This window comes from Gluconobacter potus (assembly GCF_015244705.1).
Lineage (GTDB): Bacteria > Pseudomonadota > Alphaproteobacteria > Acetobacterales > Acetobacteraceae > Gluconobacter > Gluconobacter potus.
The window spans coordinates 229,046-286,556 of record NZ_JABCQF010000002.1 but is presented as its reverse complement, the minus strand read 5'-3'; the positions used below and the strand labels follow the sequence as shown (position 1 = coordinate 286,556).

Genomic DNA, 57,511 nt, shown 5'->3' with positions numbered 1-57,511 from the left:
ACGGGCACGGCGCTCGTGCATTCCGCCATCGTCGTGGAAAAGCGCGAAGGCCTGAAGATCTGGACGGTCCTGCTGGCCATCGCGACCTTCTCGTTCTCGCTGTCGGGTACGTTCCTCGTGCGCTCGGGTATCCTGAACTCGGTCCACGCCTTTGCCAATGATCCCGCCCGTGGCGTGTTCATCCTGGCCCTGCTCGCCATCGTCATCGGCGGCTCGCTCGCCCTGTTCGCGTGGCGCGCGCCGTCCCTCACCTCGACCGGCCTGTTCTCGCCGATCTCGCGTGAAGGGTCGCTGGTCCTGAACAACATCCTGCTCTGCTCGATCTGCGCTGTCGTCGTGACAGGCACGATGTACCCGCCCTTCATGCAGCTTCTGGCCGGACGCACCATTTCCGTCGGCAAGCCGTTCTTTGACGCCGCCACGATCCCGCTGACCCTGCCGCTCCTGCTGGCCATGGGTGTCGGTACGGCCCTGCCGTGGAAACGCGCCCAGCTCGCCCGGACCTTCTCGCATCTCTATGCCGCCGCCGGCATCGCCGCGATCGGACTGGTTCTGTGCTTCTGGAAGCTCTCCGGTGTCCTGCCCATCGCCTGCGGTGCGCTGGCCATCTGGGTCATCGCAGCCTCCGCGTCTGACGTCCTGCGCCGGATCGGCATTGGCCACACCTCCGCACAGGGCGTGTGGGAACGCATGAAACACTTGCCGCGCTCAAGCTGGGGCGCGGCTCTTGCCCATATCGGCGCAGGCATCACCGTGCTCGGCCTGTGCGGCATGTCGCAGGCGCAGCACGCCATTGTCGAAGTCCATATCGGCGAGACCCGTTCGCTGGCTGGCGACGACTGGACCCTGCTGGACGTACACGACTATATCGGCCCGAACTACAAGGCCATGCAGGCTGACATCGCCATCCGCCACAACGGCAAGCTTGTGACGATCCTGCACCCCGAAAAGCGCGACTTCACGACGCAGAGCCAGACCACGACCGAAGTCGCCATCCACACCAATTTCATCACCGATCTGTACGGCGTGGTCGGTGACCGGCACGGCACGGGCAAGGACACGACCTATGTCCTGCGCCTGCACCGCAATCCGCTCGCACCCTGGATGTGGCTGGGCGGACTGGTCATGGCCATCGGCGGCGCGTTCTCGCTGTCTGACCGCCGGATGCGGATCGGCGCCCCCAAGCGCGCCGCCGCCCGCAACATGGCCCGTGCCTGAGGAGAGAGGGACATGAACGCAACACGACGAGGCATCCTCACGGCCGTCCCCATCATCGGCGCAGGCGTCCTCGGCGTCGGCTTCTGGCGGATGCTGAGCGACATGCGCAGCGGCGCCTTCGACCCGCGCGCCATCAAGAACCCCAATGTCGGCAAGCCCATCCCAAGCTTCGCCATGCCCGGCCTCCCGGGTCTTGGCGACGGCTTCACGGATGCGGAACTCAAAGCCCAGCACCGCCCGGTTCTGGTCAATTTCTTTGCCTCATGGTGCATCCCCTGCGTGGCGGAAATGCCCGGCCTGCGCGCCATTTCGCGCAATATGCCGATCTGGGGCATCGCCTATGAAGACAAGCCCGAGAACGCGGCCGGCTTCGTCCAGCGTGACGGCTCCCCCTATGCCCGCGTTGCATCGGACCGTCATGGTCGCGTCGCGATCGACTGGGGCGTGACCGGCGTGCCCGAGAGCTTTCTGGTCGCACCGGGCGGCCGGATCATCTGGCACGGCAGCGCCGCCCTCGATCCCCAGATCTACGAGGCGGAAATCCGCCCGAGGCTGGCCGGACTATGAAGGCCTCCAGACGCTTCCCGGCCCTGCTGCTCGCGGCTGGCCTGATCGGCGGTGGCGTGGCCCTCGCCGTGGATGACCCTGCCGAGATGCTGCCGAACCCGGCCCAGGAAAAGCGGGCCGAAGCCATTGGCGCGCATCTGCGCTGCCTCGTCTGTCAGAACGAGAGCATCGAGGACAGCAGCGCCCCCCTCGCCCGCGATCTGCGCAAGGTCGTGCGCGAGCAGGTCTCGGCCGGCAAGTCCGATCAGCAGATCATGGACTGGATGACCGAACGCTACGGCGAGTTCATCCGTCTGGCCCCACAGTTTTCATGGTCCACTGCCCTGCTCTGGCTGATGCCGGCGCTCGCGCTGGTGGCTGGACTTGTCATTGCATGGCGTGCGACCAAACGCCGCACCGTCGTCACGCCTGCGCCGCTCACGGATGACGAGCGCGCGCGTCTGGATGCCCTTTCGGGCCGGGAGTAGACTTTTTGTTCTGGTTGGGAATCCTGATAATCGCGGCGGTGGCCCTGTGTCCCGCATTTCTGGGGCTGCGCACCCTGCGCCGGCGCGTGAACGCCCGTGACTCCGCTCTCGCCCTCTATCGCGGACAACTCGGCGATCTGGAGCGCGACCACGCCCTCGCCCTGATCAATGACGAGGAATATCAGGCCGCCCGTCTGGAAGTTCAGCGCCGCCTGCTGGCCACGGATGGCGAAGCCGCCGTCGAGGACCTGAACGCCGAGCCCGCAAAACGCAGCCGCGCCCTGCCGGTCGCAGCCGTCGGGATCGGCATTCCCGTGCTGGCCTTCGCGCTCTATATCGTCAACGGTCACCCCTCCCTGCCGCCCCAGCCCCTGAGCGGACGGCAGACGGGCCCGGACGCGAAGGGCCTGCAGATGATCCACAAGCTCCAGACCCAGGTCTCCACCATTCCCCCCGGTTCACCGACCTATGCGACCGGACATTTCCTTCTGGGGCAGATCGAAGCAAGATCCGGCATGACGGATGAGGCGATCCGGGACTGGAAAGCCGCGCTCGACGCGCATTTCGAGCCCGAACTCGCCATCCGCCTCGCCGAACTTGAAAGTCGCAATGGCAGCCATATCTCTGGTGAGAGCCTTGACCTCTATCGCCGCGCCCTGGCAGCGGCACCGGCCGATGCGCCCTGGCGTATGGCCGTGGAAGCGCGTATCGCGGTCGGCGAACATCAGGAGAATAACGGTCAGTGAGAAAACCCGAAGCCAACGCCATCGCGCTGTGCCCCGTCTGCCGCCAGCCCATGCGCCCGACCTCGGAAAAATGCCCCAGTTGCGGGGCTGAACGCCATTACGGTCCGCGCGTCCTGGAATCCGCCGTCTGCGCCTTCGCCGGAATGGTCCTGCTCGCGGCGCTCTCGACCCTGCTGCTGCCGATCTCGCTATGGACGATCATGTTCGCCGCCATCGGGCTGGTGGCTGGTTTTCTCTTCTCCCACAACCGTTTCAGCGGCGACCGCTGGCTGAAATAACGGCACAGGATGCACGGCGGGATCCGATCCCGCCTGCCAGAATCCGGCACTCTTCCCGCCTGCGGAACATTCCTGCTAATGGGCATGAATGACACATCCTCCCGGGCGTTTTCTGCCATTCTTCGTCGCCGTGGCCATCCTGTCCTGGGCGAGCGCCTATCCCGTCGTCCGGATTGCCTTGCATGACCTTGCCCCCGTGCCCTTGGCCGCATTGCGCTATGCCGTCGCGGCCGTCATGGCGGCGCTGTGGCTGCTGTGGAAGCGTCCCCGCCGCCCGGAACTGACGGATATTCCGCAGATCCTGGCCTGCGGGATCATCGGGATCACGGTCTACAACATCCTGTTCAACTGCGGCGAAATGACCGTCTCATCCGGTGCGGCCAGCCTTCTCATCAGCGCAGCCCCCCTCATGGCGGGCCTTCTGGCCATGGTATTCCTCGGCGAACGCATGTCCCGCTGGGGCTGGGCCGGATCGATCCTGAGTTTCAGCGGCGTCGCCCTCATCGCAAAGGGACAGAGCGGTGGCCTTTCCTTCGGCTCAGGCGCGACACTGGTCTTCGGCGCGGCCGTCTGCGCAGCGTTCTACACGATCCTTCAGAAAGGCCTGATCCGCCGCTACGGAGCGCTCCCGACAATCGCCTATGTCCTGATTTCAGGCGCGATTTTCCTGACCCCATGGCTGCCACAGGGCCTCACGAGCTTCTCCCGCGCCTCATGGCAGGGTCAGGCCGCAGTGCTTGAACTCGGCATTTTCCCGGCGGCTTTCGGCTATGCCGCCTGGGGCTTCGTCATCGGGCATCTCGGCGCCTCGCGCGGTGCAGCCCTGCTTTACCTGCTGCCGCCCGTCACGATGGTTCTGGCCTATCTCCTCACCAATGAGGTTCCGTCCCTGCGCACCCTGATCGGCGGCGCGGTCGTGATGGCCGGGGTGATCCTGACCAACACCTATGGCCGCCATCCGGTCGCCCAGACCGTGGAGTCCTGAACCCCACGCGGCCTGTGGCGATATCCGGATTTTCTATGGCTGTCTTCCTTTGTCCTGCGGCAATTGTGCGATAATTTCCCCCGTGGAATGAGCCGGATCACCCGCAGGAAAGCCGAAAACAGACAATGAGCCGTACCGAAACCGATGGCATGGGCCCGATCGAAGTTGCTGACGATGTGCTGTGGGGCGCGCAGACCCAGCGCTCCCTGAAATATTTCAGCATCGGCCGCGAACTGATGCCGCGTGAGATGATCGAAGCCTATGCGATCATGAAGCGCGCCTGTGCCACGGCCAATGCCGCGAGCGGTCGCCTGTCGCAGGAGCGCGCGGATCTGATCCATACCGTCTGTGACGAGATCACGAAGGGCGAGCATGACCGGATGTTCCCGCTTCATGTCTGGATGACGGGCTCGGGCACGCAGTTCAACATGAACGTCAACGAGGTCATCGCAAACCGCGGCTGCCAGATCACCGGCAATCCGCTCGGCAGCAAGACACCGCTGCACCCGAACGATCACGTCAACATGTCGCAGTCCACCAACTGCAACTTCCCGACCGCCATGCACATCGCGGCCGTTCTCGGCACGCATCGCCGCCTCATCCCCGCCCTGATGCGCCTGCGCGACGCGATGGCCACCAAGGCTGAAGAATGGCGCGATCTGGTCAAGGTCGGCCGCACCCATCTTCAGGACGCCGTTCCCATCACGCTGGGTCAGGAATGGCACGGCTATGCCGGGATGCTGACGGACAATATCGCCCGTCTGGAACAGGCCCGTGATGGTCTGTTTCCCCTCGCTCTGGGTGGCACGGCACTCGGTACCGGCGTCAGCACGGACGAAGGCTTCGACCGTCGCGCCTGTGCGGAAATCGCCCGCCTGACCGGCCTCGGCTTCACGGCTGGCGAAAACAAGTTCGCGCTTCAGGGCGCGCATGACGCGCTGGTGCATCTGTCCGGTGCCCTGCGGACGACAGCGGGCAGCCTGTTCAAGATCGCCAACGACATCCGCCTGCTCGCCTGCGGCCCACGCGCCGGTCTGGGCGAGTTGCACCTGCCGGAGAACGAGCCCGGCTCCTCCATCATGCCGGGCAAGATCAATCCGACGCAGGCGGAAGCGCTGGCCATGCTGGCCCTTCAGGTCATGAGCAATGACGTTGCCGTTGGCCTCGGTGGTGCGGCAGGCATGCTGGACATGAATGTCTACAAGCCGCTCATGATCCACAACATCATGCAGGGCATCACCCTTCTGCATGACGGATCGGAAAACTTCCGCCGCTTCCTCGTCGAAGGCACGAAAGCCAATACCGACAAGCTCAAGCAGGATCTGGAACGCTCGCTCGTCCTCGTCACGGCCCTGTCTCCAGCCATCGGCTATGACCGCGCCTCACAGGTCGCGCATCACGCCATGGAAAAGGGTCTGAGTCCGCGTGAAGCCGCGCTGGAACTCGGGTTCATGACATCCGAAGAGTATGACCGTTTCGCCGATCCGCGCCTGATGCTCCGCCCCAACATCACGCCGCCGAAAGCCTGACATCCACCGCTGCCGCATGACGAAAACTTCATGCGGCAGCGGTAGCCGTTCCGCCTCAGGACTGATACGGCGGAATATTCCTGTTTCTTTTATCGGAGATGCCCGTCAGATGATGACCCGCCGCGCAGCCCTGCTGGCTTTAACGCTCCTGTCCCCCGTCTGTACGGCCGCGGCGGCCGAGGCTCCCAAAACCGACGCCACCAAGGCCACCGACGCCTTCACCGGCGAGGCCGCCCTGCTCCCGGCGGATTCCGTCACCCAGCATCATCTGAACGGCATCGCCTATACCGCCCATGCCGGCACGCTCATCCTGCGCGACCATGACGGCAAACCGACCGCCCGCATGTTCTACGTGTCCTACACCAAGGACGGCGTCCCGGCCGGCACACGCCCGGTCTCGTATTTCTTCAATGGCGGCCCGGGGGCGGCCACGGCCTATCTGAACCTCGGCGCCGCAGGCCCCAAGGCCCTGACCATGCCCGCCAAGGACCCGACGGACGGCACCCACGCCCAGCTCGGTGACAACCCCGACAGCTGGCTCCCCGTTACCGACATGGTCTTCATCGACGCCGTGGGCACGGGCTATTCCCGCCCCACCGACACGACAAAGGCCGGGGACCAGTTCTACGGCGTCAAGCAGGACGCCAGCACTTTCGCCAAGGCCATCGGCCTGTGGACGGCGGCGAATGGTCGTGAAGCTTCGCCCCATTATCTCGTGGGCGAGAGCTATGGCGGCATCCGCTCCATCCAGGTCGCAAATGCGCTGCAGATGGAACAGGGCATCCTGCTCAACGGCATCGTCATGATCTCCCCGGCCATCGAGATGCCCCTGCTCGACACGGACGAGAACCCGCTCTCCGCCGCCCTCATGATGCCGAGCCTGATTGCAGCGCATCAGAGCCCGAACGTGACGGAAAAAACGGCCGAAGATGCCTATCAGTGGTCCCTGAATACCTATCTGCCGAAAATCGCCGGCAAGCTCCCCTCGGGAAGCGAAGGTCAGGCGCTTTACGCCGAGATCGCCCAGCGGACCGGCCTGCCGCAGGACGTGATCGCACGCCAGCACGGTATCCCCGCCATCGGCTCGCATGACATCATGTCCCGCGACGGCCGCCTGTACGGGCTTTACGACTTCACCCAGTCCATCGCCGATCCTTCGGCCGACGGTCTGGACGAAAGCCCCGATCCGACCCTCTTCGGCTTCGGCCGCGCCTATGGCAATGCCTTCTCGGGGTACGCAGCCAACGACCTCGGCTTCAAAACGCCCCTGACATACGACCTGCTGTCCTTCAAGGTCAACGGAAGCTGGAAATGGAGTGAAGGTGGCCCGTCGCCCGTCCATCAGATCCCGGTCCTGAACCGGCTGCTGGCGCTCGATCCGGGCCTGCGCGTTTTCGTGGCCAATGGTTACTATGACGTGGCCTGCCCGTTCGGCACCGCGCGCTGGATGAAGGATCATCTGACCGTGGGTGCGGATCGCGTGTCGCTGCACCTCTATCAGGGTGGCCACATGCTCTATACGCGTCCGGCCAGCCGTCATGCCCTCTCGGCAGACGTCGCCTCCTGGATTCAGGCCGACGGTCGCCAGCCCTGAAACAGTCCAATTGAAACACAATGTCATAAATTGACAGGCCTGATGGAGGAACAGATAATGGACGAAATGATTTCTGGACCTTCCCTGTCCGCTGTCTCTCAGGGGCTTCGGGCGGTCTCTTCCTCTTTCAGGTGGATCTCCATTTGACAGTCCAGCGCTCCCTCGCCCCCGAACCGGGCTGTTCGCTGGAACATGCCGTCATGACCTCGTGCGATCGCGAGCCGATCCATCGACCAGATGCCATCCAGCCCTATGGTCTCCTGCTGATCGCTGACAGCACAAGTCTGGCGGTCATCGGTGGCGCTGGCGATATCGAAGGGCGTCTCGCTCCCGACTGGCTCGGACGCCCCCTGGCGGATGTCCTGAAAATCCCGGAAAGCCGCCTTCACGATGAAAAACGGCCTTCCCTGTCCGATCTGCGCGTTGCGGGGCTGAAAGACGAAACCTTCAGCATCCTGCGCCATGCCCAGGACACGCATCTCCTCATCGAACTTGAACCGGTCGAAGCGCACAACCTGCTGACCTGGGACATTTTCGGCGAGATCGACAGCACGGCGGACCGCTTCGAGCGCTGCCCGGATACGGCGTCCGTCTGCCGTCATGGCGCTGCAATCTTCCGTCGCCTCACGGGATTCGACCGCGTCCTGGTCTATCGCTTCATGGAAGACGGAACCGGCCGCGTCGTCGGCGAAAGCCGCAACGACGCCTTCCCGTCCCTGATGAACCACCATTTCCCGGCCAGCGACATCCCCGCGCAGGCCCGGGCCCTCTATCTGCGCAACCGTATCCGCGTCATCCCCGACATCACCTACGAGGCCGCCCCCATCCGCCCCCCGGAAGCCGGGCTTGCAGGGCTTGATCTCAGCGATGTCCAGCTCCGCAGCGTCTCGCCGATCCATCTCCAGTACATGGCCAATATGGGCGCGCGAGCCTCGGCCTCCGTCTCTCTGGTCGTGGATGGCGTGCTGTGGGGGCTGATCGCCTGCCACAATGCCACACCGCGCTGCCTGTCCGAAGACATCCGCGCCGCGTGCCGGACGCTGGCGGGTGTCATGTCACGGCAGTTGCGGAACAAGGAGGAGCTGGTCACCTATCAGGAGCGTCTGCGCCTGCGCAATGCGATGGAATTCGTCACGTCCCATTTCGACGTGCGACATCCCATCGAAAGCAACCTGCGCAGCTTCATGGGCGAACTACAGGCGCTGTTCCCGTGCAACGGCTTTGCCGTCATCAGTGACGAGACCATCACCGGCACCGGCGTGCTGCCCGATGCGGACAACCTGCACCGGCTGCATGACTGGCTGAGACTGGGCACGAATGGTGGTATTTTCGTCAGCACCATGCTGGGCAAGGATTATCCGCCCGCAGCCGAGTGGCCCGAACGCTCGGCCGGTCTCCTGGCCATCACGCTCCCGTTCCGGACACCGACCTGCCTGATCTGGAGCCGTGTTGAGATCATTCAGACCATCGAATGGGCCGGAAACCCGCACAAGGATACGGCTGAGGGCAGCGACGTCCTGCGTCCCCGTGCGTCCTTCAGGACCTGGGAACAGACGATCCGCGGTCACAGCACGCGCTGGACGAGCGAACAGAAACAGGCTGCCCGCCGCCTGCGCCGCGTCCTGATCGCGGACTACCAGACCCAGCAGCTCCGCGAACTGAACGCGACCCTCGCCGCCACGCTGGAAGAGCGCGAAAACCTGCTGCGGCAGAAGGATTTCCTGATCCGGGAAGTCAATCACCGCGTGCAGAACTCCCTTCAGATGGTCGCCTCCTTCCTCAAGCTCCAGGCCCGCAGCGCCTCGAACGAGGAAACCACGACCGCCCTGACCGAAGCCCAGCACCGCATCGCCGCCATCGGCCTCGTGCATCGCCGCCTGTACCGGGACGAGCATTTCGGCATCGTGGATCTCGGCCGTTATCTTGAAGAACTGATGGAAGAGCTGTGCTCGTCACTGGGCGCGGACTGGCACGAGCAGCTCCACCTTTCCCTCTTCCCGATCATGATTTCCGCCGACCGTGCCATCAATATCGGTCTGGTCCTGACTGAACTGGTCATCAACGCCAGCAAATACGCCTATGACGGCAAGGCCGGTCCGCTGCATGTCGGTCTGACCCAGACCAGCGACCGTCTGGTGCTCACGGTCTCGGACCAGGGCGAATGCACGCCCCAGCTCAAGGGAACGGGCTTCGGCACGCGCATGATGAATGCCGTCGTCAGCAGTCTCTCTGGCACGCTGACCTACACCACGCTCAGCCCGGGCCTGGAAGCCGTCATGACTTTGCCACTGGACTCCATCCTGCCTTCAGAAGCGGATGCCAGCACTGAAGCAGCCCTGTCCCAGACCCCCTATCCGTATCCCTGAGCTTTCCCCGCATTCAGGCATAAAAAAAAGCGCCAGACCTGCGGTCCGGCGCCTTTTTTGTGTTCTCCGGGGAAAATCCGGCCTTACGCGACCAGCTTGCCTTCCTTGTCCACCAGTTCGATCGGGTAATCCCCGGTGAAGCATGCATCGCAGTAACGGCGCGCGCCCTCGGCCCGGTTGGCATGACCCAGCGCCCGGTAAAGCCCGTCGAAGCTGACGAAGGCCAGACTGTCCGCACCGATCGCCTGCGCCATTTCCTCAAGCGTATGCGTCGCCGCCATCAGCTTGCTCTCTTCGGGCGTATCAATCCCGTAGAAACACGCATGCTTCGTCGGCGGAGACGTAATGCGCATGTGCACTTCCGTCGCTCCGGCCGCACGCACCATGTCCACGATCTTGCGTGACGTCGTGCCCCGGACGATCGAATCATCCACCAGAATGACGCGCTTGCCCGCCAGGACCGGCCGGTTGGCGGAGTGCTTCATTTTCACACCAAGATTACGGATCTGGTCCGTCGGCTCGATAAAGGTCCGGCCCACATAATGGTTACGGATAATGCCAAGCTCGAACGGAATACCGCTCTCCGCCGCATAGCCGATCGCGGACGGCACACCGGAATCCGGCACCGGCACCACGACATCGGCCTCGACCGCGCTCTCCCGCGCGAGTTCGCAGCCAATCTGCCGCCGCGCCTCATAGACCGGCTGTCCTTCAAGAACAGAATCAGGCCGCGCGAAGTAAATGTATTCAAAGACGCAGAACCGGCCGCCCTGATCCCCGAAAGGCCGCAGAGAGCGCAGTCCGTCATTATTGATGACGACGATCTCGCCGGGTTCGATGTCCCGGACATAGTCCGCACCAATGATATCCAGAGCACAGGTCTCGCTCGCCAGTACCCAGCCGCCATTGCCCTGCTCATAGCCCGGCATCCGGCCGAGAACGAGCGGACGCACACCGAGCGGATCGCGCATGCCGATCAGGCCGTCATCCGGCGTCAGCGTGATGAGCGAGTACGCACCCTTCACCTGCTTGACGGCATCGATGAAGCGATCGAGCACGGTCGTATAGAGCGATATGGCGATCAGGTGGATGAAGACTTCCGTATCCGTCGAGGAATGGAAGATACATCCACGCTTGACCAGCGCCTGCTTGAGGGTCGCGGAATTGGTCAGGTTGCCGTTATGCGCCACGGCCAGACCGCCGAACTCATAATCGGCATAAAGCGGCTGCACATTGCGGACGTGCGTCCCGCCGGTCGTGGCATAGCGGTTGTGACCGATGGCCACCGTGCCGGGCAGCGTCGCCATGACGCGGCTGTCACCGAACACATCGCCGACCAGTCCCAGACCCTTGTGCTGGTGGAACCGTTCGCCATCGAAACTGACGATACCGGCGGCTTCCTGGCCGCGATGCTGCAGGGCGTGCAAGCCCAGCGCCGTCAGGGCGGACGCATCAGGCACACCCCAGACGCCAAAAACCCCGCATTCTTCGTAGGGGCGGTTGAGACTGTCGGACTGGGTCATGCGGCGCGGCCTTTCCAGACGGGTTTCACAAGGACGCCTCATGGCCGCTTGTGACGGGAGACGCAAGATGCGGTTGCAGGAAATGAGGCAGATAACCTGTCAGATGGGTTGCCCCGACGGCAATGTAAGGGCCGATGAGGCTTCCCTGCATCACATAGGTCATCCACGAGCCGAAAAAAGAGCCCGCCAGCAGATAAAGCACGATCAGGGCCACATAACCCCGCACCACACCGAATACGGCCCCCAGAATACGATCCACGCCGCCCGACAGGACGCCCCGCGCCGCCGAACCGATCCGCGCGCCCACCATGGTGAAGACCAGCAGCACAACAACAAAAAGAATCGCCGTACTTGCACTCCCTGCCAGGGCCGCCTGATGCAGATAGGGCTCCAGATAAGGCTCGAGCATCCCATGAAACCGGTAGGTCAGGACAATCGCACCCACCCAGGCCAGAATCCCGGCCAGTTCAGTCGCAAAACCCCGGGTCAGTCCCCACAGCGCCGAGAGCCCCATGATGATCAGGGCTGCGATGTCGAGACGGGTCAGATCGTCAGGGTTGATGTGGGACAGGTCTGGCAGGGGCGGCATGTCACGGCAGCTTCGTCGAGCGGAAACGGCCCCCCTTGTAGGGACGGATCCCACTCGCACGCAACTCGTCCGCCAGACGGATCCGCTCGTCGATCTCCGACCAGACCAGACCCGCATCGACATCGCGCGCCTTCCAGATTCTTTCCAGAAGCACAATGAAAGCCGCGCTGTCCCGCACCAGGGCAGACCGGTCATTGATCATGACATCCAGAACACAGGAGGCTCCCGCAATTCCCATTCTTTGAGAAAGCTTCGTTACTTTCCGATTCTTACGGAAGGGAACCGATTTTTCCTGTGATATCATCACGACATGATGGTCGGAAGCCTGCTGACAGGCAACCCGTTCCGCCGTTTTTTCCTGACCCGATCATGCTCTGTTTCCTTCGAAAAACAGAAATCCCAGTCCTGCATCACATCCTGTGATGCAGCGGATGCACTGCACGCAAGCAACTGAAAAATAACACTTTAACGATTTGTCACCGACGTTTTCATTTTTAAAACCCGAATGATCTTGCACTTGAATTATCTAATAATTAACTCTTCGCGCAAGACAACGCGTCACAAGCCAGGCCCTGGAACCCACTCCCTCTTCTGCAAAGCGGCTCCCGGACCTCTCAGGACTCTAAAAAATGACAAACTACTGGACCGGTGGCGCAACCGGAAACTGGTTCGCTGCGACAAACTGGAGCGACGGCAACGTTCCACAGGACAAGGCCTGGGTTGATGTCCTGGCAGGCACACCCGATGGCAGCGCCGTCACCATCAGTTTTGCGACGGCCAGCGCGACACAGCTTAACACGCTGACGGTTGCCGCCAACGCGACGCTCAATGTCACGGCGACTTCTTCGGATGCCGGAGCCACCGTCTTCAACGCCAACAGCATAACGATTGCCCAGGGTGGAACCCTGGACATCGATACGTCCAACCCAGTGTATCTGAGCAGCAGCCCCACCGTGAACGGGACCCTGCAGATCAGCGGCAATCCGACCGTCACGATCAACAGCAACAATGTCAGCGGCACGGGGACCCTGATCCTCGACGGAACGACACTCGGCAGCACGAATGCCCAGTTCATAATGGGCTCGTCCCTGACAACGGTCCTGCAAAACGGTGCGACGCTCTATGTCAACAATGCAAGCGCCGGCGGCAACATCGTCTTTGGTCGTGACGCGGTGGATGGCACGTCCAGCCAGCTCGTCTTTCCCGATTACGACCAGACGGTGAACACGCCGATTACGGGTTACGACGCGGCTTCCGTCATCACCATTGGAAGCGGCAACACGGCTCCGATAAGCGCCACGTTCACGGACAATGGCAACGGAACCTACACGCTGAAGATTGCCCTTGATCAGTATGGCAACGGCATCACGCTGACAGATGTGTCCTTCGGTCCGAATTCCGGCCCGGGCACGCCGACGATCGTGCACAATGCCGATGGAACCTGGAGCGTCGTTGGCGGCGCAACCGGCTATAACGGGCAGATCTGCTACCTGGCCGGAACCATGATCCTGACGCCGAAAGGCGAACGCGCCATCGAGACCCTCGAAGCTGGTGATCAGGTCATGGTCTATGCCGATGGCACGACCAGCACGCAGACGATCCTGCGCGTTGGGCACGCCCATGCGACGACCGGAACGACGGGACATGCGGATGTGGACGCCGTTCCCGTGCGCGTACGCGCCGGAGCACTGGCCGACGGTATCCCCAGCCGCGATCTGCTGGTCACGCCCGAGCATTGCATGATGCTCGAAGGCAGATTCGTTCCGGTCCGGATGCTGGTCAACGGCATGAGCATTGCTTATGACCACTCCATCACGGACTACGACTACTACCATATCGAAACCGAACAGCATTCTGTTCTGGTGGCGAATGGTGCGCTGTCGGAAAGCTTCCTGGATGCAGGCCATCGTCCGGACACTCTCATGCAGGGCAGCCAGGTGACCCGTCTGCGCCCCCTGAACTGGGAAAAGGACGCCGCCCTGCCGCTGGTCACGGATCGTGAGCATGTCGAGCCCCTGTTCGCAGCGATTGCGCTGCGCGCCGAGGCGCTGGGTTACACCGCTCCGCAGGTAGCCCCGTCGGCAGATGTCACGAGCGAGACCCATCTCGTCCTTGCAGACGGCACAGCCCTGTACCCGATCCGCGCCAACGGTGAGCAGTTTGTCTTCATGCTTCCCGAAGGCTGCAAAAGCGTCCGCATCATCAGTCAGGCCGCCCGCCCGGCTGACCGGATCGGGCCCTTCGTTGACGATCGTCGCACGCTCGGCGTTCTCGTGGGCGACGTCACGATCTGGAGCGGCGAGCACACCCACCGTATCTTCACCCATCTTTCGGACCCCTATGCCGATGGATGGTGGGGCATCGAAACCAGCCATGCGCGCTGGACCGGTGGCAATGCCCGTCTGGACCTTGGCCAGACGCTGAAGATGTCCGGTGGCATCCTCAGCCTGCAGATCCTCTCCCATGGCGCGCAGGCCGGGGCAAAAGCCGCAGCCTGATCCGCGTCTTCGGACGACCTGAAACAAAAAAGGCAGGCCCTGAAAAGGGTCTGCCTTTTTTCATGGCACTTCCGGAAATAAACGGAGAGACGTTCGCGTGCGGACGCCCCCGTTCCGTTTCAGGCTGCGGCGGACTTGGAAGTCCTGAGTTGACGCTCCTGCCACAACGTTGCCAAAGCCTCGACCAGTTCGTCGATCATCTCGTTCGTATGCAGCGGCGTCGGCGTGATGCGCAGACGTTCCGTGCCACGCGGGACGGTCGGGAAGTTGATCGGCTGGATGTAGTTGCCAAAACGGTTCAGCAGCTCGTCCGACAGGCTGCGGCACAGTTCGGCCTCGCCCACCATGACGGGAACGATATGGCTCGGGTTCATGACATGCGGGATGCCGGCCTTGTCCAGAGCCTGACGCAGATAGGCGACCGCACGCTGCTGACCTTCACGCTCCGCACTGCTGCTGCGCAGGTAACGCACACTGGCCAGAGCGCCAGCCGCAATCATCGGCGGAAGAGCCGTGGAGAAAATGAACCCGGACCCGAAGGAACGGACGAAGTCGCACAGCGCGGCGGATGCAGCGATATAGCCGCCCACAACGCCATAGCCCTTGCCAAGCGTGCCCTCGATAACCGTCAGGCGATGGGACAGACCCAGCTTTTCAGCCACGCCGGCACCATGATCGCCATACATGCCGACGGCATGGACCTCGTCGAGATAGGTCATGGCGCCGTATTTGTCGGCCAGATCACAGAAGGCTTCGATCGGGGCGATATCGCCATCCATCGAATAGACCGACTCGAAAGCGATGATCTTCGGAACATCCGCCGGGAGTTCCTTCAGACGACGTTCCAGATCCTCAATGTCATTATGACGGAAGATCTGCTTTTCGGCGCGGGAATGACGGATGCCCTCGATCATGGACGCATGATTGAGCTCATCGGACAGAACCACGCAGTTGCGCAGACGTCCCGCGATGGTCCCGAGCGTCACCCAGTTCGACAGGTAACCGGAGTTGAAAAGCAGCGCGCTTTCCTTGCCGTGCAGGGAGGCGAGCTCTTTTTCCAGCTCCACATGATAGTGGTTGGTGCCGGAAATATTGCGGGTTCCGCCTGCTCCGGCGCCTGTTTCGTCCAGCGCTGTGTGCATGGCCGTCAGGACTTCAGGGTGCTGTCCCATGCCGAGATAGTCGTTGGAGCACCAGACCGTGACATCACGGCCCAGGCCATGATGGAAAGCCTTGGGGAAGTTACCAGCCCGGCGTTCCAGATCCGCAAAGTAACGGTAGCTGCCATCCGCATGCAGACCGTCAAGGGCGGACTGAAACATCGCATCATAGTTCATCGCGTTTTCTCCTGCCCGGCACTGTAATCCTGTGACACGATCTCGCCAAGCACTCTCTCCAGATAAGCCAGCAGAACCCGTAGCCTTGCCGACATCTGCGTCCGCGTGGCCCCGCAGCCCGTGACGATGAACCAGACGGACAGTTCGGCTCCTGTCCAGCCGGGCAGCACTTCCACAATCCGGCCGCTTTCCAGATCCGGCCTCAGCATGAAATCGGGCAGAAGCGCGATCCCCAGTCCGGCCCGAATGGCCGGCAGGAGCATGTCTCCGCTATTGGCACTCACCCGCCCCTTCAGCCGGACAGACGCCTGGCGGCCCTCAACGTGCCTGAGGCGCAGAAAATCCGGAACGGCCGCATTGGTGTAAAGAAGCCCGGGCTGCCCCGCCAGATCCTCGGGATTTCCCACCTCCCCCAATCGCGCACGAAACTGCTCCGAACACACAAGCCGCGTCACGGACCGGCACAGCAGGAACGCCTGTCCCGACACAGCCGGGCGCAGCAGGCCGGACGTGATCCGAACTGCCGCTTCAAACCTGCCGCCGAGCAGATCCACGACCCCGTCATCCAGATCCATCTCCAGCGTGATGTCCGGATACTGTTCCAGAAATCCGGGTAATGCCGGGCCGAGCACCTCGCGGCCGAAAGTCATCGGTGCCGCCAGCCGGATCATGCCGCGTGGCGTCGCCGTTCCTTCACGCAACTCGGTTTCCAGCCCCTCGCCTTCCGACAGGATGCGGCGCGCCCGATCCAGACACTCCGCACCCTCGGCCGTCAGGGAAAGATGGCGCGCACTGCGCTGGAACAAAGTTGCTCCAAGCCGATGCTCCAGCCGCCCCATGATCTTGGATACCGTGGGAGCCGACAGCCCCAGGGAGCGCGCGGCAGCAGCAAAGGACCCGCTTTCCGCAACCCGCGCGAAAACAGCCCAGCCTTCCAGGTCGGGCAGACCAGTCATGCCATTTTCGGAAATTTCACATTTCCATCCTTTCCATTTTCTTCATCCTGTCCATACCCCATTATCTACGACAGAACATCAATTCAGGAGCATGATCCCATGCTGGACATCAGACCTTTCAAAACCCTCGGTCACGCCAACCATGGCTGGCTCGACGCCCATTATCATTTTTCCTTCTCGGACTATCACGACCGCAACCGCATGCACTGGGGACGCCTGCGCGTGTGGAACGACGACCGCATCGCACCCCATAACGGCTTTGGCGCGCATCCCCATCGCGACATGGAAATCATCACCTATGTCCGCACCGGCGCCATCACGCATGAGGACAGTCTTGGCAATCGCGGCCGCACCGAAGCAGGCGATGTACAGGTCATGTCGGCGGGAAGCGGCATCATCCATTCCGAATTCAACCGGGATGACGAAGCCACGACGCTGTTCCAGATCTGGCTGATCCCGGATGAAACAGGCGGTACGCCGTCCTGGGGCACACGTCCTTTTCCCCGGCATGAGCGCAACGGGCGCTTCGTTCCCCTCGCATCCGGCTTTCCGGAAGACAAGGCATTGCCGATCCGCACCCGCGGCCGGGTTCTCGGAGCGACGCTGAAAGCTGGAGAGACGCTGACTTACGAGACGGATCGCAGCATGTTTTCCTATTTCGTCCCCGCCACCGGCAGCGTGGAAATCGATGGCCGGACCGTCGGATACCGGGATGGCGCAGCAATTCATGACGTGGAGCGCTTCACGATCACTGCGCTGGAAGACGCGGAAATTGTTCTCGTGGAAAGCGCCGCGCTCCGCTGAAACGGCCAGGCGGCGGATTGTGACAACACCTGGATATTCTGTGACAGATCACACAGAAAGGTGTTGTCCCGGTCGCGCAGCCTTCAGTCCTGAAGGGCGTTGTGATCGCAGGGCCACCAGCCCGGCAAAGGCCCGTTTTCTCCTGAGATGAAGGAGCCTGACAATGACCGTTCAGAATACATTCACAACCAAGTCTCCGGTATTCGGCAAAGGCCAGACCGATGCCCAGGCCGCAACATCCGTGTTCACCCGTTTCGGTGACTGGCTGAGCGGCGCAAGCACGGATCGTTCCGGCCTGACGGAAGTCACCATCAAGATGATGAAGGAGGACTGCCAGTTCGCCACCACCATCAGCGAAATCCGGCTTCCTCCCTCAACGCCTCTCTCTCCCGAACAGGTCGAGGACCTCATGGGGGAAAAGCGGCTGAACTCTATCTGTGACCAGACCGGCCAGTCGCCTGAAGCCGTTGAGACGGCACTGACCGAAGTGCTGCCGATGCTGGCCACCATGCTTCGGGAAAATCCGGAACGCCTCTTCAGTTACCAGTGCAGGATCAACTGAACGATCCTCTCCCGTTCTGACAGGCGGTCCTGTTCCTTTCCGGCCAATACGGCGGAAGGTCTCTTCAGAGACCTTCCGCCGTTCTTGCCATGCGACGACGGCGCGGACGCCCCGCCGTTTCCTCGAACCGCTCGCTGATCTGTGCCGTCGTTTCCGGTGCAGCCAGCACCGTTCCGGATGCTTCGACACATCCGACTTTCTGTACGAAAGCCAGAAGATCCGGAAGATCCACGCCGATACTACGGACCTTCAGACCCAGTGCCTTCACGGTCTCCAGAGCCGCGCGGTAAAAGACCGTGGCGGATTCATCCAGCAGCGGAGCATCGCCGGACTGACGCCAGGTCATGCCGGAAGGTGCGAGCATGGAGGCGTCGAACTGGACCCCGTCCAGCAATCCTCCCATCGCACGTTCCCGCAGAAGACTCAGACTGGAAGGCGCACTGCCAAACCCGCCCAGAAAAATCTGGCATCCCTGATCGCGCAGCGCTGACAGTGTGTAACAGGTTTCCTTGTCGTCCTGCGCCAGACCACTTTCCTGAAACACGAGATCAAGTCGGCTGACCGGAAAACCGCTGTCCTGAAGAACGGTATTCAGGCGGTTGTTGAAATCTCCATCCGGTGCCTGATCGTCTTCCAGCGAAACCATCAGCCGCATGCCCTCCGGCCATGTCGCAGCCTGTGCACAGGCATTCCCCAGCAGATCAGAATCAAATTCCCGCTGCTGCTGGCCCAGGCTCTTGCGTCGGCTCTTGCGCAGGGTCCGGCGCGGAACCGAGAGCCAGAGCTGGCTCATGTCCACCTGCGCCCCGATCACCTTGTCTGCTCCACTGCGTCCCACCACAAAGCGCGGCAGCCATCGCAGAGGGGGCAGCGCACTTTTCTGGCGTGCTCTCCGGCTCCTTAACGTCGTTGCGAACATCCCTGCGCTGGACGCAGTCATGGGTAAGGCGTGGCCGGTCTTGCCTTTCGGCAGTTCGGACAGTCCTTCTGTCATGACTGTCCGGCCGGCATGCAGGTCCTGAGGGGCGGCCGGCACCGAAGTCGCTCCCTGTCCTAGATCATCCAATGCGGACACCTCCGTTCTTCATGTCGGGGACAATGCGGCTCAACAGCCTAATTTTTCCTTAATGGGATGGGTTTTTATGGCGCGATCCGGACACACGTCGCGCTCTCATACCCGCCCGGCCTATCCATTTTCTGGCGGCCCGAACTCTTCGTTCGATCAATCCGGACAAAGCTGTTACGGTTTCCCGCCCGGATGTTCTTCCGGGCCTGTGACACCCCTTCGGCACGGCTTCTCTCCGATGCCGGAACAGGACCCATTCTGCATGACGGATGCCACCACCCGCTCCGCCGTAACATCTTCTTCCCAAGGCTCCCTGAGGGCCCTCCTGCCCTACTGGCAGGTCACTTTTGCGTCTTTTCTGGGCTGGTTCCTGGACGCTTTCGACCAGACGACGCTCATGTTCACGCTGCCGGACATCGCCCATGATTTCGGATGCACGATCGCCGATCTGGGGGCCGTTCTGATGGGGCAGTCCATCGGACGTGCTGTCGGGAATACCGGCTGGGGCTGGCTGGCCGACCGCTACGGTCGCAAGCCGGCCTTCATGCTCGGCGTGATCTGGTTTGCGGTCTTTTCCGCACTGACTGGCCTCTCCCATCACTTTTATGTGCTTATGGCTGTGCAGTTCATGTTCGGAATCGGCTTTGGCGGCGAATGGACCGCCTCGGCCGCGCTTCTGATGGAAAGCGTTCCCGCCTGGACCCGCCCCATGGCCTCCGCCCTCATGATGTCCGGATATGAAGTCGGCTATTTCGTCGCGGCCGGCGTGCAGGCTCTGATCCTGCCGCATTACGGCTGGCGCGTTCTGTTCTTCATCGGTCTGGCCCCCGCCGCGCTGGCGCTGTTCATCCGGATCGGCGTACCCGAAAGCCCCGTCTGGCTCCGCAACCGCGAAGCACGACTGGCACGGGGGCGAAAGGAACATGCGCCACCGCAACTGCGTCCGAAATTCCGCCTGACGGGCGCGGCTTTTCAGGCCATCGCTTTCATGAGCTTTCTGGAATTCCAGAAAGCCGCGATCTACACCTATTACCCGACGATTCTGCGTGGCAGTCATCACCTGACGCAGCAGGCGGTCTTCTGGCCGGTCACGCTCTACTGCATCGGATCGTTCGGCGGAAAGGTTTTCTGCGGCTGGCTGGCTGAGCGGTTCGGGGAAGTCCGCGTCATGCTCAGTGCGCTGGTTGTCGTAATGCTGACGATCTGGCCGTTCCTGAGTGCCCCAACCTGGAACATGCTGCTGATTGCCGCCTTCGTCATGGGTGGGGCCGCTTCGGGTATCTTCGCCCTTGTTCCGCATTATCTGGCGCAGCGCTTTCCATCCGACACCCGCAGCTTCGGCATGGGGCTGGGCTATGCGCTCGGCTCCATCGGACAGGGCATGGCACAAAAATTCGTGCCCATGTTCGGCCCGACGGCCCTGACCCTGCCACTGTCAGCGGAAATCTTCGTACTAGGCACCAGCCTCGTGACCGGCGCCATCGCCCTCATCCGCCCGAAAGAACTTCCGGGCGAACACATGGAAGGCGACGAGACGGCCTCTTAAAGAGAGGCCGCCAGCCATTCCGCCGCGCGGATGCCATCAATCCCGGCGGACAGGATCCCACCCGCATATCCTGCGCCCTCGCCAGCCGGAAACAGACCCCGCAATGTCGGGCTCTGCCCCTCACGGTCACGACGCAGGCGGATCGGAGAGGACGTCCGCGTTTCCACGCCGGTCATGACCGCATCTTCCATCGAAAATCCGCGCAGCTTGCGCTCGAACTGCGGCAGGGCCTCGCGGATGGCATCCGTCACGAAAGCCGGCAGACACTGCGTCAGATCCGTCGGCGTCACACCCGGCTGGTATGACGGCACAACAGCCCCAAGTGATGTGGACGGACGGCCTGCCAGAAAATCTCCGACCCTCTGGGCCGGCGCGTTGTAGTTGCTGCCACCCGCGACGAACGCCGCTTTTTCCCATTTCCGCTGAAACGCTACGCCGCCCAGAACATCGTCCGGAAAATCCACCTCCGGCTTCACTTCAACGACAATGCCGCTATTGGCATTACGCTCGGCCCGCGAATACTGGCTCATGCCGTTGGTGACGACCTGCCCTTCTTCGGACGTCGCCGCCACGACCTGTCCGCCGGGGCACATGCAGAACGAATAGACCGCACGGCCATTCGACGCATGATGGACGAGTTTGTAATCCGCCGCCCCCAGCATTTCATGCCCGGCGCTCGCCCCGAACCGGGCCACGTCGATCACCGACTGCGGATGCTCGATCCGCACACCGATGGAGAACGGCTTGGCATCCATTTCCACCTGAGCGTCACGCAGCATCTCGAACGTATCGCGCGCCGAATGTCCGACAGCCAGAATGACCCGTTCCGCCTGCAGCGTTTCGCCATTAGACAGACGCAGGCCACGCAGACGACGCTCTGTGCCCTCGCCGTCCATTTCGAACCCTTCGACGCGGGTCTCGAAACGGTACTCGCCGCCCAGCCGCTCGATCTCGGCACGGATGAACATGACCATCGTGACCAGACGGAACGTGCCGATATGCGGTTTGGAAATGGTCAGGATTTCTTCCGGAGCCCCCGCCCGCACGAATTCTTCCAGAACATGCCGTCCCAGATGCCGCGGGTCCGAAACGCCGGAATAGAGCTTGCCGTCCGAGAACGTCCCTGCACCGCCTTCGCCGAACTGCACGTTGCTTTCAGGCGTCAGGACGGATTTGCGCCACAGGGCGAATGTATCGACCGTCCGCGCCTTCACATCCTTGCCGCGCTCGATGATGATGGGCTTCAGACCGGCCTGCGCCAGTGTGAGGGCCGCCATGATCCCGCACGGTCCCGCGCCGATCACGACGGGACGCGGCATACCTTCAGGCAGCGTCGCTTCCGGCAGATGATAGGTCGTATCCGGCGTCGGCCGCACATGCTGGTCGCTCTCATGCGCAGCCAGCACGGCAGCTTCGTCGGCCACATCGCAGTCCACATTATAGACCAGCACGATATGACCACGCTTGCGGGCATCATATCCACGACGCGCGACATGCAGGGACTTCAGGTCTGCCGGCGCAATGTTCAGACGCGCGAGCACGGCCTCACGCAGCGCCTCCTCCGGATGATCCAGTGGCAGGCGCAGTTCGGTGATGCGGATCATCAGTGGTGCCCGTCCCCTGCCGTTTTCGACACAGCCGGCGCAGGATCAGCGTGATGCGTGTCCGGCGAGCCTTCCATGATCCGGTCCATGATGGCCATCAGCACGCCGGAGACGACGAAAGCCAGATGGATGCCCACGCTCCATTCCAGAGCGCGCGTCGAGGTCTCATCCACACGGATGAAATCCGCCAGCACGTGGATCGCGGACATCGCCACGATCGAGGCCATGAGCTTGATCTTGATGTCTCCGAACGTGACATGCCCGATCCAGCTCGGATAATCCTCGTGGCTGCGGATATCGAGACGGGAGACGAAGTTCTCGTAACCCGAGAACATGACAATCAGCAGCAGATTGGCCAGCAGAACCAGATCGATCAGGTCCAGGACGCCGACGAACACGTCGTCGAAATCCAGCCCTGAGGCTTTCAGCACCAGCCCGATCAGCTGCTGGAAGAACTTGAAGGCCACCAGAAGCAACCCAACCGTCAGACCAAAATAGAGCGGTGCTGCAATCCAGCGTGTCGCGAAAAACGCGCGCTCCATGAGGCCTTCCGCACGGCCGAAACTGCCGGTGCGTTGTCTGGGCTGCTGATCGGGAGAAGGAGAGGAAGTCGTCATGCTCCCTCTCTACGATTTCAGGTCGCGTTTCGCCACAATGTTGTGAGCGATCCGGCACAAATCCCTTACGGCGTGATCTGCGTGCCCAAAACCTTGAGGAACTGCCCGATCCAGGCGGGATGCGCAGGCCAGGCCGGTCCCGTCACGAACTGCCCATCCGTCACCGCGCCATCCATCGGGACGGACTGGTATTCGGCACCGGCGAGCAGCACTTCTGCCCGGCAGGCCGGATAGGCCGAGATCTTCTTCCCCTTGATGACACCCGCTGCCGCCAGAAGCTGCGGGCCATGACAGACAGCCGCGACCGGCTTGCCACTCTCAACGAAAGCGCGGACCAGATCCAGGACGCTCTCATCGGTGCTGAGCTGTTCCGGAGCCCGTCCACCCGGAATGACCAGCGCGTCATAGACGTCGGCTGTCACGCCCGCATAGGTCGCATTCAGCGTAAAGTTATGGCCACGCTTTTCGGTATAGGTCTGGTGGCCCTCGAAATCATGAATGGCCGTTGCGACCTGCTCGCCGGCCTTCTTGCCCGGCGATACGACATCGACCTTGTGCCCGACCAGAAGCAGCATCTGGAACGGCACCATGATTTCGTAATCCTCGACGAAATCACCCGCGATCATGAGAATACGCTTTTCAGCCATCGTCTCTTTCTCCTTCTTCGTGTGCACATCCTGACGCATCAGGAGCGCTGCCGTTCATATCAGTCACGACACCATGCCGCGCACGGTTCGGCAATAGATATGGGACGGCCGCCTCACATGCAGTAAGGTCGGCTTTCAATTCTCACAGCACTGGCCTCCATGACCCCGGATCCCCATCACGACTGCGCCTGCGATCACGATCACCATGGCACCACCCTTCCGCATGAGCATCACGCGCATGACCATGCGGACCATGATCATGATGACCATCACCATGATCACGACCATTGCGACGGGCACAGTCACGGTTTCGGATTCGGCCACCAGCACGTCCATGCTCCAGCCAGTTTCGGCACGGCCTTTGCCATCGGGATCGTCCTGAACACGGCATATGTCGCGGGGGAGGCCCTGTGGGGCGTCTGGGCGCATTCGCTGTCCCTTCTGGCCGATGCGGGACACAACCTGTCCGACGTGCTTGGGCTCGCCGGGGCCTGGCTGGCGCAGGTTCTCGCCACACGCCCGTCCAGCGCGCGTTTCACCTACGGCCTGCGCCGCTCGACAATCCTCTCGGCCCTCGCGAACGCCACGATCCTGCTGCTCGTCACGGGTGGCATCGTCTGGGAATCCGTCCTGCGCCTGTTCTCGCACCAGAATGTCCAGGGCGAAGTCATCAGTTGGGTCGCGCTGGTCGGGATTGCCGTCAATGCCGTGACAGCCCTGCTCTTCATGAAGGGCGCGTCGAGCGATCTCAACGTGCGCGGCGCGTTCCTGCACATGGCGGCCGATGCCGTCATGGCGTTTTCGGTCGTCATCGCGGGACTGCTGATCGCGTTCACGGGCTATACGATCATCGACCCGATCATGAGCCTGATCGTGTCGGTCTCCATCGTAATCGGCACATGGTCGCTGCTGCGGAGTTCGCTGAACCTGGCGCTCGATGCCGTCCCGGCGGGGATCGATCCTGAGGCCGTGCAGGCCGCCCTTCTGTCGCTTGATGGTGTCTCCGGACTGCATCATCTGCATATCTGGGCCATGAGCACGACCGAGACCGCCCTGACGGTCCATCTCGTCTGCGATCCTACAAAACCTGTCAGCACGGATCTGGTCATCGCCCGCGCCGCAGAGCTTGTCCGGACGCGTTTTGACATCGCCCATCCCACTTTCCAGCTTGAAACCCAGCCCTCAGTCTGCGACACGCACCAGCCCTGCTGCTGAGGACCTGTCATGACATCCACCCGCATCAAGGTCGCCCGCGCCTCCATCGTGCTGAGTGTGGTGGTGCTGGCCATCAAATACGCGGCCTATGTGGTCTCGGGCTCGGAAGCCCTGCTTTCGGACGCGATCGAGACCATCCTGAATGTCGTCGCAGCAATCGGCACGCTCTGGGCCATGTCCGTCGCGGCCCTTCCCGCCGATGACAACCACCCCTACGGTCATGGCAAAGCGGAATATCTTTCCGCCGTTATCGAAGGCGTGCTGGTCGTCCTCACGGCCATCGGCATTCTGGTCATCGCCATTCATGACTGGCGCCACCCCGAACCGGTCAACGCGCCTTTCTCCGGTGTGGCGCTCAATGCGCTGGCCGGACTGGTCAATCTCGCCTGGGGCCGCACCCTGATCGCGGTCGGCCGCAAACAGTCCTCACAGGCCCTTCAGGCTGCGGGCGAGCATGTCGTGTCGGATGTCTGGGCCACGATCGCGCTCGTGATCGGTGTCTCGCTGATCCCGCTGCTCAAATGGGACCGTCTTGATGCCGTGCTGTCCGCACTGGTGGCGCTGAACGTCATGCGCGCGGGCTTCTCCATGATGAAGCACTCCCTGTCCGGACTGATGGACGAAGCGCCCTCGCCCGAGCAGATGGACGCGGTCAAGGCTGTCATCTCCGAGAGCGCCACAGGGGCTCTCGAAGCCCATGACCTGCGCATCCGCAAGGTCGGCGCCCTGTCTTTCGTGGAGTTCCACCTCGTGGTCCCGAGCACGCTTACGGTCCACGATGCCCACGAGATCTGTGACCAGATCGAGGCCGCCATCCGTTCCGAGCTCGGCCGCGCCTCCATCCACATCCATGTCGAGCCCGAAGACAAAGCCAAACATTCCGGCGCGCTCGTCCTGACCTGAGCCACCGCGACTGCGGAGAATCCGCACCAGACTGTGCGGTTTATGACACAGCCGGAGACGGATTCAGGTGCCTGCGTTCCAGCGGCCAAGAACCCTTGACCCCTTTCCCGCGTTGATGGCAGGTGCAGAACATCAGCGCACGGGCCTGAACCGGGCGTCTCTTCCACACCGCGCCCCTCCCTCCCGGACGTCCGAATATTGGCTGATACACCGCCTCCTTCACCCGTCGCCGCCGTCCCGCCCGAGCCTCCCATCCCGGAGGCCCGCTCCTCGCAGCATGCCATGCGCCGCAAGGACCGCATCCTGCATCTGCGACGCTCGGCGAAGGTCACGACGCACCAGTGGCGCCGCACGGCGGTCTACTGGGTGGGTGCGGTTCTGGTCGGCATCGTGGCGGTCCTGTTCGCCCGACTGGGTGACTGGGCGGCGGGCGTGCGCCATCAGATCGTGGCTTGGCACCCTGCCGCCATGCTGGTTGTCGCCCCCGCGGGCCTCGCCCTCATTACCTGGGCCACACGCACCATCTTCAAGGGCGCGCAGGGTTCCGGCATCCCGCAGACGATCGCGACACTGCACATCGAGAACGTTGCCGTCGTGGACCGCGTCCTGTCCCTCAAGACGTCCCTCGGCAAGATCCTGCTGACGTCTTTCGGGCTGATCTGCGGTGCCTCCATCGGTCGTGAAGGCCCCAGCGTTCAGGTTGGCGCGTCCATCATGCACGCCTTCTCACGCCTGCTTGGACAGTCGAACATCACCGCACGGCGCAGCATGATCCTGGCCGGTGGTGCAGCCGGCATGGCCGCCGCCTTCAACACGCCGCTCGCAGGCATCATGTTCGCCATCGAAGAGCTGTCCCACTCCTTCGAGCAGAAGGCCTCGGGGCGTACCCTGACCGTCGTGGTCCTGTCCGGTGTCACCGCCATCGCGCTGATCGGGAACTACACTTATTTCGGCCATGCGGATGTGGACGTTCCGGTCGGCACGGCATGGATCGCGGTGCTGACCTGCGGCATTCTCGGCGGCCTCGCAGGGGGCAGCTTCTCGGCCATTCTCATCAAAGCCTCGCGCGGGATTCCAGGCCCGGTGGGACAGTTCGCCGCCAAACGCCCGATCACCTTTGCCGCAGCCTGCGGCTTCGTGCTGGCCCTGATCGGCCTTGTTTCCAAGGGCGCGACTTATGGCACGGGCTATGATCAGGCCCGCGCCATTTTCAATGGCACCGAGCACTACCCGGCCTCGTTCTTCATCCTCAAATATCTGGCGATGATCGTCTCGTACTGCTCCGGCATCCCGGGCGGCATGTTCGCTCCCTCGCTCGCCATCGGCGCGGGGATCGGCGGATGGGTAGAGCAGTTCCTGCCCCACACCACGCCCGGCGCTGTCGTGCTCCTCGGCACTGTGGCGTATTTCTGCGGCATGTCGCAGTCTCCGCTGACCGCGACGATCATCGTTATGGAAATGTGCGACAACCAGCAGGTCACGCTAGCCCTGCTGGCCACCTCCTTTCTGGCGTTCGGCGTATCAAAAATGATCTGCCCGCATTCACTGTACAGCAGCCTGGCCGACCGCTTCATGGAAGCCAATGACCGAGCCGCTCACCACAATCACCCGCCACCAGCAGACAGGAAACCAGTGCCCTGATCTCTCAGGGCACTGATCACGAACTTACGGTTCGCTGAGCAGGGAATGAATTGCTGCGTCATGCTCGACGGCACACGTCCCTGCCTCAGGAGCCGGGGCTGTTCCCTGCATGGCCAGCAGGTCCTGACGCGCTGCCGCCAGATCGTCCTGAAGTTCCGGCTGTGCCAGCAGCACGTCCATGAGCGAGGACGCATTCAGATATCCCGCCTGAACATCCGACTTCCAGTGCGCCCCGCAGACGATCCGGCTTTCCCCGAACACACGCCCGCGCTGGAGAATGGCCGAAGCATGTTCCGGCATCAGATGCGCCAGAAGCAGTGCCATCCCGTACCCTGCCGTCGTATGGCCTGACGGATAGGACGAATTCAGCCCAAGCCCTTCAGGAGACGTGCAGATCGGCAGGTTCGTGCCCACGAACGGCCGCGTACGGTGCCAGTATTTCTTCACGTCCGATGTCCGGTGTCCGACAGCATGTCGGATCCGCTCCAGCACGCGGGCCAGATGCGGCGCCTTTGCCAGATCGATCTCGAAACCTGCCGCACAGGAGAAGTCCCGGACCAGATGCGCAGGGTCCAGATCCGCATCGCTCTGCGCCAGTTTCCAGCGCGGCGTATCCTTCAGCGCGCGCGTGACATGAAACACCCGGTCGTCATCACTCTGCGCGGCACTTCCAGGCGCCGGCGGCGGAGCCAGCACGAGGCGCTCGTCCGGAGCCGCACTGTCCGGCAGGATGCCGCCCTGGGCAGTAGCGGACGTATGCGTCGCAGGTGCGCAGGCGGAAAGAACAGTCGCACACAAGAGCAGTGCAGCGGGCAGACGAAGGGCAGGACGCATAAGCAGGAAAATCCAGTCAGGAAAACGGAGTGAGGAACCAGTCCGTATCCTTAACGTTCACGGCTGCGGGCGCGAAGGCTTTTACGTATGAAACTCTTATGAGACTGTCTTGGGACAAACATCCCAAAGCCCCCACAGGATCTTCATGACACCTGCTTCACCCCGTGTTTCCATCCGCTACTGCACGCAGTGCAACTGGCTGCTCCGCTCGGGCTGGATGGCGCAGGAGCTGCTCTCCACCTTTGGTCAGGCCCTGGCTGAAGTCGCGCTCATCCCCGATACGGGCGGCCGATTCGAAATCCATGTGAATGAAACGCTGATCTGGGAACGCAAGCGCGATGGCGGTTTTCCCGGCCCCAAGGAACTGAAACAACGCGTCAGGGACATCATTGCTCCCGAACGCGACCTCGGCCACACGGACCGGACCTCGGATCCGCAGCCGGAACGCTGACCCGCAGCCCGATCAGGGCATCGTCTCGAAAGCCTGCCGGACCCGGTCCAGACTGTAGGGCTTGGGAACGAACAGCCCGCGCACCGGCAACCGGACCTGATCCGCGGGCATGTCGGCGGAGGTCAGGATGATCTTCACGGGCGGCCAGCGCTTCCGGGCCGTGGCAGCCAGTTTCTGGCCGTCCTCACCGCCTGGCAGGTGAATATCCGCGAACAGGTAACGGATCGTCGGATCCGTTTCGAGAAGCACTATGGCTTCTGCCGTCGTACGCGCGCTCAGGGTCCTGAAACCGGCATTCGCGAAGTAGTCCTCCGTCATCATCCGGATGAAGACAATGTCTTCGACGATGAGGATCGTGGGCCGTGTGTCAGGGTCCTCCGGCATGTAAAACGGGTCTCCGGTGAGTCTCAGACCGTCGCAAGCGACAGGATGGGGGCGGTCAGGTCTGCACATAAACCCGTCGGGGCGTAATGAAGTTCCGTTTTCCCGTGCCGCCCCAATCCGGCCTTCAGAAGACGCACACCAAAGCCGGTCTGTGCGGGTGGCGTAACCTGCGGTCCACCGGCCTCACGCCACTGCAATGCCATGACGCCCCCCTCGCCTGTTCCCGTCATCGTCCAGTGTAGAAACACCGTCCCCTCCGGAATACTCAGCGCACCATATTTCATGGCGTTCGTCGCCAGTTCATGCAGCAGCATCGAAAAGGACGTCGCCGTATCCGGACCCAGCTTGAGAAACGGTCCCGAGACCTGAACCCTGTTCTCCACGCCCAGCGGCGTGAGCACACCCTGAACCAGACTCGCCAGATCCGTAGACTGCCAGTTCCGACGCATCAGCAGATCATGCGCCGCACTCAGCGCCACCAGACGGGACGTGAAAGTCGCGAGCGGCCCCTGATCATCCACGTTCCGGAACCCCTGATGGGCCAGGCTTTGCACGATGCTGAGCGTATTCTTCAGACGGTGCAGGATTTCATGATTGACGATCTCCTGACGCGTCTCGGCGTCCCATTCATCCAGCGCCGCAAAAATCCGGTCCGCGGCAGTGCGGATGAAAGACGTTTCATCCAGCGTCCATTCCCGCGGAAGCGCGCTGTGAACAAACAGACAGCCCGTCAGCTCGCCATGATCCATTTTCGGGACGACAATCTGCGCCTCGACCTGTACGACACGACAGGCTTCACGCTCCTCACCCATCCAGGACGGACTGGAGAGATCGTCCAGAATGAGAACAGCACCACTTCGCAGGAAATCCGACGTCCGGCGGAAGGCCTGAAACGGAAATTCTCCCGAAATCGGCGGCATCTCCGGCGCACACCATCCCTGATCGACGGTGAAGAGTTCGTCGCGCACCGTAATGGCCGCGAACCCGACACGCTGCACCTCAAGCCGCTGCCCCAGAAGGCGGCAGGACTCCGTCAGCGCCTGTTTGCGGGTCGAGGCTGTCCGCAGGGCATCGCCCACCGCCAGAAGGGTCGTCAGACGGCTGGTCGCATTCCGCTCAGGGGTAATGTCCTGGATTGTTCCGATCAGGCGGACAGGACGCCCCGCCTCGTCACGATCCAGCACGCCCTGGCGCAGAACCCAGCGTTCCCGCTGGTCATCCGCCCGCACCACGCGATATTCGAGCTTCAGGGGCGCCGATCCGTCCAGAAGCTGCGACAGGACAGGCATCTGCGGTCTGTCGTCCTCATGCACCTGCGCGACCCACTGCCGCACCGTCAGGATATCCGTGACGGGCAGGCCGATGATGCGACAGACTTCCGGGGAAACGGCGATGTCCCCGCTGATCAGATCATATTCGTAGATCCCCACCCCACCGGCCGCGCCGGCCTCCTGCTGGAGGGCATATTTCTCCATGGCGTGACGGCGCTCCACATCCGCCTGCCTCGCCTGCCGGGTGGCCCGCTCCCTGCGGATCTGCTGCGCCGTCAGACGCCGCTCCTGCGCCACGGTTTCCCGACGCATCTCCATCAGCCGCATGGCCTGACGTGCCAGAGCCGCCAGACCGTTACTTTCCGCCTGCGAGAGACCCTGCGGACGTGTCTCAAGATCCACAACGCACAGCGTGCCTAAAACCTCCTCTTCTGCGGTAAACAGCGGATAGCCGGCATAAAAGCGCAGACCCGGCGCCCCGCAGACAAGGCCGTTCTTCCGCGTCTCGGGATCGGCCATCATATCGGGGATCACCACCGGAACCCGGCGCGCGATGACAGGCGCACATCCCGAATTGGCCAGGGCCCCGGACGGCTGATCCGTACCGACCCGCGCGGAAAACCAGAGCTGGTCCCCATCGAGAATACTGACCAGCGCAATCGGCGTGCGACAGACGGCCGCCGCCGCGACGGCAATGTCATCAAGGTCGAGATCCGAAAATGCTTTCAGATCCCCGTACATATTCAGATCAGCAGGCCTCTCCGCCGGAAACGGCGGTGCGTCCGGCGAAACCACGGTCTTCACAGACGCTTTTGGGGCTGGGTCCATGCTGGGCATGAGCGAACATACCGTGTTTCAGGGGCAGCAACAATTCATCAGAAAAGTTGCCGCCCCTTTCAGGCTTCAGCCCGCACTGGACAGGTCGATCGCCGCCAGAACGCCCTCTTCAGTTCCGAACACCAGAGATCCGCCCTGCGGCGTGAACCCCAGCGACGTCACCTTGCCCCGCTTCGTATCCTGTCCGGAGCACAGCGGCAGGACGCGCTGGTCGCCCCCTCCGATTTCCGCGAGCACGACCGTCCCGTCTTCATAGCCCGCCGCGATGATGTCTTCCTTCGGGTTCGGACAGACCGCACTGACGAACAGCCCTGGCAGACGCGCCAGTTCGGCCGGAGCCTTACCCATCGGCCCGCCGCCAAAGAACGGCCACAGGATGATCGCATCTGCCCCGGCCGTCGCCAGCCAGCGGCCATTGCGCGTGAAGGCCAGCGACTTCACCTGCTTCGGATAGCCGCTCATGCGCATGTTGTGCCCGTCCGACAGACGCCAGCCATGCAGATCATTTTCCTGCATGGACGTTACCAGCGCCTCCCCGCCCGGATGGATGGCAATCGCGATATGGCTGCCCTTCCACTCGAACGGCCGCACGGTATCGACCTTCGCCTGCACGAACCACATCGACGCCCCATTATAATGTGACGCCGCGATCCGCTTGCCCTTCGCATCGAACACGATGCCGGTCACGGTCGAAGGATGCTCCAGAACCTTGAGCGTTTCCCGCCCTTCCGCCGCCCGGACCTCGATCTGCTTGCCCGTCGAGAATGCCAGATGCCCCGTCGTGCTCGCCACACAGTCGATCCAGCGACGGCCCTCATGCAGGGTCTCGCTCCGCCCGTCAGCAAAAGTCCGGACGAGCTTTCCGTCCTCGCCGCCCGACAGGAACGCATCCGGAGCACAATCCTGCGCCAGACACAGGCCGCCATCATGCGCCACAACAACCGTCCAGCTCTCCGGATCACGCAGACGGTCCCGGGGGATCAGCACAAGCTCCCCGTCCGCCGTCAGTGCAGCAAAGCTGCGACCATCCCGGGCAGACACCACATGCACGACCGGGCTCTCGAACCGGCGCTCACCGCCCCGGTCCGTCAGAAGATCACCCATCATTCCGCAATACAGCTTTCAAATCCGCGACGAAGCTGCGGACGGTTGAGATTGCGCCCGATGAACACCAGACGGGACTCCCGGCTCTCGCCCTCGCGGAACGGACCGATGAAGTCGCCATCCGCCATCATGTGCACGGCCTGGAACGCAAAGCGGTCCTTCTCGCCCTTGAAATGCAGGATGCCCTTGGCGCGCAGAATGTCCGCCCCCTGCTCCTGAAGGATCGCCCCGATCCAGGCCTGAAAACGACGCTGGTCGATCAGGTCCTTGATGCTCAGGGAAATGCTGGTGATGCCCTCTTCATGCGAGTGATGGTCGTTTTCCAGAAAATCCGGCATCGTCTTGAGCGCACGTGTCAGATCGAAGCCGCCCCGGTCAAGGATGTCCGTCAGCTTCACGCCACCATGCTGCGCCTCATGGATCTGCGCCACCGCATTGATCTTGCGCAGACGGGCCACGATCTCCTTGCGGCGTTCTTCATCCGCAAGATCAACCTTGTTGAGCACGATCACATCCGCAAACGCGATCTGGTTCACGGCCTCGGGGCTTTCGTCCAGCGTTTCCATGACGTTGAACGCGTCCACAACCGTCACGACCGCATCCAGACGGGCTTTCTCCCGCAGGTTCTCGTCCACGAAAAACGTCTGCGCGACCGGGGCCGGATCGGCCAGCCCCGTGGTCTCGACAATGATGCCGTCAAAGCGGTTCCGCCGGCGCAGCAGACTGCCCAGAATGCGGATCAGATCCCCGCGCACCGTGCAGCAGATGCAGCCGTTGTTCATCTCGAACACTTCCTCGTCGGCATCCACCACGAGGTCATTGTCGATCCCGAGTTCGCCAAACTCGTTCACGACAACCGCATATTTGCGGCCATGCTCGGCCGTCAGGATATGATTGAGAAGCGTCGTCTTGCCGGCGCCGAGAAAGCCGGTGAGAACCGTCACAGGAACGGTTCCGGTCCGCGTCGGGGTCGCAGTAGTGTCAGGGGTGCTGGACATAAGGCCTCCGTAATCTGCCTTACGATATAGGCCGGTCCCTGCCCGCTTGAAACCCGTCCCCACCGCGGAATGTCCGATAGGCCAGCGCCAGCCCCAGAAGCAGGAAGCCCCAGCCACTCAGGGGCAGGTTCAGGAAGTCCGAAGAGGACGCGATCGGCCATTCCTGAATGAACACCGCCGCGAACAGGCCGATCGAAATGGCCGCGCCATTCCGCCCCGGCCAGATCGCCTTCAGCCAGGTCGCGATCATCAGCACGAACAGGATAAGGCCAGGCACCCCCGCATTCACCAGCGCCTGAAGGTAATGGTTGTGCGGATGCTGCACACAGAGGGAGAGCCATCCCTGTTCCGGAATGGCATCAGACAGGCCCGCGATCCCATGAAACGTGGACGGCGCGGCACAGTAATGCCGGTAGGCGTCATAACCCTGTCCGACCCAGGGATGCGCCTGCGCCATCACGACCGCATGGGTATAGATTTCCCCGTAGGGCGACTGTCCGAAATGCGTGAGCTGCTGCCGCGCCAGCGTTACGAGATGAAAAAAGCTGCCCGGCGAGAACACCCGCGCCACCAGCACCAGAACCGGCAGCATCGCCGCCGCCGCCAGCGCCGCCGGACGCATCGGCCGGTACAGCAGCGCACAGACACCAATCCCCAGCAAAGACAGCGCAAGCGGCATCCGCTGCCCGGCCAGAACCATGATCCCGACCGCCAGAACCGTAGCCGCGCACAGCCCCAGCGTCCGCACCAGACGGCTGCGCGCGCCTTCCGCCGCCGCACATCCGACCATCAGCAGCGGCAAAATCAGCCGGGACAGCGGTGCCGCAGCCCGTGGATGCGCATACGGTCCTGTCAGCGTTCCGTCATGAAAACGCGGAATCCCGAACAGATTGCGCCCGAACACGGCCTGGATCAGCATCTGCAACGCAATATAGACCCCGCACGCACAGGTCAGCCACAGCACACGCCGGCGCCAGACCGCATCCTTCAGCACCCAGCAGCCCAAAGCGGCGGCCGCGAGTGGAAAACGGATCGCCAGAAGCGACTGGGTCAGCGCCCCATGCCCCGGCGCCACCCACAGCGTGCACAACACCTGCCAGCCCCACCAGCAGAACGTCGCCACCACCCACGGCTCCCGGAACCAATCCCATCCGCCCTGACGCCGCCCGGTCAGGCCCGAATGCAGCAGAAGCAGCACGGCCAGAAGATCAAGATCGGCCTCACCCGCCACGCGCACATGCGTCAGGGCCAGAGGCAGGACCACGGCAGCCCAGCGGCCGATCCGGGTCAGGACAGAAGGAGAGAAACGCATCTGGCGTGGATGGAAGGTTTCCCGCTGCCATGCAACCACTTACAGTCCGAAGCGCTTTTTCGTTACCGTCCATTTCAAGTGGAGACACTCATGGCATCCGACACCATCCGCATCCCCGGCATCGACACACCCCTCTCCCGCGTCGCCCTCGGCACCTGGGCCATCGGCGGCTGGATGTGGGGCGGCCCCGATGATGACAATGGCGTCCGCACAATCCACGCCGCCATCGACGAAGGCATCAACCTGATCGACACCGCCCCGGTCTACGGCTTCGGCCATTCCGAGGAAATCGTCGGCCGCGCCTTGGCCGAAAAGCCCAACAAGGCGCATGTCGCCACGAAACTCGGGCTGCACTGGGTTGGCGAGGACGAAAAGAACATGAAGGTCTTCCGGGATTCCCGCCCGGCCCGCATCCGCAAGGAAGTCGAGGATTCGCTCCGTCGTCTGCGCGTGGAGACGATCGACCTCGAACAGATCCACTGGCCCGACGACAAAACCCCGATCGACGAGAGCGCCCGCGAGCTTCAGAAGCTCCATCAGGAAGGCAAGATCCGAGCCCTCGGCGTGAGCAACTTCTCACCCGAGCAGATGGACATCTTCCGCGAAGTCGCCCCGCTCGCCACGATCCAGCCTCCGCTGAACCTTTTCGAGCGCACGATCGAAAAGGACATCCTGCCCTACGCCGAAAAGCACAATGCCATCGTGCTCGCCTATGGCGCCCTGTGCCGCGGCCTGCTGACCGGCAAGATGAACCGCGACACGACCTTCCCGAAGGACGATCTGCGTTCGAACGATCCGAAGTTCCAGAAGCCGAATTTCGAGAAGTATCTCGCAGCCGTGGACGAGTTCGAAAAGCTTGCCGAAAAGCGCGGCAAGTCGGTGATGGCCTTCGCCGTTCGCTGGGTTCTCGATCAAGGCCCGGTCATCGCCCTGTGGGGGGCCCGCAAGCCGGGTCAGGTCTCAGGCGTAAAGGACGTCTTCGGCTGGTCCCTGACCGACGAGGAAAAGAAAGCCGTGGACGACATTCTGGCCCGGCATGTCCCCAATCCCATCGACCCGACCTTCATGGCGCCCCCGGCACGGGACTGACCTCAAAGCTGCGGTGAGCGACGCGAGAATGCAATCGCCGCCTGCCGCAGTTCTTCCTGCCGGCCACGGGCAGCGGCAACATCGAACAGCGCTGCCCGTTCCCGCCCCTGTTCTCCCAACCGGGTTCTAAGCCCCTCGTCGTCCATCAGACGGCTCAGAGCCTGTTCCAGCGCCCCGGCTTCGTCCGGCGCTGCGAGCAAAGCCGCATCTCCCACCAGATCAGGCAGCGCGCCCACAGGTGAAGCAAGAACTGCCGCACCACATCCCATGGCTTCCAGCGCAGTCATACCAAAAGGCTCTTCCCAGCGACTGGGCACCACCACGACAGCCGCCCCGGCCATCGCCTCCAGCACGTCGTCATGAGGCCGGTATCCCGTCATCATGACCCCCGCAGCCGCGGCCACAGGCCGCAGCTTTTCCAGAAAAGGCGTTTCCGGTGAATCGGGTCCAAAGCGGTCCGCCCCCATGATGACAGCCCTCCATCCCGGATACCGGGACCGGAGCGCACCCCAGGCCCGGACAAACGCGTCCACGCCCTTGTCCGCTACAACCCGCCCCGCGAACAGCACCACTTTCTGCCGCAGACCGGCCGTCGGCAATACGGACAGATCGATACAGTTGGGCTGCACCTCCGTCCGGACCGGCCCGCATCCTTCACAAAAACGCCCGGTCACCCAGTCCGAAACGCCGCAAACCAGAACATGCCGGGCAAGATCTTCCCTCTGCCGGACGGAACGCGCGCCGCGCATGGTGCAGGGATCGTTATGGAGAATCAGCCTGACGGGCCCGAACCGGGCCAGAAAACGCGCCAGATCAGGCCGATTGTGAATTTCCGTCAAAGCAGGGCGACAAAACCGCATCATCGCCACACAGGCGAAACGCAGACGCCACTTCCGTGAGAGCGGAACCCGGGGCAGGATTAACGGCCTGTACCGCCCACCGGGCAGAGGCGTACCGATCCGTCCCATTCCCGCCACAACATCCGAAAACCGCGCTTCCCGGCTGACAAGAAGGGAAATCGCCCCCGCATGCCCCGCCTCATAACGCTCCCGCGGTGGCAGAATGGTCAGGACGGGGTGCTGCATGATGTCCGGGTCCTCGTTCAGAAACATTTTGTTTCAGTTTGGACAGTTCATGACTGTCCGATATTTCCAGTTTCTTAACAAAAACCGCGCCATCTTCTTCGAAGACAGAGGATAAGAAATGATCGTGCATATTCCCCAGAGGACCAGCCAGGAAGGGACTCCACACCGCGTGGACGCCACCTTCCCGAAGACTGCGCCCCGGGGAAGGGTACCTGGCAGCACCTCACGAGAAAACATCACCGCGCTGTTTCCCATCCATCATCTCGCCGACGCCTCCAGCGAAGGACTGGCCATCCTCTATCAGGACCGGATCATCGAGGCCAACAGGCCCCTTCTCTCCTGCATCGGAACCGATCTCCAGAACTTCCCCGCCATCCGCGATATCCTTCCCGGAGTCCGGAAAACCCCACCGGATAACAGTTACCATCCCGGTGTCCTCCGAACACTGGAAGGACGGAGCTTTCAGGTCGCGTTCCGGCTGACTCCGCTTCGACGCAATGACCTGGACTGCCTGGCCCTGGCCATCACGTTTCCCCCCTGCCTCTCTGCATCTCACAGCCTTCCTCCGGAGAGTGTTACAGGGCTGTGCGGGCGGGAAGAGTTCGAGAAAAGTATGAGCGCGTTTCTCGGCAACGGAACAACACGGCAGCCCGCAGGAATTCTTCTACACGCCAACATCAATCGTTTCCGCACCATTAACGAGCGTTATGGCACCCGTATCGCCGATAACGTTCTCAGCGAAATCGGGCAACGTCTTCGGGCGTTCCTGACCGAGGAGTGCATGGCCGCACGGCTGGGCGGCGACGATTTCGGCATTTTCTGCCCGTTCCCCTACGAACACCCGATCCAGGCAACCCGCTGGGCCCAGATCATCCGGGATATTTTCCATACCACCCTCTCGATAGACGGACACAGGATCCACCTGACAGCCAGCATCGGCTGCTGCCTCATCCCGTTCGACACCTACCGTTTCGAAACCGCCTGCCACTACGCAGAACTGGCCCTGAACGAGGCGCGCCGCCTTCAGTCGCCGGACTGGATCAGATTCACTCCCCTCATGCAGGCCGATGTCCATCATCGCTCGAAGCTGGAACATGATCTGCAACGCGCGCTCGAGACAAACCAGTTTTTCCTGGAATTCCAGCCCCTGATCTGCCTCAGGACGAACCGGATCGAATGCGTTGAAGCGCTCCTGCGCTGGCAGCACCCCACAAGAGGGGTCATTTCTCCCAACGAGTTCATCCCCATAGCGGAAGAGAGCGGCCTGATTGTCTCGATCGGCCGGTGGGTCCTGCTCGAAGCCTGCGCCCAGGTCAGCAGACTGCCCTCGCATGTCAGGGTCGCCGTCAATATTTCCGCCGTCCAGTTCCTTCATGATGACATGTACGCCGCCGTAATCCAGACCCTGTTCCAGACAGGTCTGGCGGCGGAACGCCTTGAACTCGAACTGACAGAAAGCATCTTTCTCGACGCCGTACAGCGCAATCTGGAAACCATGACCAAGATCCGCGCTCTTGGCGTCAAGATCGTCATGGACGATTTCGGTATCGGGTTTTCAAGCCTCAATTACCTGCGCAGTTTTCCCTTCGACAGGATCAAGATTGACCGCTCATTCATCCGGGACATGCTGAACGACCCGCAGGCCCAGAGCATCGTCAGCGCCATCATGACACTGGGGCACGCCATGTCGATGGAAGTCATCGCCGAAGGCGTCGAAACCGCAGCCCAACTCGAAATGCTGAGGCACACCTCCTGCAGCACAGCACAGGGCTTCCTGATGGGGCGCCCGGCTCCTCTCGCCAACCTGTCAGCCTATCCCGGAATGACCGATACTCCCGTCATATCCGGGAAGAACAGCGGAACCTCGGCGTCCGCGTCTTAACGCAGATCGGCTTTCCGCTCCCCGGCGAGACGTTCACGCCTGAGAACCCGCCGTGTCTCACGAAGCAGACGATACTTCTCAACAGCCGACAGCGCTGGCTTTCTCTCCCTTTCAGAAGAGTGGCAGTCCTGTGATTCCGCAGGAATATGGAACGAAGCCCCCTCAGTTTTCCTGTAAGATGCCATCATCTTTCCATTCAAATACTTTGCTACAGCCTGTAACCGAAATAATCTTGAGTTGTCGAGAATTTACTGACACCTCCCATACCTCCCCAGGGTGAGCATCTTTCCATCCGCACAGACACCTCTTCGTGATTTGTGCAGGACAGTTTGTATTTCCGTTTCCGGATGTCCAGGCAGGACCCACACTCAGACATTGACCACTGTGATACGGAAGGTTAACCCCTGAAACCCTATAAGCCCATATGGTGGGCGCAGACTGTCATCAAGCCGGACTGGGAAAAGCATGCCTACAGCTCTCATTACAGGAATCACTGGCCAGGACGGTGCCTATCTCAGTCAACTTCTGCTTGGGAAAGGCTACCGGGTCGTAGGCCTCCTGCGTCGTTCGGCTTCCGCAGATGTTATCGGCGAGCGTCTCCGCTGGCTCGGCATTCTTGATGATGTCGAGCTGCTCGACGGCAATATGACGGACCTGTCCTCGCTCATTCGCATTGTGGAAACCGTCAAACCCGACGAGATCTACAATCTTGCTGCCCAGAGCTTCGTCGCCGCATCCTGGCAGCAGCCGCTGCTGACCGGAAACGTGACTGGCATGGGGACAGTCAACATGCTGGAAGCGGCCCGCATCGTCAAAAGCGATGCCCGTTTCTATCAGGCGTCTTCCTCCGAAATGTATGGCCTGATCCAGGAGCCGGTGCAGAACGAAAAAACACCGTTCTATCCACGCTCTCCCTATGCCGCCGCCAAGCTTTACGCGCACTGGATGACCGTAAATTATCGCGAGAGCTTCGGCATGCATGCCTCCTCCGGCATCCTGTTCAATCATGAAAGCCCGCTACGGGGCATCGAGTTCGTAACCCGCAAGGTTACGGACGGCGTCGCCCGCATCAAGCTCGGCCTGGCAAAAGAACTGGCCCTGGGTAATCTGGATGCCACCCGTGACTGGGGACATGCGCGGGATTATGTCCGTGCCATGTACCTGATGCTCCAGCAGGAAGTTCCGGACGACTACGTCATCGCAACAGGCCGCACCACAAGCATCCGCGACCTGTGCCGTATCGCTTTCTCTTCAGTTGGTCTGAATTACGAAGATCACGTTGTCACCAACCCGGCCTTCCTGCGACCGGCAGAAGTCGAAGTTCTTCTGGGCGATGCCAGCAAAGCGAAAAAAGCGCTTGGCTGGGAGCCGGAAACCACGCTGGAAGAGATGATCACCGAGATGGTGGAAGCTGATCTGGCCCGCCACCGCAAACGCAACGGCCTTTAAGCGGACGGACGTATGCGCCTTCTCATAACAGGGCTGAGGGGTTTTGTCGGGCAGCACCTGCAGCACCAGGTGCGGAGACGCTTCCCCGACTGCGAGATTGTGCCTGCCATCCCGGATATCCGGGATGCGCAGGCTGTTGAGAAGGTTATCGCTGCCGAAAAACCGGATCACTGCGTCCATCTCGCCGCCGTTTCGACCATTGGTGCAGCCCGGAAATCTCCGGACCACGCCTGGAACGTCAATCTGCACGGAACGCTCAATGTCGCACGCGCCATGCTGCGACATGTTCCACACAGCACCTTCCTCTTCGCCTCCACGGCAGAAGCCTATGGCACCACGTTCCAGCGCGGGACGGCCCTGACCGAGGATGCCCCCCTTGCCCCGGGCAATACGTATGCCGCGACCAAGGCTGCTGCCGATCTGGCCCTGGGCGCAATGGCCAGAGAGGGCCTGCGGGTCATCCGCATGCGTCCGTTCAACCACACCGGCCCTGGCCAGTCTCCGGATTTCGTGGTCCCGGCCTTTGCGTCCCAGATCGCGCGCATCGCGAAAGGGCTCCAGAAACCGGAAATCAGCGTCGGCAATCTGGATGCCCAGCGCGACTTTCTCGATGTCCGCGATGTGTGCGACGCCTATCTTGACGTCCTCACAACGAAGAAGCCGCTGACGCCGGGCACGATCTTCAATGTGTGCTCCGGTGAGACGCGTTCCATTCGCTCCATTCTGGACGATCTTCTGACCATCAGCGGCATCAACGCCGAAATCGTCACGGATCCTGACAGGTTGCGCCCTTCGGATATCCCGGTTGCCCGAGGCGATGCGACACTCATCACCTCGACCCTGGGATGGAGACGACAGATCGCATGGGAAGACACCCTGCGCGATGTCTATGAAGACTGCCTGCGAAAGACGACGGCCTGATCCTCAAGGGACGCAGGAAGTCAGAAACCCTCCCTTGAAGCGATTAGTTCTGAGAGCGACGCAGGCCCCACGGTAACGCCTTCCATACCCGCCGCGCGAGCGGCAGTCATGTCGGAAGGCTGGTCGCCGAACATGAGGCAGCAGGAAGGACGTAATTCCCACCGCTTCATCAAGTCGAGAAGCATTCCTGGTCCGGGTTTACGATCCATACTCGTCCCCCGGTATTTATCGATAACCGCCTCGGGATGCATGGGACAGTATCGCCAGTCATCAACATTTCCACCGTATTCCCGGATACTGTCGATCACCCAGTCCATGAGATGCTCAAGATCGCGCTCGGAATAAAAACCGCGCGCGATCCCGGACTGATTCGTTACGATAAAGATATGATATCCACGATCCACAATACAGGCGAGGGTTTCGCGGACATTGCTTTCCCATTCAAACCGCTCACGCGTTCCGACCCAGCCATGATCGCGATTGATGACACCATCCCGGTCGAGAAACACTGCCGGCCGAAGCAGGCTCCCAGACAAATCCAGAGCCTGGATTTCATGGTCGGCCATCTTCCCGATATCCCAGAACGCCCCCGAAAGCGGCACAGCTTTCAGGCTACGGTTTCGCGCGAGGGCCGGAAGAACATCCTTTTCCAGAGAAGAGTTTTCAGTCAGATGATCGAAAACAGAATGATCAAAAATATAAACGCCGCTGCTGGCAAATCCCGCCGTCCTGGAGCGATCAGGCTCAAAATATAAATCTTCCACATATTCGCCATCAGGCTGCAGGCGAACATTGCCGTACCGGCTCAAGCCGTCGACAGACCTGACCAGAACAGAGTTCCCTTCTCGCGCCTGTTGCAGAAAACGCGAAAGATTGCCCGAAAACAGCGCTTCTCCGTGACAGAGGAAGAAACGCTCCTGAAGCAAGGGCTTTGAATACAGAAGGGCACCGCCCGTCCCCGAAGAAAAAGAACAGGTGCTCAGAATGATTTCAGATGGTTTTGGCAAAAAGGAACGGATCTGTTCGATCGCGTCTTCAAGCTGCGCAGAGCAGGAAGATACCAGAACAACAAATTCCTCGACCCCGAAGCGCTGCATTTCCCGCATTAACCAGGCCAGAAACGGCCTGTCACCACATGGAGCAAGTGTCTTGGGACGCGCGCTTTCTGCTGACAAAGAACCCGATACGCCATCTTCAAGAACAATCACACACTGCCGAACGGTCATCCCCCCCACAAAATCATCCCACCTTCTTCAAAATCCACCGGCATATTTCCATGGTTCAGAAATCATCATGGAAATACAGAATTCAATTCTTATATCCATCATCCGTAGAAGCGTCGAAAATCCTTCTCGCCTTCATGCGGCATCAGCGCCGACCAATCAGAAGGGAAAGGGCCCTCTGATCCGTATTGATCCCCTCTTTTGCGGGTACAAACACCTTATCTGCTCGGATTGTCGTCCTGCTGTTCGCCGGAAGATCGATCACCGTCTTCTCTCCAGGCTGAAAGCCAATATGTCGTAAAATATGGCCTGTAGAGACCGACACTCCGGGTGAAGAAACGGCATAAGGCCGGCCAATTTCGAGCCGGGCTGGTACAACACCCGTCTCGACCACGATCTGCTGTCCCATCCAGTTCACTTCAGCAGGACTGGGCCAATAGTCTCCCGAAATGTGAAAGAGCGGCAGCGTCTCGCGCGGCGGGACCCGCACGATAATCATGTCTCCATCCTGTTCAGCCGGCCAGTGCGTCTCGAGGATCGCCTGCCTCAATACGTCCTTTGTCCTGGGCCCGATGACAATGGCCGCCGCGTGATGATCAACGCAGTAAAAACCCAGCTGCTCATCAAAATGCGGCGGTATGGCGTTATTCAGAAAGGCTGAAAGAACAGCGTCGTTATGTTCACTGGTCGGAGTATAGCCGAGATATCCGCCTGTCTGACGGAAGGCGTAGCCGGACTGGAGCTGCCACGCCATGGAATGCCCCAGATACCCGAACGGCAGGACAACCAGGACAGGATCGTCGCCGAAATGACGCTTTATACTGGCCTCGGTGAAAAACGGACTGGACGTCGTCGCTTCCCAGCCCTGCGCCGCCGGAGCGGGAAACAGGAACAGGAGCCCGCATAGAACAACGCCATAGCGGCCTACTGTCGCACGTTGCGCGAGAAACACCGCGCACAGGACAGCCAGAGCCAGACTGGTAAACATCGCAAATCTGACTGGAAGAACCGAGCTCACAACCGGCAGACGGTCCACGAGATGCCATGGCAGGGGAACATGGACGACGGTCTTCCCGGAATGGAGAACACCTCCCAGCGAGAAAAGAACGGAAATCCAGAACACCAGCACACACCGCGTCACCAGAAGCGAACTCCGGAATGCGATGGTTGAAAAATAGACGGCCAGAAGAAAAAACGGCAACCCGATGTAAGCGTCCTGCTCACTGATATTCCCCGTAAACTGCCGGGATATCGAACTGAACAGCGCCCCACCAGGCAGCGTCACCGGCGTGGGAACCAGAAAATTGAGAATGTCAGCAGAATAGAAATCCGCATCATTCAGCTGCCCCGGCACGACCTTCATGCCCTTGACCAGATAGAATAAAAACGGCGATGCAAGAATAATCGTTACAATCCCTGCCAGCACGACATCACGTGCCAGCAGAAGATAAATGTGTCGTGCCTTGCCCGGCGCAGTCGCCACAAACACGCACCAGGTCACAACCCCCATTACGGCGGAAGTAAACAGGACCTCCGTGGAGATACCGAGCTGGAGCAGTGCAGTCATCGACAGCGCCGCAATAAAGCGGGGATTTGTGATCGTCTGTTCGAGATACGCTTTGCACAAAAGCAGGCAGACCGGCACCAGAGCGATGCTCGTCAGATTGAGATGACCAAGCGACTGCCCCATCTCATACGGCGAAAAGCCGAAAACCAGCCCCCCAGAAACGCCGGCACCCAGCGTCCGGTCACGGACTGCAGCAACAAGAATGCCGCGAAAGCCGCACAGGCAGGAGCCAGTACGATCACAAGATTGGTTGTCAGAACCGGGCCACCCAGCCACGTCAGAGGCGCAAGGAGAAGCCCGAACGTCGGCAGTGCGGTTGCCCAGGTCAGGTTATAGCCCAGGCCATTCCACGCCAGATCCGTCACAAACGGATTGATGCCGTGCCCGATGGCCCAGGGCCACCAGTAAAGCATCCAGGCAAAGGACTCCACATCGGCCCCCACACCAATCAGGTGGTGACGCAGGGAAAACCCTTTGACAAGCAGTAAGGCAGAGAGTGAAAAATAGAGCGCGAACGCACTCATTCCTATCTTTGTGGCGGCTCTCACAAGGCAGCAATCATCGGCAAACGTCCGTTTCTTTTTCTAACCGTCTTTAAGGAATGGTCAGAAGAAAAACGAGCCTGCTTCGGAGGCGATCATGTTACTGCCGAACGAAACACAGGAGCTTCCAGGACCATGATTACGAGCCCCTGAAAAGTCAGCCCCCGCCACACTGTCCGGCAGGACCTTCGCAACAGAATACTTCAGGAAACACACCAGAATCCCGAATATGTTTCCAGAAAAAATAAAATATGTCGGAAACATGTCGAAAGTTTGATGAAATGTATCATGGCGAATATTCAGGGAAGATACTCACTCACCTGCGATGTTATGACCGCCCCTTGCCCATAAGGCGATGATTATTCTACAACACCGCGTTAGCGATATTTGAAAGACCGATGATTTCGTCGGCAATAGCGAAGCCAGTCCGGACACATGACCAAAGAGTACACCATCTGGATCGATGTCGAAGATATCTTCCGGTATTTTGAAAACAATACCCGTCCCAGCGGCATCCAGCGTCTTGTCTTCGAAATACTCAGTGTCATCCGCCAGCAGGCTGCCGCGAAACCGGATATCGGCCGCATCGTCCTCACCCGTCGGAACACAGATGGAAACCCCGAGGCAGGCCCTCTCCTGTCTCCCGTCTCCTTTGAAGCGCTGAATACACTTTTTTCCACCCATACCGACGAAGCAACTCCCCTTCATGCAGGAGGGGAGCGCAGCGCTGCACATGCGCCATCCCACTCCCTGATGCGCCGTCTGCGTCATGCCATTATCCGGCGGATTGAAAGCCTGCCGCCGGAACTGGCACGTCCGCTCCTGAACCTTGCCGTCAATCAGCTCAGAGCCCTGCAGCTTTTACGCCGTTACGCCCGCACGAAGTTCCAGCGGACCACCCCGTCGCGCCACACAGCGCAGGCCCCCCTGTCTTCAGCCGCGACCGCAGCCACCTCGGACGACGTTCCAAAACCCGGCGATATCTTTCTGATCCTCGGTGCGGCATGGTCGGAACCCGATTTCGGCGAACGCCTGGCCCGGATGCGCAGGACCTACGGCATTCAGCCCGTCCTGCTGCTCTATGATCTCATTCCCGCCGTCCGGCCGGAATGGTGCGCGATTTCCCTGATCCGGGATTTCCGGCACTGGCTCGACACCACCCTTCCCCAGTGTGGCCGCCTTCTGGCCATCAGCCATGCCACGGCCGAGACCGTAGAGGATTACGCCCGCAAACAGCGTCTGAAGCTGCTGGCCCCCGTGCAGACCATTCCGATCGGCAGCGGCTTCGGGCCGCCCCGGGAGATCGGGAACGAACGTCCCAGGGGCCTGCCAGAAAAGGGCAGCTACGTGCTGTTTGTCTCCACCCTTGAGGCCCGCAAGAACCACCTGCTGGCATTCCGCATCTGGCGCCGTCTCGTGACGGACCTGCCACGGGATCAGGTCCCGACCCTCGTTTTTGCGGGCCGGGTTGGCTGGCTCGTTTCCGACCTCATGCAGCAGCTTGAAAATACCGAATGGCTGCGAGGAAAAATCCGTCTTCTCCGTGACCCGTCGGATGAGGAACTGGCCCATCTGTACGATGGCTGCATGTTCACGATTTTCCCGTCCCTTTATGAAGGCTGGGGACTGCCCGTGACCGAGAGCCTCGTCAACGGACGCCCCTGCATCGCGTCGAACACGACCTCCATCCCCGAAGCAGGCGGCCCGCTGACGCGGTACTTCAACCCCGAAGACCTCGACGAAGCCTATCGTGTCGTCCGGGAGACAATCGAGGACCGGCCCGGCCTGAAAAAATGGCAGGACGAGGTCCGCGAGCAGTTCAGACCTGTCCCCTGGGAACGCAGCGCGGATGCGATCCTCGACGCCTGCCATTCCGCCCATCTGATGGGCCGTATGAACGGACAGACATCATGACCCTGTGGATCGACATCGACGATCTGCTGCATCACCTGCTGCATCACAGCCGGCCAAGCGGCATCCAGCGCGTCGTGTTCGAAATCGGTTCGGCCCTGCGCAACCTCGCCGGCCACGACGTCCAGTTCGTGCGCCGTGGCCCAGGTGCCACGGATGCCCGTGATTTCAGGACCGTCGACTGGACCATGGTCGAAACCGTGTTTCGCGAGGCCACAAACAGCAGCATCAAACCCGGCTCGTCTTCGGTCAATGCTCCGCCCCTGACATTCCAGGCGCTCGAACAGGTTGCGCCGGAAGACACACTCTCCGCGTTCCTGCGGACGGAAAGCCGGATCCTGAAAGGTCTTGCCAGCCTCCCCCGCACATTCGCCCGGCTTGGTCTGAAATCCCTCCAGACCCGCCTCGACGCGCGTCGTTCCCGGCGGCCGGAACTGCCAACCTTCTCGGAAGGCACACAGCTCGCAGATGTCGCCCGCCCCGGCGATGTCTTCCTGACCCTTGGCTCCCCCTGGCACCACGCCAGTTACAGCCAGACCGTCAGATGGCTGCGTGACGACCTGCGGCTGTCCTACGCGCTGCTCATGTACGACCTGGTCCCCATCCGCTGTCCGGAGTGGTGCAACCGCGGCATCATCACGACGTTCCGCGCCTGGCATCAGGACATCCTGCCTCTCGCCGATACGCTTTTCGCCATCAGCCATGCTACGGCAAAAGACGTGCGGGCTTACCTCGCGGAACAGGACATCGGGACGGATATTCCTGTCCATCCTATTCCCCTGGGGACCGGGTTTGGTCTGTCCGATGGGCGCATGAGTGAGGAAGCACTGGTGCATGAGCCTTATGTGCTGTTTGTTTCGACCATTGAGGCCCGCAAGAACCATGCCCTGCTCTTCCGGGTCTGGCGGCGGATGCTGGAAGAAATGCCGGCTGAGCGGGTGCCGACCCTTGTTTTTGCAGGGCGGGAGGGCTGGCTGGTTTCCGATTTCATGCAGCAGCTTGAAAATGCGGACTGGCTGAATGGCAAGATCCGGTTCATCCAGAATCCCACGGACGAAGACCTGCGCCGCCTTTATGCAGATTGCAGCTTCACCGTTTTCCCGTCTTTCTTTGAAGGCTGGGGCCTGCCCGTGACGGAGAGCCTCTCCATGGGGCGCCCGTGCGTGGTGTCCAACACGACCTCCATTCCCGAGGCCGGCGGACCGCTCGGACGATATTTCAGCCCCTACAGCCTTGATGAGGCTTATAGGGTAATCCGCGAGACGATCGAGGATCGCGAGGGGCTGGCGGCGTGGACGGCGAAAGTCCGGGGCGAATTCCGGCCTGTTCCCTGGGAAGACAGCGCCAGAGCCATTCTCGACAGGGTTCTCTGAACCTCGGGCGTGAAAGTTTCACGCGAAGGGTCTTGAGTTAGGACGGCGGATCACGCACATGCAGGAACCTCTGGTCCAGCATGTCGCGGGCCGCGCGTGCCCCTGTTTTTGCGGGCCGGTCAGCGACCCACCCTCCTTTTCCGTCCGCAAGGAGCGTTCCCTTGAAAATCAACGGCATTTCCTATCGCAGCCTCTGGCGCCCTTCCGATGATGCGAGCAGCATCCGGATTTTCGATCAGACCCGCTTTCCCTGGAACGTGGATATCCTGGAGCTTCGGGATGTGGGCGCCGTCGCTGACGCCATCACCAGCATGCAGGTGCGTGGCGCGCCGCTGATCGGGGCCGTTGCGGCCTATGGGCTGGTCTTCGCGCTTCAGGACGATGCCTCGGACGAGGCTCTGGAGAAGGCCGCAGCCTTTCTGGTGGCCACACGCCCGACGGCCATCAACCTGCGCTGGGCCATCGAGCGGATGGTGGCGCGCCTCAAAGCCGTCCCGCCGACGGAGCGCGTGGCTGCGGGTTATGTGGAGGCCGATGCGATCTGTGATGAGGACGTGCAGGTCAATGAGGCCATCGGCCGTCACGGACTGGAGCTGATCCGCGAGATCTGGGAGCGCAAGGGCAAACAGGGACAGGTGAACCTGCTGACGCACTGCAATGCCGGCTGGATCGCGACCGTGGACTGGGGCACGGCCCTCGCGCCCATCTACATGGCGCATGACGAGGGCATTCCGGTGCATGTCTGGGTGGACGAGACCCGCCCGCGCAATCAGGGCAGTCTCCTGACCGCATGGGAACTTGGCAGCCATGGCGTGCCGCATACCGTCATCGCCGACAATGCCGGCGGGCATTACATGCAGGCCGGGCGCGTAGACATGGTCATTGTCGGCACCGACCGTGTGACCGCTCAGGGGGACGTGGCCAACAAGATCGGCACGTATCTCAAGGCGCTCGCGGCCCATGACAACAATGTCCCGTTCTGGGTGGCGCTACCGTCCTCGACGATCGACTGGCGCGTGCGCGACGGCGTGAAGGACATCCCGATCGAAGAGCGCAGCGCGGACGAAGTCCTGTTCATGACGGGGCTGGACAGCAACGGGGAAGCCGGCCGCGTCCGGATCGCTCCGCTCAACAGCCCGGCAGCCAACCCTGCCTTTGACGTAACGCCCGCGCGCCTCGTGACGGGTCTCATCACCGAGCGGGGCCGCTGTGATGCATCCGAGGCCGGGCTTCAGTCCCTCTTTCCGGAGCAGACGAAAGCCCACTGAGGAGTGTCCTCCTGCCAGGACCTGGACTGCGCAATGCCATCTCCTGTTCCCGTCTCCGTGGAACCACCTGCGGCCCTTCTTCCGCTGTGGTTCCGCATCATGCGGGGTTTCCTGATGGCCAACGCCATTGCCGGAATGGTCGCGAGCGTTTTTCTTCCCGGTAGGGCTCGGCGCTGGCATGGCCCTGTCCAGCCCCGACAACGAGCCGCTTTTCGGATGGTGCCTGCTTTTCTATCTCCTGCTCCTGCCGGTCATCTGCATCGTGACAGCCCTCCTTCTCTTCAGGACGGCGTCCCCGTCTCCGATGCGGATGATCGTGAACACGCTGGTTTCGACAGTTCTGCTCGGCATCTGGTTCCTTCCCACGGACGTGCCACTGCTTGAGAAAGCCTGTACGAAAATCATGGCGGCCCATGCGGCCAGCCATGCCCCTCTGAGCGCCCGTCCTTGACGCCCCGGTCGTCTTGGCCCTTCATTCAGCCTGGGAAACAGATCCCCCAACGAGGATAACAGTGCCAGATTCGCATATTTTCAGGCGAGCAGCTGCTACGGGCGCCCTGCTCGCACTGGCTGCATGTTCCAGCCAGCAGAGTGTCCGCCCGTACCCGGCCCGTACGCCGAACGCCCAGTATGCGAACGGAACCACTGGTCCGGCTGGCTATGACAGCCACGTCCCGGATTTCGCCACCCGCAATTTCGAACCATTCAACCGTCAGGACGTCGCGGCCATCGCCCTGCGCGAATGGCGCATGTTCGGCTCCCCCGTCTCGGACGACGATCCCGAAGACCGCCCCGAACCTACCGACGCCGCACTCAAGCCCGAACGCCTCCCCGGCCTGTGGCAGCGCGTTGGCGAATACTGGTGGATCGGGCAGGACCCGTATGAAACGGAAGTCGGCTGGACGGGCAAGACGGACTCCCAGGGCACCCGTTTCGAGATCGAGCATGACGGCCATTATGCCTGGTCCGCAGCTTTCATTTCCTATGTGATGCGGGTCGCCGGGGCCAATGACCGCTTCCCGTATTCGCCCAATCACTCGACCTACATCAACGCCGCGGCCAGCGGGCAGTCCAGTGGTGTTACGGCGCATGATCCGGGCACCTATGCTCCGAAGATCGGCGACCTGATCTGCGTCGGTCGAGGCCGCAGCAAGACCGTCACCTTTTCCATGCTGCCCACCAGCTACGGCTTTCCGGCGCATTGCGGCATCGTGTCGGCGACGAACCAGAATGCCCAGCCCTTCGGGCATGAGCTGAGCATCGTCGGCGGTAACGTGGATGATGCCGTGGCCCTCACCCATGTTCCCACGGACGCCAACGGCATGATCGCCGATGGCTCAGGGCACAGCTATGACAGCCGTTATCCGTGGTGCGCCGTGCTGGAAGTCCATTACGATGCGGATCAGGAACCCGACAGCGGCATGTAAGAGGACGGCAGGCCGCTGGAGCGCCAGCCTTTGCCGGGGCCGTGCTGGTCCTCGAATCCGTCCACGATATTGCTGACATCCGCATAACCGGCGTTTTCCGCCAGAAGTGCGGCATAATGCGAGCGCACCCCCGACCGGCACAGGAACAGCAGCGGCGTCTGCTGGTCGGGGACGGCTTCGAGCAGCGCTTCCACGAACTCCTGCTGGCGGTCCGGCTGCCAGGTGATGCACAGGAGCGGCGCGGTCATCGCGTCGGCGTCCGGCAGGCCCACATGCATCCATTCCGGCGGTGTGCGGACATCCACCAGAATGGGACGCGGCGCGCCTTCATCGGCATTGCCGGTGGCGTTTTCAGGGTCTTTTTCAAGCATTTCCCATGCCTGTCTTGCCGTCAGGACCTTCATGCTCTTCCTCATCCTTCCAAAACGCGTTCTATAATTCACCCAGCACAGGAGTGAACTATGACTGACATCTCCCCGAACCGCCAAACCATCCCCCAGTCCCCCACGACGGGATGGCAGACCATCTCTCCGGGCATGACCGCCGCGATCGGGGGCACCCCCCTCATCCGCCTCCGACGCGCCTCGGAGGAAACGGGCTGCGACATCTACGGCAAGGCCGAGTTCATGAACCCCGGCGGCTCCGTCAAGGATCGTGCAGCCCTGGCGATCATCGAGGACGCGCTGAAAAGCGGAGCGCTGAAGCCCGGCGGGACGGTCGTGGAGGGAACGGCCGGCAATACGGGAATCGGCCTCACACTGGTCGCCCATGCCGTCGGCTGCAAGGCCGTGATCGTCGTGCCGGAAACACAGAGCCGTGAGAAGCTGGACTTCCTGCGTATGATCGGCGCCGATCTCCGCCTTGTTCCCGCCAAGCCGTATCGCGATCCGGGCAACTATGTTCACGTCTCGCGCCGTCTGGCCGAAGAGATCGGCGGGTTCTGGGCCAACCAGTTCGACAACACCGCCAACCGCGAAGGCCATCGCGCCACCACGGCACGGGAGATCTGGGAGCAGACGGGCGGGAAGGTCGATGCCTTCACCTGCGCCTGCGGCACCGGCGGGACGCTGGCGGGCATTGCACTCGGGCTGCGCGATCAGGCGCAGGCTGCCGGGAAGACGGCGCCGCGTATCGTCCTGGCTGATCCGGAAGGCTCCGCGCTTTATGGCTGGGTCAAATCCAACGACCTCACCATCACGGGCGGCTCCATCACCGAGGGCATCGGACAGGGCCGTGTGACGGCCAATCTCGAAGGTTCTCATCCCGATGACGCCGAACGCATCCCCGATGCCGAAGCACTGGAGCAGATCTTTTCCCTGACTTCCGAAGAAGGTCTGTCGGTAGGTGGCTCGTCCGGAATCAATGTTGCTGCGGCAATACGGACGGCACGCAGACTTGGTCCCGGACATACGATTGTTACAATTCTGTGCGACGGTGGTGCCCGATATCAGTCCAAGCTGTTCAATCCGGAGTTCCTGCGTGCGAAAAACCTGCCTGTTCCGCCCTGGCTGGCCTAACATCGCTTCCCTGTCTGTCCCGGCCGGAAATGCCGTTTTCCGGTCGGGCGGCATCAGCAGTCTGAACGCGGTCACAGCATTCCCGAAAGGCCTCTGGTCATGAGCACGGAAACCCTGCCCCATCTTCTGGTCGTGGATGATGACCGCGAAATCCGCGAACTGCTGAGCCAGTTCCTTGAGCGCAACCATTTCCGCGTCACGGCGGCCCGCGATGCACGGGAAGCCCGCAAGGCCTGGGCCAACGGGCATTACCAGCTCGTGGTGCTGGACCTGATGCTGCCCGGCGAGAGCGGCCTGGAAGTCGCGCGCTGGCTGCGCTCGCAGGACAACATCCCCATCATCATGCTCACCGCGATGAGCGACGAAACGGACCGGATCATCGGCCTCGAATTCGGCGCGGACGATTACGTCGCCAAGCCGTTCAATCCGCGCGAACTGCTCGCCCGTATCCGCGCCGTGCTGCGCCGGACGGTCGATGTGGAAGACAAGCGTCAGGCCGCCGATACCCGCAAGATCCATTTCGCGGGCTGGTGCCTCGACCCCGTGCGTCGCCGTCTGCTGAACCCGGATGGTGCCGAAGTCTCCCTCACGGGGGGAGAATACGACCTGCTGATGGCGCTGCTCGAACGTGCCAACCGCGTCCTGACGCGCGACATGCTCCTCGAACTGCTGCGGGGCCGTCAGGCCGGGCCGTTCGACCGCGCGATCGACGTGGCCATCAGCCGCCTGCGCCGCAAGCTTGAGGATGACGGGCGCAATGCACAGGTCATCAAGACGGTCCGGGGCGGTGGCTATGTGCTCGCAGCGGAAGTGGAGCGTCTCTGAACCCGATGCACATCCTGCCACGGTCTCTTGTTGCCCGGACCAGCCTTCTGCTGATCGTGGGCCTTGCGATCGTGGAAGCGGCGGGGCTCGGAATCCACGCCTTGGACCGCTTTGACCTGGAGGAACGCAGCCAGGTTCATGAAGAGCAGGTCCAGGTCTTTTCGATCTATCGCACGGTGGCGGAAGCCCAACCCGCCGACCGCCACGACGCGATCGACGACCTGCATATCCCTTCCAACGTCACGGTCCTGCTGCTCAAGGAGCCGGATCCGCTGATCGAGGGGCATGAAGTCCCCTTCCCGGCGATGACGTCGCCGTCTTTCCTGCACCGCCTGCATGACGATACGCAGGGCCATGAAGGCTTTCCCGGTCCGATGGATCCGGGTGGCCCGCACCCCGGCCCCGACATGGGTGGTCCCGGCTTTCCCGGTCCCGGCCTTGGCCCCGGGCCGATGGGCCCAATGGGTGGCGGACCGGGCGGACCGGAGTTCCATTTCCCCGCCGACCACGCCGATGGTGACCGCGCGGATGACGAGCATCTGAACAGAGATTCCCGCTTTCCCGGCACCATACGCCGCCGTGACATGCCGCCCTTCATGCGCTGGGCGCTCCTGCCGTCCTCGCTCTATCCGCGCAAGGTCCTGATCGGGCAGAAAATGCGCACACATTCGACCTCGATCCTCCTTCCGGACCGGGACTGCTGGCTCGTGGTGCGTTTCGTTACTCCCCTGCCCAATCCGTTCGGCTCCCCGACCTTCATGATTGCGTTCCTTGTCATGTCGATTGCGGGAAGTGCGATGATCGTCTGGGCCACGCAGCGCCTGATCGCGCCCGTGACGACGCTGGCCAACGCCGCCGAAGCGCTGGGCCGGGACGTCAATACCGCGGCCCTGCCCGAGAACGGACCGTCCGAAATCCGCCGCGCTGCCATCGCTTTCAACACGATGGCCATGCGTATCCGCCGTTTCGTGACGGATCGCACACTCATGCTGACGGCCATCGGCCATGATCTGCGGACACCCATCACGCGCCTGAAGCTGCGTGCCGAATTCATCGACGATGACGAACTGCGCAACAAGGTCCTGGCCGATCTGGACGAGATGGAAGCCATGGTCGCTGCCACGCTGGCCTTTGGACGGGACAGCGCGTCCGCCGAGCCCATCGTCTCGCTCGACCTGCGCGCCCTGCTTCAGACCATCATGGACGAAGCAGCAGAAAGCGTGCCGGACAAGGCGGACGACCTGTTCTATGAGCCGCCCAATGTGCCCGTCCGGATCAAGGCCCGCTCCGTGGCGCTGAAGCGTGCGCTGAACAACCTGATCCTCAACGCCCTCAAATACGGTGGCAGCGCGCATGTCACGCTCATTCCCGCCACCAATCCGGGCGAAAAGGGCAATGTGGTCAAGATCCTGATCGAGGATAATGGCCCGGGCCTACCGGAAAGCGAGCTGGACCGTGTGTTCGAGCCTTTCGTCCGCATCGAGAGCAGTCGCAACCGCGAGACAGGCGGCAGCGGCCTGGGACTGTCGATCGCCCGCACCATCCTGCATGGTCAGGGCGGCAATGTCCGCCTCGAAAACCGGCCGAGCGGCGGGCTGCGCGTCATCGTCACGCTGGCCCCGTAATCCCGGTCCGGGAAGGCCCGCACCTTGATCAATGGTGCCGGGCCTTCCATGCTGGGGGCTTCCCCCATTTTCTGATCAGGTCTTTTCCATGAAACAGCGTGAACTTGGCCGCACCGGCATTGCCGTCAGCGAAATCTGCCTCGGCACCATGACCTTCGGTCAGCAGAATACCGAAGCCGAAGGCCACGCCCAGCTCGACATGGCGCTGGACCACGACATCAACTTCATCGACACCGCCGAGCTGTACTCCATCCCGCCCCGTGCCGAGACGCAGGGTTCAACGGAAACCATCATCGGAAGCTGGCTGAAAGCCCGCGGTGGCCGTGACCGCCTCGTCATCGCCAGCAAGGTCGTCGGACGGACCGCCATGCCGTGGTTCCGGCCCGATGGCGGGGAAGCACGCCTGACCCCACGCCAGATCCGCTACGCGCTCGAAGGCTCCCTGCGGCGCCTCGGCACGGACTATATCGACCTCTACCAGCTCCACTGGCCGGACCGGAAAATCGGCCTGTTCGGCGCAGGCGGCACGACCTTCCGCGACCTGCCGGAAGAAACATCCGTGCCCATCGAAGAAACACTTGGTGTCCTCGGCGACCTCGTAAACGAAGGCAAGATTCGTCATGTCGGCCTCTCCAACGAGACGGCCTGGGGTGTCTCGAAGTTTCTGGAAGTCTCCCGCACCGGTCTGCCCCGCGTGGCCTCCATTCAGAACGCCTACAACCTGATCAACCGAACGTTCGAGATCGGGCTGGCGGAAATGGCGCTTCAGGAAAAAGTCGGGCTGCTGGCCTACTCTCCGCTGGCACAGGGCTATCTGACCGGGAAGTATCTCAACGGCGCCCGTCCCGCCGGAGCACGCACCACGCTGTTCGATCGCGGACAGCGTTACCAGAAGCCCGGCGTTGATGAGGCCATCACGGCCTATCATACTCTGGCCCGCGAGGAAGGGATCGACCCCGTCCAGCTCGCGATTGCCTTCGTCACCTCACGGCCCTTCGTGACGTCCAACATCATCGGGGCCACCAGCCTGGACCAGCTCCGCACCATCCTCGGCGCGGAAAACGTGACCATCACGCCAGAGCTGGAAGAGAAGATCAACGCCATCCATCAGGTCCATTCCAACCCGGCCCCCTGAGACTGAGCACCCGGCATCGGGGCTTATACGCCCCTGATGCCGGGCGGTATCAGACCTTGATCAAACGCGCGGCGAAAAACCCGTCCATGCCGCCGAGTTCGCTCCACAGGCCCGGATGGGTGCGGAACATCCCGTCCCAGGTCCGCGCGACAGCCATGTTGGCCAGTTCCTCTTCCGAGAACGGATCGAACTTCCAGCCACCACGAGCCATGGCTGCCTTGATCCGCTCCGGACCTTCCTCGTCCTGCAGCGAGCACACGGCATAAAGCAGCACGCCGCCGGGCTTGAGCATCTCATGCGCTGCGTCGATCAGTGCATCCTGACCTTCCGCCAGTGCCGTCACATCGCGCGGACGCTTGATCCACAGCACATCCGGATGGCGGCGCAGCGTTCCCGTCGCGGAACACGGCGCATCGAGCAGCACCATGTCCACCGGCGTTTGCGGACGCCATGTGGCAGCATCCGCCACCACCGTCTTCGCCGAGAGCTTCAGGCGCGCGATGTTTTCCTCAAGCCGCTTCGCCCGCGCTTCCTCACGCTCGACCGCCACGACCTGCGCACCCGCCGTCGCAAGCTGCGCCGTCTTGCCGCCGGGTGCCGCGCAGAGATCCACGACGGTCCTGCCCGCCACGTCTCCCATGAGCTTCACCGGCATCGTCGCCGCCACGTCCTGCGCCCAGAACGCGCCGTCCTCGAACCCTTCCAGAGCCGTGATCCGCGTCCCGGCCGGATAACGGACGGAGCCTGTCGGCAGCATCTCGCCGCCCTCCGGCGCAACCGCGCCCGGACGCAGCGTCAGATCCAGCGGGGCCTCACGGTGCAGGCCTCGCGAAATCGCCCGGGCCCGCTTGCCCCAGGCACTCCACAGCCAGGGCGGCACATCCAGCCGGTCCTCGTCCAGACCGTCCAGAAGCTCCTGCCCCTCACGCGCGACACGCCGGAGAACGGCGTTGGCCAGCCCCGCGAACGGTGCCAGACCGCGACGGCGAAGCAGGTCCACGATCGTACCCACGGCGGCATGAGGCGGCGTTTCCAGATGCAGAAGCTGTGCCACGCCCATGAGCAGCGCACAGCGCACCGGCTCGGGCGGCTCGCGGCGCAGCAGCGGCTGGAGCAGCTCGGTCATGCTGCCGAGATGACGCAGGGTCGTTGCCGCCAGACGATGTGCGGACGCACGGTCGCGTGCGTCCATCGCACCCGCACGGTCCAGCGTCGTCTCCAGCATCCGGCGATGTTCGACCACGCCACAGACGATATCAAAGGCCAGATCGCGCGTCGGGTCCGGCGCAGGACGGCGCTGCGGCGTACGGCCTCCCTGGGGGCGGCGTGGTCCGCCGTTCCGGGTTTTGGAGGCCGGATTGCGGGGCGACGTGTTGGAAGGGGTCTGGGTCATGACAGGCTATCGATCTCTCGCATCCTGCCGAAATCGCATCTTGCGGCCACGGACGCAATGGCGTCTTCTCCAGACATGTCCGATCTTACTGCCCAGAACCCTATCCGCGAGAACCTTGCCGCCATCCGCAGCCGCATTGCCCGGGCCTGCGAACAGGCCGGACGCCCGGCAGGGGATGTCTCCCTCGTCGCCGTCAGCAAGTTCCATCCGATCGAGAGCGTGGAAGCCGCCCTGAACGCCGGCCAGCGCCTGTTCGGCGAAAACCGCGTGCAGGAAGCCGCCTCGAAATTCCCCGAACTGCGCCAGACCTTCCCGGATCTGAGACTGCACATCATCGGCGGACTTCAGACCAACAAGGCGGCCGAAGCCTGCCAGATCGCCGACATGATCGAGAGCCTCGACCGCCTGTCCCTGTCCGATGCCATCGAGAAAGGCGCGCAGAAGGCCGGGCGTCTTCCGGAGCTTCTCGTGCAGGTCAACACCGGCGACGAGCCGCAGAAATCCGGCGTGCCACGCGAAGAGGCCGATGCTTTCATCGAAGCCTCGCTCGAAAGATTCGGTCCGAAAATCCGTGGTCTGATGTGCATCCCCCCCGAAGGCGAGGACCCCACCCCGCATTTCCGTCTCCTGCGCCAGATGGGCGGGCGTCACGGGCTACCGGTACTGTCAATGGGCATGTCGGCGGATTTTGAGAAGGCCATTGCCGAAAATGCAACGCTGGTCCGGGTCGGGACAGCCATTTTCGGAAGCCGTCCCGCGCCACAATCCTGACACGCGGCTTGCGTCCGTCGCAGAAATCTTGTCATGAGGGACAGTTGCCGTGATGCGGA

General features: G+C 62.0%; 52 protein-coding genes (1 of these 52 only partly in view). 31 read left to right on the top strand and 21 right to left on the bottom strand.

The features are described from left to right. The 9 genes from HKD31_RS05410 to HKD31_RS05370 all read left to right on the top strand — a co-directional run. A protein-coding gene (locus HKD31_RS05410) for a heme lyase CcmF/NrfE family subunit (protein WP_194264256.1) crosses the window boundary here: on the top strand, positions 1–1,218 show its 3' portion. It extends 762 nt beyond the left edge of the window; only the last 1,218 of its 1,980 coding nucleotides appear in the window; its start codon lies beyond the left edge, outside the window; the stop codon is at positions 1,216–1,218. A gap of 12 nt (positions 1,219–1,230) precedes the next feature. Next, positions 1,231–1,785, top strand: a complete 555-nt coding sequence (locus tag HKD31_RS05405; RefSeq protein ID WP_041111956.1) for a DsbE family thiol:disulfide interchange protein — start codon at positions 1,231–1,233, stop codon at positions 1,783–1,785. Continuing rightward, positions 1,782–2,252: a cytochrome c-type biogenesis protein gene (locus HKD31_RS05400; RefSeq protein WP_011253171.1), complete on the top strand. Its 471-nt coding sequence runs from the start codon at positions 1,782–1,784 to the stop codon at positions 2,250–2,252. The genes HKD31_RS05405 and HKD31_RS05400 overlap by 4 nt, the downstream gene beginning before the upstream one ends. Before the next feature lie 5 nt (positions 2,253–2,257). Then, positions 2,258–2,998 (top strand): c-type cytochrome biogenesis protein CcmI, encoded by a 741-nt coding sequence (gene ccmI / locus HKD31_RS05395; protein ID WP_041111955.1) that lies wholly within the window; start codon positions 2,258–2,260, stop codon positions 2,996–2,998. Then, complete coding sequence (locus HKD31_RS05390) at positions 2,995–3,276, top strand: hypothetical protein (RefSeq protein WP_062497522.1); 282 nt, start codon at positions 2,995–2,997, stop codon at positions 3,274–3,276. Before ccmI ends, HKD31_RS05390 begins: the two co-directional genes overlap by 4 nt. A gap of 88 nt (positions 3,277–3,364) precedes the next feature. Beyond that, positions 3,365–4,261, top strand: coding sequence for a DMT family transporter (locus tag HKD31_RS05385; protein ID WP_194264257.1), 897 nt, complete (start codon positions 3,365–3,367; stop codon positions 4,259–4,261). Positions 4,262–4,386: 125 nt separating this feature from the next. After that, complete coding sequence (locus HKD31_RS05380) at positions 4,387–5,790, top strand: class II fumarate hydratase (RefSeq protein WP_194264258.1); 1,404 nt, start codon at positions 4,387–4,389, stop codon at positions 5,788–5,790. Positions 5,791–5,899: 109 nt separating this feature from the next. Then, positions 5,900–7,384, top strand: a complete 1,485-nt coding sequence (locus tag HKD31_RS05375) for a S10 family peptidase (RefSeq protein ID WP_194264259.1) — start codon at positions 5,900–5,902, stop codon at positions 7,382–7,384. A gap of 143 nt (positions 7,385–7,527) precedes the next feature. Next, positions 7,528–9,750: a histidine kinase dimerization/phosphoacceptor domain -containing protein gene (locus HKD31_RS05370; RefSeq protein WP_228120243.1), complete on the top strand. Its 2,223-nt coding sequence runs from the start codon at positions 7,528–7,530 to the stop codon at positions 9,748–9,750. Positions 9,751–9,833: 83 nt separating this feature from the next. Here the strand turns inward: HKD31_RS05370 and purF are convergent, their stop codons facing one another. Genes purF through HKD31_RS05355 form a run of 3 tightly spaced genes read right to left on the bottom strand, consistent with a single transcriptional unit; the run spans position 9,834 to position 12,100 of the window. Beyond that, on the bottom strand, positions 9,834–11,273 hold the full coding sequence (gene purF, locus HKD31_RS05365; protein WP_194264261.1) for an amidophosphoribosyltransferase: 1,440 nt from the start codon (positions 11,271–11,273) through the stop codon (positions 9,834–9,836). Positions 11,274–11,298: 25 nt separating this feature from the next. Further along, positions 11,299–11,862: a CvpA family protein gene (locus HKD31_RS05360; protein WP_194264262.1), complete on the bottom strand. Its 564-nt coding sequence runs from the start codon at positions 11,860–11,862 to the stop codon at positions 11,299–11,301. A 1-nt stretch (position 11,863) separates the two neighbouring features. After that, positions 11,864–12,100, bottom strand: coding sequence for a hypothetical protein (locus HKD31_RS05355; protein WP_228120241.1), 237 nt, complete (start codon positions 12,098–12,100; stop codon positions 11,864–11,866). Positions 12,101–12,491: 391 nt separating this feature from the next. Here HKD31_RS05355 and HKD31_RS05350 point away from each other — a divergent pair, with 391 nt between their 5' ends. Then, on the top strand, positions 12,492–14,360 hold the full coding sequence (locus tag HKD31_RS05350) for a Hint domain-containing protein (RefSeq protein ID WP_194264263.1): 1,869 nt from the start codon (positions 12,492–12,494) through the stop codon (positions 14,358–14,360). Between the two features lie 119 nt (positions 14,361–14,479). Here the strand turns inward: HKD31_RS05350 and hemA are convergent, their stop codons facing one another. Both hemA and HKD31_RS05340 read right to left on the bottom strand, forming a co-directional pair. Next, positions 14,480–15,697 (bottom strand): 5-aminolevulinate synthase, encoded by a 1,218-nt coding sequence (gene hemA, locus HKD31_RS05345; protein ID WP_194264264.1) that lies wholly within the window; start codon positions 15,695–15,697, stop codon positions 14,480–14,482. Continuing rightward, a complete protein-coding gene (locus HKD31_RS05340) occupies positions 15,694–16,653 on the bottom strand; it encodes a LysR family transcriptional regulator (RefSeq protein WP_194264265.1) in 960 nt (319 codons plus the stop codon). Before HKD31_RS05340 ends, hemA begins: the two co-directional genes overlap by 4 nt. 99 nt (positions 16,654–16,752) lie before the next feature. On the opposite strand from HKD31_RS05340, the gene HKD31_RS05335 reads away from it, so the two are divergent. Both HKD31_RS05335 and HKD31_RS05330 read left to right on the top strand, forming a co-directional pair. After that, on the top strand, positions 16,753–17,457 hold the full coding sequence (locus tag HKD31_RS05335) for a pirin family protein (RefSeq protein WP_194264266.1): 705 nt from the start codon (positions 16,753–16,755) through the stop codon (positions 17,455–17,457). A 163-nt stretch (positions 17,458–17,620) separates the two neighbouring features. Beyond that, positions 17,621–18,019, top strand: coding sequence for a YidB family protein (locus HKD31_RS05330; protein ID WP_194264267.1), 399 nt, complete (start codon positions 17,621–17,623; stop codon positions 18,017–18,019). A gap of 64 nt (positions 18,020–18,083) precedes the next feature. Here the strand turns inward: HKD31_RS05330 and HKD31_RS05325 are convergent, their stop codons facing one another. Then, positions 18,084–19,055, bottom strand: coding sequence for an EAL domain-containing protein (locus HKD31_RS05325; RefSeq protein WP_194264268.1), 972 nt, complete (start codon positions 19,053–19,055; stop codon positions 18,084–18,086). Positions 19,056–19,347: 292 nt separating this feature from the next. Between HKD31_RS05325 and HKD31_RS05320 the strand changes: the two genes are divergently transcribed. Then, positions 19,348–20,631 (top strand): MFS transporter, encoded by a 1,284-nt coding sequence (locus tag HKD31_RS05320; RefSeq protein ID WP_194264269.1) that lies wholly within the window; start codon positions 19,348–19,350, stop codon positions 20,629–20,631. Here the strand turns inward: HKD31_RS05320 and HKD31_RS05315 are convergent. The 3 genes from HKD31_RS05315 to HKD31_RS05305 form a co-directional block, all read right to left on the bottom strand. Then, positions 20,628–22,235, bottom strand: a complete 1,608-nt coding sequence (locus HKD31_RS05315; protein WP_194264270.1) for an NAD(P)/FAD-dependent oxidoreductase — start codon at positions 22,233–22,235, stop codon at positions 20,628–20,630. The genes HKD31_RS05320 and HKD31_RS05315 overlap by 4 nt on opposite strands. Further along, entirely contained in the window at positions 22,235–22,852 is a 618-nt protein-coding gene (locus tag HKD31_RS05310) for a TIGR00645 family protein (RefSeq protein ID WP_194259216.1), read from the bottom strand. Before HKD31_RS05310 ends, HKD31_RS05315 begins: the two co-directional genes overlap by 1 nt. 65 nt (positions 22,853–22,917) lie before the next feature. Further along, on the bottom strand, positions 22,918–23,499 hold the full coding sequence (locus HKD31_RS05305; RefSeq protein WP_194264271.1) for a DJ-1/PfpI family protein: 582 nt from the start codon (positions 23,497–23,499) through the stop codon (positions 22,918–22,920). 159 nt (positions 23,500–23,658) lie between these two features. On the opposite strand from HKD31_RS05305, the gene HKD31_RS05300 reads away from it, so the two are divergent. The 3 genes from HKD31_RS05300 (at position 23,659) to HKD31_RS05290 (ending at position 27,258) form a co-directional block, all read left to right on the top strand. Further along, positions 23,659–24,714 carry a cation diffusion facilitator family transporter gene (locus HKD31_RS05300; protein ID WP_194264272.1) on the top strand — a complete coding sequence of 352 codons (1,056 nt, stop codon included), beginning with the start codon at positions 23,659–23,661 and terminating at the stop codon, positions 24,712–24,714. A gap of 9 nt (positions 24,715–24,723) precedes the next feature. Continuing rightward, entirely contained in the window at positions 24,724–25,617 is an 894-nt protein-coding gene (locus HKD31_RS05295) for a cation diffusion facilitator family transporter (protein WP_194264273.1), read from the top strand. Positions 25,618–25,899: 282 nt separating this feature from the next. After that, positions 25,900–27,258: a chloride channel protein gene (locus tag HKD31_RS05290; RefSeq protein ID WP_194264474.1), complete on the top strand. Its 1,359-nt coding sequence runs from the start codon at positions 25,900–25,902 to the stop codon at positions 27,256–27,258. A 24-nt stretch (positions 27,259–27,282) separates the two neighbouring features. Here the strand turns inward: HKD31_RS05290 and HKD31_RS05285 are convergent, their stop codons facing one another. Continuing rightward, entirely contained in the window at positions 27,283–28,092 is an 810-nt protein-coding gene (locus HKD31_RS05285) for an acid phosphatase (protein WP_194264274.1), read from the bottom strand. Positions 28,093–28,237: 145 nt separating this feature from the next. On the opposite strand from HKD31_RS05285, the gene HKD31_RS05280 reads away from it, so the two are divergent. Next, positions 28,238–28,543, top strand: a complete 306-nt coding sequence (locus HKD31_RS05280; RefSeq protein WP_194264275.1) for an Rdx family protein — start codon at positions 28,238–28,240, stop codon at positions 28,541–28,543. 12 nt (positions 28,544–28,555) lie between these two features. Here HKD31_RS05280 and HKD31_RS05275 read toward each other — a convergent pair whose 3' ends face one another. The 5 genes from HKD31_RS05275 to HKD31_RS05255 form a co-directional block, all read right to left on the bottom strand. Then, complete coding sequence (locus HKD31_RS05275; protein ID WP_011253144.1) at positions 28,556–28,927, bottom strand: response regulator; 372 nt, start codon at positions 28,925–28,927, stop codon at positions 28,556–28,558. A 23-nt stretch (positions 28,928–28,950) separates the two neighbouring features. Next, complete coding sequence (locus HKD31_RS05270; protein WP_194264276.1) at positions 28,951–30,939, bottom strand: GAF domain-containing protein; 1,989 nt, start codon at positions 30,937–30,939, stop codon at positions 28,951–28,953. 162 nt (positions 30,940–31,101) lie between these two features. After that, positions 31,102–32,142, bottom strand: a complete 1,041-nt coding sequence (locus HKD31_RS05265; RefSeq protein WP_194264277.1) for a WD40 repeat domain-containing protein — start codon at positions 32,140–32,142, stop codon at positions 31,102–31,104. Then, complete coding sequence (locus HKD31_RS05260; RefSeq protein WP_062497542.1) at positions 32,139–33,137, bottom strand: CobW family GTP-binding protein; 999 nt, start codon at positions 33,135–33,137, stop codon at positions 32,139–32,141. The genes HKD31_RS05265 and HKD31_RS05260 overlap by 4 nt, the downstream gene beginning before the upstream one ends. Before the next feature lie 19 nt (positions 33,138–33,156). Continuing rightward, entirely contained in the window at positions 33,157–34,488 is a 1,332-nt protein-coding gene (locus HKD31_RS05255) for an O-antigen ligase family protein (protein ID WP_338085537.1), read from the bottom strand. A gap of 51 nt (positions 34,489–34,539) precedes the next feature. Between HKD31_RS05255 and HKD31_RS05250 the strand changes: the two genes are divergently transcribed. Then, a complete protein-coding gene (locus HKD31_RS05250) occupies positions 34,540–35,538 on the top strand; it encodes an aldo/keto reductase (protein WP_194264278.1) in 999 nt (332 codons plus the stop codon). 2 nt (positions 35,539–35,540) lie between these two features. Here HKD31_RS05250 and HKD31_RS05245 read toward each other — a convergent pair whose 3' ends face one another. After that, a complete protein-coding gene (locus tag HKD31_RS05245) occupies positions 35,541–36,623 on the bottom strand; it encodes a glycosyltransferase family 4 protein (protein ID WP_228120239.1) in 1,083 nt (360 codons plus the stop codon). 118 nt (positions 36,624–36,741) lie between these two features. Here HKD31_RS05245 and HKD31_RS05240 point away from each other — a divergent pair, with 118 nt between their 5' ends. From HKD31_RS05240 to HKD31_RS05230, 3 genes are all read left to right on the top strand, one after another. Then, on the top strand, positions 36,742–38,505 hold the full coding sequence (locus tag HKD31_RS05240; RefSeq protein ID WP_194264280.1) for a putative bifunctional diguanylate cyclase/phosphodiesterase: 1,764 nt from the start codon (positions 36,742–36,744) through the stop codon (positions 38,503–38,505). A 465-nt stretch (positions 38,506–38,970) separates the two neighbouring features. Continuing rightward, a complete protein-coding gene (gene gmd / locus HKD31_RS05235; protein WP_062497544.1) occupies positions 38,971–39,954 on the top strand; it encodes a GDP-mannose 4,6-dehydratase in 984 nt (327 codons plus the stop codon). Positions 39,955–39,966: 12 nt separating this feature from the next. Beyond that, a complete protein-coding gene (locus HKD31_RS05230; protein WP_194264281.1) occupies positions 39,967–40,875 on the top strand; it encodes a GDP-mannose 4,6-dehydratase in 909 nt (302 codons plus the stop codon). A 20-nt stretch (positions 40,876–40,895) separates the two neighbouring features. Here the strand turns inward: HKD31_RS05230 and HKD31_RS05225 are convergent, their stop codons facing one another. The 3 genes from HKD31_RS05225 to HKD31_RS05215 all read right to left on the bottom strand — a co-directional run bounded on the left by HKD31_RS05225 (position 40,896) and on the right by HKD31_RS05215 (position 44,189). Continuing rightward, positions 40,896–42,101, bottom strand: a complete 1,206-nt coding sequence (locus tag HKD31_RS05225; protein ID WP_194264282.1) for an HAD-IIIA family hydrolase — start codon at positions 42,099–42,101, stop codon at positions 40,896–40,898. Positions 42,102–42,243: 142 nt separating this feature from the next. Then, positions 42,244–43,788: a hypothetical protein gene (locus tag HKD31_RS05220; protein WP_194264283.1), complete on the bottom strand. Its 1,545-nt coding sequence runs from the start codon at positions 43,786–43,788 to the stop codon at positions 42,244–42,246. Next, positions 43,758–44,189 carry a hypothetical protein gene (locus tag HKD31_RS05215; RefSeq protein ID WP_194264284.1) on the bottom strand — a complete coding sequence of 144 codons (432 nt, stop codon included), beginning with the start codon at positions 44,187–44,189 and terminating at the stop codon, positions 43,758–43,760. Before HKD31_RS05215 ends, HKD31_RS05220 begins: the two co-directional genes overlap by 31 nt. Before the next feature lie 453 nt (positions 44,190–44,642). Here HKD31_RS05215 and HKD31_RS05210 point away from each other — a divergent pair, with 453 nt between their 5' ends. The 5 genes from HKD31_RS05210 to HKD31_RS05190 all read left to right on the top strand — a co-directional run bounded on the left by HKD31_RS05210 (position 44,643) and on the right by HKD31_RS05190 (position 50,186). After that, entirely contained in the window at positions 44,643–46,121 is a 1,479-nt protein-coding gene (locus tag HKD31_RS05210) for a glycosyltransferase family 4 protein (protein WP_194264285.1), read from the top strand. Beyond that, positions 46,118–47,491 carry a glycosyltransferase family 4 protein gene (locus HKD31_RS05205; protein ID WP_194264286.1) on the top strand — a complete coding sequence of 458 codons (1,374 nt, stop codon included), beginning with the start codon at positions 46,118–46,120 and terminating at the stop codon, positions 47,489–47,491. Before HKD31_RS05210 ends, HKD31_RS05205 begins: the two co-directional genes overlap by 4 nt. Positions 47,492–47,652: 161 nt before the next feature. Then, entirely contained in the window at positions 47,653–48,759 is a 1,107-nt protein-coding gene (gene mtnA / locus HKD31_RS05200; protein WP_194264287.1) for an S-methyl-5-thioribose-1-phosphate isomerase, read from the top strand. Between the two features lie 178 nt (positions 48,760–48,937). Further along, positions 48,938–49,210, top strand: a complete 273-nt coding sequence (locus HKD31_RS05195) for a hypothetical protein (protein WP_155723280.1) — start codon at positions 48,938–48,940, stop codon at positions 49,208–49,210. 55 nt (positions 49,211–49,265) lie between these two features. Then, positions 49,266–50,186, top strand: coding sequence for a DUF2272 domain-containing protein (locus HKD31_RS05190; protein ID WP_194264476.1), 921 nt, complete (start codon positions 49,266–49,268; stop codon positions 50,184–50,186). On the opposite strand, the gene HKD31_RS05185 is transcribed toward HKD31_RS05190, so the two are convergent. Beyond that, complete coding sequence (locus HKD31_RS05185) at positions 50,162–50,590, bottom strand: rhodanese-like domain-containing protein (RefSeq protein WP_194264288.1); 429 nt, start codon at positions 50,588–50,590, stop codon at positions 50,162–50,164. The two genes, HKD31_RS05190 and HKD31_RS05185, sit on opposite strands and share 25 nt — an antisense overlap. A gap of 57 nt (positions 50,591–50,647) precedes the next feature. Between HKD31_RS05185 and HKD31_RS05180 the strand changes: the two genes are divergently transcribed. The 4 genes from HKD31_RS05180 to HKD31_RS05165 all read left to right on the top strand — a co-directional run bounded on the left by HKD31_RS05180 (position 50,648) and on the right by HKD31_RS05165 (position 55,288). After that, on the top strand, positions 50,648–51,703 hold the full coding sequence (locus HKD31_RS05180) for a cysteine synthase A (RefSeq protein ID WP_194264289.1): 1,056 nt from the start codon (positions 50,648–50,650) through the stop codon (positions 51,701–51,703). 99 nt (positions 51,704–51,802) lie between these two features. Next, positions 51,803–52,528, top strand: a complete 726-nt coding sequence (locus HKD31_RS05175; protein ID WP_062497554.1) for a response regulator — start codon at positions 51,803–51,805, stop codon at positions 52,526–52,528. Between the two features lie 5 nt (positions 52,529–52,533). Next, entirely contained in the window at positions 52,534–54,153 is a 1,620-nt protein-coding gene (locus HKD31_RS05170) for an ATP-binding protein (protein WP_194264290.1), read from the top strand. Between the two features lie 88 nt (positions 54,154–54,241). Further along, the gene (locus HKD31_RS05165) at positions 54,242–55,288 is read left to right on the top strand and encodes an aldo/keto reductase (RefSeq protein ID WP_194264291.1); all 1,047 of its coding nucleotides are present in this window, start codon (positions 54,242–54,244) and stop codon (positions 55,286–55,288) included. A gap of 49 nt (positions 55,289–55,337) precedes the next feature. Here the strand turns inward: HKD31_RS05165 and HKD31_RS05160 are convergent, their stop codons facing one another. Beyond that, positions 55,338–56,681, bottom strand: coding sequence for an RsmB/NOP family class I SAM-dependent RNA methyltransferase (locus tag HKD31_RS05160; RefSeq protein ID WP_194264292.1), 1,344 nt, complete (start codon positions 56,679–56,681; stop codon positions 55,338–55,340). Positions 56,682–56,756: 75 nt separating this feature from the next. Here HKD31_RS05160 and HKD31_RS05155 point away from each other — a divergent pair, with 75 nt between their 5' ends. Beyond that, positions 56,757–57,452: a YggS family pyridoxal phosphate-dependent enzyme gene (locus tag HKD31_RS05155; RefSeq protein WP_194264293.1), complete on the top strand. Its 696-nt coding sequence runs from the start codon at positions 56,757–56,759 to the stop codon at positions 57,450–57,452. Positions 57,453–57,511: the final 59 nt, after the last annotated feature.

What these genes read in the sequence shown, in the direction of transcription:
- HKD31_RS05405 (WP_041111956.1), top strand. Translation starts at nt 1,231, where the DNA reads ATGAACGCAACACGACGAGGCATCCTCACGGCCGTCCCCATCATCGGC.
- HKD31_RS05400 (WP_011253171.1), top strand. Translation starts at nt 1,782, where the DNA reads ATGAAGGCCTCCAGACGCTTCCCGGCCCTGCTGCTCGCGGCTGGCCTG.
- HKD31_RS05385 (WP_194264257.1), top strand. Translation starts at nt 3,365, where the DNA reads ATGACACATCCTCCCGGGCGTTTTCTGCCATTCTTCGTCGCCGTGGCC.
- HKD31_RS05380 (WP_194264258.1), top strand. Translation starts at nt 4,387, where the DNA reads ATGAGCCGTACCGAAACCGATGGCATGGGCCCGATCGAAGTTGCTGAC.
- HKD31_RS05375 (WP_194264259.1), top strand. Translation starts at nt 5,900, where the DNA reads ATGATGACCCGCCGCGCAGCCCTGCTGGCTTTAACGCTCCTGTCCCCC.
- purF (WP_194264261.1), bottom strand. Translation starts at nt 11,273, where the DNA reads ATGACCCAGTCCGACAGTCTCAACCGCCCCTACGAAGAATGCGGGGTT.
- HKD31_RS05360 (WP_194264262.1), bottom strand. Translation starts at nt 11,862, where the DNA reads ATGCCGCCCCTGCCAGACCTGTCCCACATCAACCCTGACGATCTGACC.
- HKD31_RS05355 (WP_228120241.1), bottom strand. Translation starts at nt 12,100, where the DNA reads ATGGGAATTGCGGGAGCCTCCTGTGTTCTGGATGTCATGATCAATGAC.
- HKD31_RS05350 (WP_194264263.1), top strand. Translation starts at nt 12,492, where the DNA reads ATGACAAACTACTGGACCGGTGGCGCAACCGGAAACTGGTTCGCTGCG.
- hemA (WP_194264264.1), bottom strand. Translation starts at nt 15,697, where the DNA reads ATGAACTATGATGCGATGTTTCAGTCCGCCCTTGACGGTCTGCATGCG.
- HKD31_RS05340 (WP_194264265.1), bottom strand. Translation starts at nt 16,653, where the DNA reads ATGACTGGTCTGCCCGACCTGGAAGGCTGGGCTGTTTTCGCGCGGGTT.
- HKD31_RS05335 (WP_194264266.1), top strand. Translation starts at nt 16,753, where the DNA reads ATGCTGGACATCAGACCTTTCAAAACCCTCGGTCACGCCAACCATGGC.
- HKD31_RS05330 (WP_194264267.1), top strand. Translation starts at nt 17,621, where the DNA reads ATGACCGTTCAGAATACATTCACAACCAAGTCTCCGGTATTCGGCAAA.
- HKD31_RS05320 (WP_194264269.1), top strand. Translation starts at nt 19,348, where the DNA reads ATGACGGATGCCACCACCCGCTCCGCCGTAACATCTTCTTCCCAAGGC.
- HKD31_RS05315 (WP_194264270.1), bottom strand. Translation starts at nt 22,235, where the DNA reads ATGATCCGCATCACCGAACTGCGCCTGCCACTGGATCATCCGGAGGAG.
- HKD31_RS05310 (WP_194259216.1), bottom strand. Translation starts at nt 22,852, where the DNA reads ATGACGACTTCCTCTCCTTCTCCCGATCAGCAGCCCAGACAACGCACC.
- HKD31_RS05305 (WP_194264271.1), bottom strand. Translation starts at nt 23,499, where the DNA reads ATGGCTGAAAAGCGTATTCTCATGATCGCGGGTGATTTCGTCGAGGAT.
- HKD31_RS05300 (WP_194264272.1), top strand. Translation starts at nt 23,659, where the DNA reads ATGACCCCGGATCCCCATCACGACTGCGCCTGCGATCACGATCACCAT.
- HKD31_RS05295 (WP_194264273.1), top strand. Translation starts at nt 24,724, where the DNA reads ATGACATCCACCCGCATCAAGGTCGCCCGCGCCTCCATCGTGCTGAGT.
- HKD31_RS05290 (WP_194264474.1), top strand. Translation starts at nt 25,900, where the DNA reads ATGCGCCGCAAGGACCGCATCCTGCATCTGCGACGCTCGGCGAAGGTC.
- HKD31_RS05285 (WP_194264274.1), bottom strand. Translation starts at nt 28,092, where the DNA reads ATGCGTCCTGCCCTTCGTCTGCCCGCTGCACTGCTCTTGTGTGCGACT.
- HKD31_RS05280 (WP_194264275.1), top strand. Translation starts at nt 28,238, where the DNA reads ATGACACCTGCTTCACCCCGTGTTTCCATCCGCTACTGCACGCAGTGC.
- HKD31_RS05275 (WP_011253144.1), bottom strand. Translation starts at nt 28,927, where the DNA reads ATGCCGGAGGACCCTGACACACGGCCCACGATCCTCATCGTCGAAGAC.
- HKD31_RS05270 (WP_194264276.1), bottom strand. Translation starts at nt 30,939, where the DNA reads ATGTACGGGGATCTGAAAGCATTTTCGGATCTCGACCTTGATGACATT.
- HKD31_RS05265 (WP_194264277.1), bottom strand. Translation starts at nt 32,142, where the DNA reads ATGATGGGTGATCTTCTGACGGACCGGGGCGGTGAGCGCCGGTTCGAG.
- HKD31_RS05260 (WP_062497542.1), bottom strand. Translation starts at nt 33,137, where the DNA reads ATGTCCAGCACCCCTGACACTACTGCGACCCCGACGCGGACCGGAACC.
- HKD31_RS05250 (WP_194264278.1), top strand. Translation starts at nt 34,540, where the DNA reads ATGGCATCCGACACCATCCGCATCCCCGGCATCGACACACCCCTCTCC.
- HKD31_RS05245 (WP_228120239.1), bottom strand. Translation starts at nt 36,623, where the DNA reads ATGCAGCACCCCGTCCTGACCATTCTGCCACCGCGGGAGCGTTATGAG.
- HKD31_RS05240 (WP_194264280.1), top strand. Translation starts at nt 36,742, where the DNA reads ATGATCGTGCATATTCCCCAGAGGACCAGCCAGGAAGGGACTCCACAC.
- gmd (WP_062497544.1), top strand. Translation starts at nt 38,971, where the DNA reads ATGCCTACAGCTCTCATTACAGGAATCACTGGCCAGGACGGTGCCTAT.
- HKD31_RS05230 (WP_194264281.1), top strand. Translation starts at nt 39,967, where the DNA reads ATGCGCCTTCTCATAACAGGGCTGAGGGGTTTTGTCGGGCAGCACCTG.
- HKD31_RS05225 (WP_194264282.1), bottom strand. Translation starts at nt 42,101, where the DNA reads ATGACCGTTCGGCAGTGTGTGATTGTTCTTGAAGATGGCGTATCGGGT.
- HKD31_RS05220 (WP_194264283.1), bottom strand. Translation starts at nt 43,788, where the DNA reads ATGGGGCAGTCGCTTGGTCATCTCAATCTGACGAGCATCGCTCTGGTG.
- HKD31_RS05215 (WP_194264284.1), bottom strand. Translation starts at nt 44,189, where the DNA reads ATGAGTGCGTTCGCGCTCTATTTTTCACTCTCTGCCTTACTGCTTGTC.
- HKD31_RS05210 (WP_194264285.1), top strand. Translation starts at nt 44,643, where the DNA reads ATGACCAAAGAGTACACCATCTGGATCGATGTCGAAGATATCTTCCGG.
- HKD31_RS05205 (WP_194264286.1), top strand. Translation starts at nt 46,118, where the DNA reads ATGACCCTGTGGATCGACATCGACGATCTGCTGCATCACCTGCTGCAT.
- HKD31_RS05195 (WP_155723280.1), top strand. Translation starts at nt 48,938, where the DNA reads ATGGCCCTGTCCAGCCCCGACAACGAGCCGCTTTTCGGATGGTGCCTG.
- HKD31_RS05185 (WP_194264288.1), bottom strand. Translation starts at nt 50,590, where the DNA reads ATGAAGGTCCTGACGGCAAGACAGGCATGGGAAATGCTTGAAAAAGAC.
- HKD31_RS05180 (WP_194264289.1), top strand. Translation starts at nt 50,648, where the DNA reads ATGACTGACATCTCCCCGAACCGCCAAACCATCCCCCAGTCCCCCACG.
- HKD31_RS05175 (WP_062497554.1), top strand. Translation starts at nt 51,803, where the DNA reads ATGAGCACGGAAACCCTGCCCCATCTTCTGGTCGTGGATGATGACCGC.
- HKD31_RS05170 (WP_194264290.1), top strand. Translation starts at nt 52,534, where the DNA reads ATGCACATCCTGCCACGGTCTCTTGTTGCCCGGACCAGCCTTCTGCTG.
- HKD31_RS05165 (WP_194264291.1), top strand. Translation starts at nt 54,242, where the DNA reads ATGAAACAGCGTGAACTTGGCCGCACCGGCATTGCCGTCAGCGAAATC.
- HKD31_RS05160 (WP_194264292.1), bottom strand. Translation starts at nt 56,681, where the DNA reads ATGACCCAGACCCCTTCCAACACGTCGCCCCGCAATCCGGCCTCCAAA.
- HKD31_RS05155 (WP_194264293.1), top strand. Translation starts at nt 56,757, where the DNA reads ATGTCCGATCTTACTGCCCAGAACCCTATCCGCGAGAACCTTGCCGCC.